Source organism: Pseudomonas sp. KCJK8993, from assembly GCF_046230915.1.
Lineage (GTDB): Bacteria > Pseudomonadota > Gammaproteobacteria > Pseudomonadales > Pseudomonadaceae > Aquipseudomonas > Aquipseudomonas piscis.
In genome coordinates this window covers 57,672-103,547 of record NZ_JBJJLO010000006.1, presented here as the reverse complement: position 1 = coordinate 103,547, position 45,876 = coordinate 57,672, and the positions used below count along the sequence as shown (strand labels likewise).

The 45,876-nt window shown below is 64.1% G+C and carries 37 protein-coding genes and 1 pseudogene (1 of these 38 cut by a window edge); 17 read left to right on the top strand and 21 right to left on the bottom strand.

Annotation, left to right across the window (positions count from 1 at the left end; genetic code table 11):
- Positions 1-60: 60 nt before the first annotated feature.
- Together ACK6AU_RS03895 and ACK6AU_RS03890 are read right to left on the bottom strand one after the other, a co-directional pair.
- Entirely contained in the window at positions 61-522 is a 462-nt protein-coding gene (locus tag ACK6AU_RS03895; protein WP_185701627.1) for a MarR family winged helix-turn-helix transcriptional regulator, read from the bottom strand.
- A gap of 75 nt (positions 523-597) precedes the next feature.
- On the bottom strand, positions 598-1,548 hold the full coding sequence (locus tag ACK6AU_RS03890) for a LysR family transcriptional regulator (RefSeq protein WP_185701628.1): 951 nt from the start codon (positions 1,546-1,548) through the stop codon (positions 598-600).
- A 105-nt stretch (positions 1,549-1,653) separates the two neighbouring features.
- Here ACK6AU_RS03890 and ACK6AU_RS03885 point away from each other — a divergent pair, with 105 nt between their 5' ends.
- On the top strand, positions 1,654-2,403 hold the full coding sequence (locus ACK6AU_RS03885; RefSeq protein ID WP_185701629.1) for a sulfite exporter TauE/SafE family protein: 750 nt from the start codon (positions 1,654-1,656) through the stop codon (positions 2,401-2,403).
- Here ACK6AU_RS03885 and ACK6AU_RS03880 read toward each other — a convergent pair.
- The 3 genes from ACK6AU_RS03880 to ACK6AU_RS03870 all read right to left on the bottom strand — a co-directional run bounded on the left by ACK6AU_RS03880 (position 2,393) and on the right by ACK6AU_RS03870 (position 4,159).
- Positions 2,393-3,247, bottom strand: coding sequence for a LysR substrate-binding domain-containing protein (locus ACK6AU_RS03880; RefSeq protein WP_022640069.1), 855 nt, complete (start codon positions 3,245-3,247; stop codon positions 2,393-2,395). The two genes, ACK6AU_RS03885 and ACK6AU_RS03880, sit on opposite strands and share 11 nt — an antisense overlap.
- A gap of 91 nt (positions 3,248-3,338) precedes the next feature.
- Complete coding sequence (locus tag ACK6AU_RS03875; RefSeq protein ID WP_185701630.1) at positions 3,339-3,908, bottom strand: peroxiredoxin; 570 nt, start codon at positions 3,906-3,908, stop codon at positions 3,339-3,341.
- Between the two features lie 2 nt (positions 3,909-3,910).
- Positions 3,911-4,159, bottom strand: a complete 249-nt coding sequence (locus tag ACK6AU_RS03870; protein ID WP_409297843.1) for a hypothetical protein — start codon at positions 4,157-4,159, stop codon at positions 3,911-3,913.
- A 109-nt stretch (positions 4,160-4,268) separates the two neighbouring features.
- Here ACK6AU_RS03870 and ACK6AU_RS03865 point away from each other — a divergent pair, with 109 nt between their 5' ends.
- The 4 genes from ACK6AU_RS03865 (at position 4,269) to ACK6AU_RS03850 (ending at position 7,570) form a co-directional block, all read left to right on the top strand.
- Positions 4,269-4,436 carry a hypothetical protein gene (locus ACK6AU_RS03865; protein WP_022640067.1) on the top strand — a complete coding sequence of 56 codons (168 nt, stop codon included), beginning with the start codon at positions 4,269-4,271 and terminating at the stop codon, positions 4,434-4,436.
- A gap of 125 nt (positions 4,437-4,561) precedes the next feature.
- Complete coding sequence (locus ACK6AU_RS03860; protein ID WP_409297841.1) at positions 4,562-6,340, top strand: hypothetical protein; 1,779 nt, start codon at positions 4,562-4,564, stop codon at positions 6,338-6,340.
- Complete coding sequence (locus ACK6AU_RS03855) at positions 6,337-7,233, top strand: hypothetical protein (protein WP_409297839.1); 897 nt, start codon at positions 6,337-6,339, stop codon at positions 7,231-7,233. The genes ACK6AU_RS03860 and ACK6AU_RS03855 overlap by 4 nt, the downstream gene beginning before the upstream one ends.
- A gap of 121 nt (positions 7,234-7,354) precedes the next feature.
- The gene (locus ACK6AU_RS03850) at positions 7,355-7,570 is read left to right on the top strand and encodes a DUF1127 domain-containing protein (protein WP_053133421.1); all 216 of its coding nucleotides are present in this window, start codon (positions 7,355-7,357) and stop codon (positions 7,568-7,570) included.
- A 35-nt stretch (positions 7,571-7,605) separates the two neighbouring features.
- Here ACK6AU_RS03850 and ACK6AU_RS03845 read toward each other — a convergent pair whose 3' ends face one another.
- A complete protein-coding gene (locus ACK6AU_RS03845) occupies positions 7,606-8,781 on the bottom strand; it encodes a diguanylate cyclase (RefSeq protein ID WP_409297837.1) in 1,176 nt (391 codons plus the stop codon).
- A gap of 261 nt (positions 8,782-9,042) precedes the next feature.
- Between ACK6AU_RS03845 and ACK6AU_RS03840 the strand changes: the two genes are divergently transcribed.
- Positions 9,043-10,257 carry a winged helix-turn-helix domain-containing protein gene (locus ACK6AU_RS03840; RefSeq protein ID WP_409297835.1) on the top strand — a complete coding sequence of 405 codons (1,215 nt, stop codon included), beginning with the start codon at positions 9,043-9,045 and terminating at the stop codon, positions 10,255-10,257.
- A 39-nt stretch (positions 10,258-10,296) separates the two neighbouring features.
- On the opposite strand, the gene ACK6AU_RS03835 is transcribed toward ACK6AU_RS03840, so the two are convergent.
- Complete coding sequence (locus ACK6AU_RS03835) at positions 10,297-11,643, bottom strand: class II 3-deoxy-7-phosphoheptulonate synthase (protein ID WP_409297833.1); 1,347 nt, start codon at positions 11,641-11,643, stop codon at positions 10,297-10,299.
- Positions 11,644-11,803: 160 nt separating this feature from the next.
- Between ACK6AU_RS03835 and ACK6AU_RS03830 the strand changes: the two genes are divergently transcribed.
- Positions 11,804-12,559: a spermidine synthase gene (locus tag ACK6AU_RS03830; protein WP_409297831.1), complete on the top strand. Its 756-nt coding sequence runs from the start codon at positions 11,804-11,806 to the stop codon at positions 12,557-12,559.
- Positions 12,560-13,045: 486 nt separating this feature from the next.
- Positions 13,046-14,753: pseudogene (locus ACK6AU_RS03825) on the top strand (DEAD/DEAH box helicase).
- A gap of 82 nt (positions 14,754-14,835) precedes the next feature.
- On the opposite strand, the gene ACK6AU_RS03820 reads toward ACK6AU_RS03825, so the two are convergent.
- Positions 14,836-15,603 (bottom strand): class III extradiol ring-cleavage dioxygenase, encoded by a 768-nt coding sequence (locus ACK6AU_RS03820; protein ID WP_185701637.1) that lies wholly within the window; start codon positions 15,601-15,603, stop codon positions 14,836-14,838.
- 102 nt (positions 15,604-15,705) lie between these two features.
- Here ACK6AU_RS03820 and ACK6AU_RS03815 point away from each other — a divergent pair, with 102 nt between their 5' ends.
- Positions 15,706-16,371, top strand: a complete 666-nt coding sequence (locus ACK6AU_RS03815) for a thiopurine S-methyltransferase (RefSeq protein ID WP_409297828.1) — start codon at positions 15,706-15,708, stop codon at positions 16,369-16,371.
- 63 nt (positions 16,372-16,434) lie between these two features.
- Here the strand turns inward: ACK6AU_RS03815 and htpX are convergent, their stop codons facing one another.
- Both htpX and ACK6AU_RS03805 read right to left on the bottom strand, forming a co-directional pair.
- On the bottom strand, positions 16,435-17,322 hold the full coding sequence (gene htpX, locus ACK6AU_RS03810; RefSeq protein ID WP_185701639.1) for a protease HtpX: 888 nt from the start codon (positions 17,320-17,322) through the stop codon (positions 16,435-16,437).
- Between the two features lie 304 nt (positions 17,323-17,626).
- Positions 17,627-18,838, bottom strand: a complete 1,212-nt coding sequence (locus tag ACK6AU_RS03805; RefSeq protein ID WP_053133119.1) for a pyridoxal phosphate-dependent aminotransferase — start codon at positions 18,836-18,838, stop codon at positions 17,627-17,629.
- A 224-nt stretch (positions 18,839-19,062) separates the two neighbouring features.
- Between ACK6AU_RS03805 and msrB the strand changes: the two genes are divergently transcribed.
- The 3 genes from msrB to ACK6AU_RS03790 all read left to right on the top strand — a co-directional run bounded on the left by msrB (position 19,063) and on the right by ACK6AU_RS03790 (position 20,659).
- A complete protein-coding gene (gene msrB / locus ACK6AU_RS03800; protein WP_022640040.1) occupies positions 19,063-19,455 on the top strand; it encodes a peptide-methionine (R)-S-oxide reductase MsrB in 393 nt (130 codons plus the stop codon).
- 260 nt (positions 19,456-19,715) lie between these two features.
- Positions 19,716-20,201 (top strand): glutathione peroxidase, encoded by a 486-nt coding sequence (locus tag ACK6AU_RS03795; RefSeq protein WP_409297825.1) that lies wholly within the window; start codon positions 19,716-19,718, stop codon positions 20,199-20,201.
- Positions 20,198-20,659 (top strand): MarR family winged helix-turn-helix transcriptional regulator, encoded by a 462-nt coding sequence (locus tag ACK6AU_RS03790; RefSeq protein WP_185701641.1) that lies wholly within the window; start codon positions 20,198-20,200, stop codon positions 20,657-20,659. Before ACK6AU_RS03795 ends, ACK6AU_RS03790 begins: the two co-directional genes overlap by 4 nt.
- Here ACK6AU_RS03790 and ACK6AU_RS03785 read toward each other — a convergent pair.
- On the bottom strand, positions 20,643-22,964 hold the full coding sequence (locus tag ACK6AU_RS03785; protein WP_185701642.1) for a response regulator: 2,322 nt from the start codon (positions 22,962-22,964) through the stop codon (positions 20,643-20,645). The two genes, ACK6AU_RS03790 and ACK6AU_RS03785, sit on opposite strands and share 17 nt — an antisense overlap.
- A 166-nt stretch (positions 22,965-23,130) precedes the next feature.
- On the opposite strand from ACK6AU_RS03785, the gene ACK6AU_RS03780 reads away from it, so the two are divergent.
- Both ACK6AU_RS03780 and ACK6AU_RS03775 read left to right on the top strand, forming a co-directional pair.
- The gene (locus ACK6AU_RS03780; protein WP_185701643.1) at positions 23,131-24,021 is read left to right on the top strand and encodes an ATP-binding protein; all 891 of its coding nucleotides are present in this window, start codon (positions 23,131-23,133) and stop codon (positions 24,019-24,021) included.
- The gene (locus ACK6AU_RS03775; protein WP_409297822.1) at positions 24,018-24,500 is read left to right on the top strand and encodes a GAF domain-containing protein; all 483 of its coding nucleotides are present in this window, start codon (positions 24,018-24,020) and stop codon (positions 24,498-24,500) included. Before ACK6AU_RS03780 ends, ACK6AU_RS03775 begins: the two co-directional genes overlap by 4 nt.
- Before the next feature lie 4 nt (positions 24,501-24,504).
- Here the strand turns inward: ACK6AU_RS03775 and ACK6AU_RS03770 are convergent, their stop codons facing one another.
- The 9 genes from ACK6AU_RS03770 to ACK6AU_RS03730 form a co-directional block, all read right to left on the bottom strand.
- Positions 24,505-27,453, bottom strand: a complete 2,949-nt coding sequence (locus tag ACK6AU_RS03770; RefSeq protein WP_185701645.1) for an HD domain-containing phosphohydrolase — start codon at positions 27,451-27,453, stop codon at positions 24,505-24,507.
- 265 nt (positions 27,454-27,718) lie between these two features.
- Positions 27,719-29,380, bottom strand: a complete 1,662-nt coding sequence (locus tag ACK6AU_RS03765; protein ID WP_409297819.1) for a response regulator — start codon at positions 29,378-29,380, stop codon at positions 27,719-27,721.
- A 43-nt stretch (positions 29,381-29,423) separates the two neighbouring features.
- On the bottom strand, positions 29,424-30,050 hold the full coding sequence (locus ACK6AU_RS03760; protein ID WP_185700967.1) for a response regulator transcription factor: 627 nt from the start codon (positions 30,048-30,050) through the stop codon (positions 29,424-29,426).
- Positions 30,051-30,253: 203 nt separating this feature from the next.
- Positions 30,254-35,203, bottom strand: coding sequence for a hemagglutinin repeat-containing protein (locus ACK6AU_RS03755; RefSeq protein ID WP_409297817.1), 4,950 nt, complete (start codon positions 35,201-35,203; stop codon positions 30,254-30,256).
- 98 nt (positions 35,204-35,301) lie between these two features.
- Positions 35,302-36,945: a ShlB/FhaC/HecB family hemolysin secretion/activation protein gene (locus ACK6AU_RS03750; RefSeq protein ID WP_409297849.1), complete on the bottom strand. Its 1,644-nt coding sequence runs from the start codon at positions 36,943-36,945 to the stop codon at positions 35,302-35,304.
- A gap of 820 nt (positions 36,946-37,765) precedes the next feature.
- Positions 37,766-39,097, bottom strand: a complete 1,332-nt coding sequence (locus ACK6AU_RS03745) for a deoxyguanosinetriphosphate triphosphohydrolase (RefSeq protein ID WP_409297815.1) — start codon at positions 39,095-39,097, stop codon at positions 37,766-37,768.
- A 184-nt stretch (positions 39,098-39,281) separates the two neighbouring features.
- Positions 39,282-39,623 carry a hypothetical protein gene (locus tag ACK6AU_RS03740; RefSeq protein WP_185700970.1) on the bottom strand — a complete coding sequence of 114 codons (342 nt, stop codon included), beginning with the start codon at positions 39,621-39,623 and terminating at the stop codon, positions 39,282-39,284.
- The gene (locus tag ACK6AU_RS03735; protein ID WP_409297813.1) at positions 39,620-40,009 is read right to left on the bottom strand and encodes a phage holin family protein; all 390 of its coding nucleotides are present in this window, start codon (positions 40,007-40,009) and stop codon (positions 39,620-39,622) included. Before ACK6AU_RS03735 ends, ACK6AU_RS03740 begins: the two co-directional genes overlap by 4 nt.
- Before the next feature lies 1 nt (position 40,010).
- Positions 40,011-40,325 (bottom strand): YqjD family protein, encoded by a 315-nt coding sequence (locus ACK6AU_RS03730; RefSeq protein WP_085596724.1) that lies wholly within the window; start codon positions 40,323-40,325, stop codon positions 40,011-40,013.
- A 332-nt stretch (positions 40,326-40,657) separates the two neighbouring features.
- On the opposite strand from ACK6AU_RS03730, the gene ACK6AU_RS03725 reads away from it, so the two are divergent.
- Entirely contained in the window at positions 40,658-41,866 is a 1,209-nt protein-coding gene (locus tag ACK6AU_RS03725) for an ammonium transporter (RefSeq protein WP_185700972.1), read from the top strand.
- A gap of 59 nt (positions 41,867-41,925) precedes the next feature.
- Here ACK6AU_RS03725 and ACK6AU_RS03720 read toward each other — a convergent pair whose 3' ends face one another.
- Positions 41,926-43,881 carry a monovalent cation:proton antiporter family protein gene (locus ACK6AU_RS03720; protein ID WP_185700973.1) on the bottom strand — a complete coding sequence of 652 codons (1,956 nt, stop codon included), beginning with the start codon at positions 43,879-43,881 and terminating at the stop codon, positions 41,926-41,928.
- 255 nt (positions 43,882-44,136) lie between these two features.
- On the opposite strand from ACK6AU_RS03720, the gene ACK6AU_RS03715 reads away from it, so the two are divergent.
- Together ACK6AU_RS03715 and ACK6AU_RS03710 are read left to right on the top strand one after the other, a co-directional pair.
- Positions 44,137-45,231 (top strand): acyltransferase, encoded by a 1,095-nt coding sequence (locus tag ACK6AU_RS03715; RefSeq protein WP_185700974.1) that lies wholly within the window; start codon positions 44,137-44,139, stop codon positions 45,229-45,231.
- A 36-nt stretch (positions 45,232-45,267) separates the two neighbouring features.
- Positions 45,268-45,876, top strand: partial view of an acyltransferase family protein gene (locus ACK6AU_RS03710; protein ID WP_409297810.1) — the 5' portion only. It continues 363 nt past the right edge of the window; 609 of the gene's 972 nt are visible here — the first part of the coding sequence; its start codon is at positions 45,268-45,270; its stop codon lies beyond the right edge, outside the window.

Sequence of the window (45,876 nt, the reverse complement as noted above, 5' to 3'; positions counted from 1 at the left end):
TTAAGTAAATTTTTACCGAAAGACCCGCCCCAAGATGGGGGCGGGAGTCACTGCGCAGGGCTAGAGGCTTTCTTGCAGATTACGGCGCAAGGCCAGCAGGTCTTCCTGCAACTGGCGCAGTTGCGCCACCGTCTGGCCGCTGGCCCCGAGGATGCATTGCGGTATTGCCTGGGCCTGGGCTTGCAGGGCACGGCCTTGTTCGGTCAATTCGACGATCACCACTCGTTCGTCTTCACGGCTGCGCGTGCGGCTGAGCAGGCCCTCGGCCTCCAGGCGCTTGAGCAGAGGGGTCAGGGAGCCGGGGTCGGTGAGCAGGCGCTGGCTGATTTCGCCGACGGTCAGCCCATCGCGTTCCCAGAGCACCAGCATCGCCAGGTATTGTGGATAAGTCAGCCCCAGGCGCTGCAACAGCGGCTTGTAGACCTTGGTCATCAGCAATGAGGTGGAATGCAGGGCGAAGCACAGCTGGTTGTCCAACAGCAGGGGATCGCAGGCGGGCGAGGTGGCGCGTTCGGTGGTCATGTCGAAGCCTTGGTCATTGATGGTCCTGAATCTAGCGGGCGAATCTTTAATGCGCCAGATGAAATTCGCCAGGGCTCAGCCCATGGCGCTCTGCAAGGCCAGGTCCCATGGAGGAATGGGGCTGAACCGGCTCTTGAGGTATTCCAGCAGCAGGCGGCTGCGGGCGTTGGGATGCTGCTCCATGCGCAAGGCATAGATGCCGGCGGTTTCCGGCTTGGGCAAGCCGCTGTTGCAGAACAGCGGCACCAGTTCCCCGCGCAACAGATGTTCGCTGGCCAGCCAGGTTGGCAGGTGGGCGATGCCCAGGCCGGCCAGGGCCCCGGACAGCAAGGCCTCGGCGTTGTTGGCACTGAAGCGGATCCGCCGTGGACGATGGCTCTGCAGTTGGCCGTCGAGTTCGAAGCGCCAGGCGAACAACGGAGCCAGGCCATCCCAGTCCAGGCCATCATGCTGGTCGAGTTCGGCCGGGTGGACCGGGGTGCCGCGGCTCTTCAAGTAGGTTGGGCTGGCACAGGCGATCCGCACGATGCTGGCCAGGGTCGTGGCTACCATGCGTGTGTCCACCTGCTGTCCGGCCCGCAGCACCAGGTCGACCTTGCCCAGATGCGAGCCTTGCATGTCGACGAAGCTGTCGATCAGGTGCAGTTGTACATCCAGGCCCGGATACAGCATCAGGAAATCCGCGATGGCCGGGGCCAGGTGGCGGCGGCCGAAGGCGGCGGGGGCATCGATGCGGATCAGCCCCTCCGGCGCATGGCTCAAGGACGCCGCCTCGGCCCTGGCCAGTTGCAGCTCGGCGACGATGCGCCGGGCCCGCTCGGCGAATGCCAGGCCGGCCGCGGTGGCCACTACGGCATGGGTGGTGCGCATGAACAGCGTGGTGCCCACGGCTTTTTCCAGGCCGTCGATACGCCGGGCCACTGCCGAAGGGGTCAGGGGATGGCGGCGGGCGGCGGCGGAGAAGCTGCCGGCTTCCAGCACATCGAGAAACAGCCCCAGTTGTTCAGTAAGAGTATTGGGATTCATGGTCAGCTCGGCTATGCGAAAACAGCAAAGCCATTGTGCGTTGTTGTGCGTTTCCGTACCAGCGGTGACTGCGTAGCATGCAAGCCTCGAGTGAGGAGAGCGGTCTTGATCGATTCATTGATGTATCTGTTGTTGGGCGCGGCCCTGGGGACGGTCGGGGGCCTGTTCGGCATCGGTGGCGGGTTGATCGCCATCCCGGTGCTGGGGGTGTGGTTCGGTCTGGACCAGCAACTGGCCCAGGGCACGGCGCTGGTGATGGTGGTGCCGAACGTGATGCTGGCGCTGTGGCGTTATCACCAGCACAACCGTATCGAGGCCCGGCATGCCTTGCCCCTGGCGCTGATGGGCTTCAGCTTCGCCTGGCTCGGTTCGATCTGGGCGGTGGGTATCGACCCCCAGAAAATGCGTACCATCTTCGTGGTTTTCCTCCTGGCCCTGTCCGGCTACAACCTGTTGCGGCTGTTCGGCACTGCGCCCGCGACAGCGTCCTCGATGCGCTATTCCTGGCCTTGGTTGGGAGCGCTGGGAGCGGCTTCCGGGGCGCTCGGCGGGCTGTTCGGGGTGGGCAGCGCGGTAGTGGCTACCCCGGTGCTGACCAGTGTCTTCGGCACCACCCAGGTGGTGGCCCAGGGCTTGTCCCTGGCCCTGGCCCTGCCCAGCACCGGGGTGACCCTGGTGACCTATGGTCTGCATCACCAGGTGAACTGGCTGGTAGGCCTGCCATTGGCGGCCGGTGGCTTGCTGAGCATCAGTTGGGGCGTGAAGGTCGCCCATGCCTTGCCCGAGCGCCTGCTGCGCGCATTGTTCTGCGCCTTCCTGGTGATGTGCGCAGTGATGCTGGGACTCAGGACTTGAAGCCCTCGACGATATGTTCGGCCAGGCATTCGGTGATCGGCGAGGGCTGGTTGAGGTTGCGTACCAGCATGATGCTGGCCTCCGGTAGCAACGGCAGGCCTTCGGCTTCTCCCAGGATGCGCAAATCAGGCGTGATCAGGCTCTCCAGCTGGGCGGTGACCGCCAGCCCCGCGCTGACCACCGCCATGATCGCCGACAGGCTGGAGCTGTTGTAGGCGATGCGGTAGTCGAGGCCGCTGGCATCCAGGGCGTTGCAGGCCCACAGCCGGCAGAAGCAGTCGCTGTTGAACATCGCCAGGGGCAGCGGTGTTTGCCCCGGGGGCTCGAAGCACTCGGCCGCGGCCCAGACGAAACGCTCCTTGCGCAGCAACTGGCCGATTTCGTTGCCCGGTTCGCGGGTGACGATGGACAGGTCCAGGTCCTGGCGCTGCAACAGTTGCCTGGACGATTCGCAATGCACCTCGATCTGGATCAACGGGTAACTCTGGGCGAACCGCGACAGGATGCCCGGCAGGAAGCGCATCACATAGTCATCCGGAGTGCCGATGCGCACCAGGCCCACCATGTGCGGCTCGCGCAGGGTATTGAATACCTCGCTGTGCAGCTTGAGGATGCGCCGGGCATACCCCAGCAGCACCTGGCCTTCGGCGGTCAGCTTGACCTGGCGGCCGTCGCGCTGGAACAGCTGGCGTTGCAGCACGTCCTCCTCCAGCCGTTTCATCTGCATGCTCACCGCCGACTGGGTACGGTTGACCCGCTCGCCGGCCCGGGTGAAACCACCTTCATCGGCGATGGCGACGAAGGTGCGCAGTACTTCGGTATCGATGCTGGGGAACTGGGACATTCATCAAACCCTGAGATGGATACGCAGGAAGCATTCTTGCGGCTGATCTTATTCCCCACGGGCCAGCGCCGTCATCCCCCGGGCTGCCCGTTCATGCCCGGCTTCGGGACGACAGCCAGGCCAGCACCTGTTGCGGATTCTGATCGGGGGGGAACACCGGATAGAACACCTGCTCGATCCGCCCGTCCTCGATTACCAGGGTCAGGCGCTTGAGAAAACGCCTGCCGTTGAGCTCGAATTGTGGCAGGGCCAGGGCCCGGGCCAGGTGCTCCTCGGCATCGGACAACAGCGCGAAGGGCAGGTGCAGGCGTTCGACGGCTTCGCGCTGGTAGGCGCTGTCCTGGCTCGACAGGCCGAACAATTGCGCCACGCCCGCTGCCGCAAGCTCCTGGGCATGATCGCGAAAGGCACAGGATTGCGGGGTGCAGCCACGGGCCCCGGGGGTCTGGTCCCAGCCCTCGAGCAGCGGCAGGTCCGGCCGGCCGGTGCGCGGATAGATGTACAGCACCGTCCGGCCTGGCAGCACGGACAGGTCCACCGCCTGTCCGGTGGTCGAGGGTAGCGGCAATTGCGGCAGGTACCGGCCGGCCAGGTGCCGGGCCGCGCCGTCATCCTGGGGGGCGGGAATGCTCGACCAATCCACGTTCAGCATGTCTCTCATCGTTAATGCTCCTGGCTGCTCCGGTTGTGCTTGCCGGTCTTGTCGCGCCCGGCGACTGCAAGACTGTTATAGGTGCTCTCCGTTGTTCCTGCTTTTATGGGGGAACTTTTCGAAGTTGATAGTTTGGCGATAGTTATTATCAGGCTTGGAAATAAGTAAGGTTCGATAAAGTAGTTGGCTATGGTTTGATTTTTATTAATTGCCTCCGGCGATAAGAATTGCTTGTTCGGAATAATGCCGATTAATGGCATGTTTTATCTTTTCCCGAGTTTGCCTAAAGCTATATCCACTACTAGTGTTGCGGATGCCATGTACAGATGGTCTGTACTGGGATTGCGACCAACTTTGGAGGGTCCTTTCATGAGCGCGAAAGCGGAACATGCCGAACCAACTAATGCAGAACTTACCCAGCTCAAGGCCAAGCTCAAGGCCGGCAAGCTGGCGCCAGAAGACCTCAAGGCCCTGGTCGGCCTGGTAGAGCGTACGGAGAAGGCCGCCAAGCAACTTAGGGCAGCCATAGTCGAGTAACCGACGCTAACGTCTTGGAGGGCGGATCAGAAATGGAAATCACTACTCGGAACAATCATGTTGATCTATCTGAACCATTGCGTAGCCCTCCATTTTTAGCGCGAAGTACCCATGGCGATCATGCGGTGTTGTTATTGGGGCGCGTGGAAGCGCCGATCTCGACGCTGAGCGACAATGCCTCTTTTACCGAACGCCTGGCCCAGAGTCTCAACTTGTCGTTACTGGACAGTCACTTCAGCGCGGAAGAATTCATCTTGTTGCTCGGCGAGCAATACACCGCCGCCGAAGAGTTCGTATATGGCCATCCGATCTGGAGAAAGATCCGCGAGGGTGATCAATCCGCGTTGCATGCCTACATCCTGGAAACCCGGCATTACCTGGCTGCCGCTGCCTCTCGAATGTGCCCTGCCGTCAGCCCGGGTATCGGCTTGTCACCGATCACCCTGATGCTTTCCAGGCATGCCTTGGAGGAATGGGATCACGCGCGGTTTTTCAACGAGGCCCTGGAGCTCATCGGTTGCTCGAACGACGTGGTGCGTCTGGCCAGGCCCTTGCCGGCGACCCTGGAGTGGATCCACCTGTCCCGGCACATCGCGGCCATGGGCGAGTTGGTGTCCGCTGCCTGTTCCGGCTTTATGGAACATTCCTCGGTGGAGAAAGAGGCCGTGCTTGGCTGGCACGACCTGCTGGTGGGCCACAACCTGTTGAGCCGCATGGCCACCAACAAAGTGCTGGGTCACTTCGCCACCGACCTCGACTACGGGCACTCCGAGAACTGGAAGAAGGCGGTCCGCACCCAGGGCTGTCATCCCGCCTCGGTGGTGGCCAGCGTACTGAACACGGTGTGCAGCCTGAGCGAGATGATCTACCGCTGGTTGTCCGCCCTCGAACAGGGCTGCGCCAGTTCCATCGTCACGGCGGCGCAGGTGCTCGCCGAGGATGGCCTGGACCAACCGCTGCGCGATTGCGATTCGCCGCTGGAGGTGGGCATCTTCCAGGGCTTGCCGGTCTGGCCGGCCAGTGTCATGAGCCTGGTCAACGGCGAGCGCTCTGGTGATGACAACCCTTCAGACATCATCGTCGCCTCCTGTTATGCCCTGGGGCACCGGGTACCACCACTGGCCGCCAACGGCGCGCCGTTCTGCCTGCTGCTGGGGCAGATCCACGAGCAACTGGTCGACAGCCAGGGTGTCGGCGCCGACAGCGTCGCGGCCATCGAGCGGATGACCACGGATTGGCTGGTGTCGGTGGACGGCCATCCTTTATGGCAACAGATGACCGAGGGTTGCAGCGACGAACTGGTGATTGGCTACATGCTGGAGAATTTCCATTACCTGGCCTCGGCCACCCGCCATGTCAGCCCGGCGATTGCCGCTTGCCAGGATGCGCGGATCCGCGAAAACCTGTTGCAGCACCTGCAGGACGAACTGACCCATTGCGACATTCTCAAGCCTCGCCTGCGGGAGCTGGGCGTCCGCCAGCCTGCGGCGATGCGGCCGCTGCCCACCACCGCGGCCTTCGTCGGTTACCTCAGCGACCTGGCGCGCCACGACTGGAAGGGTTACCTGATCGGTTCGACCTACCTGCAAAAAAGCCTGAGTGAATGCCGCGGCGATGATCGCCACATGAAGTTCTATTCCCGGGTTTCGGCCAACAATCCCCGTTGCGCCGCGCTGCTGGGGGCCATGGCGGCCCACGATGAACTGGATGATGAACTGGGCCATGACGCGCGACCCTCACGCAATATCCAGTACCTGCTGGCACGGGGCGAGGTGAGTCGCGATTCCGTGGCGCGGGCGGCGATCCTGCCGTCGCTGGCCTGGAGTTTCCTGGATGGCATTCGCGCCCATTACTGCACCGGCAAGGATTCGGTCCTGCAGCGCCAGGCCTGGAGTGCAAGATGAACCGGCCCTACTTCCAGACGGTGCAGCCCCTGGCGCGCCTTCATGAGCTGCTGTTCGAGGAGCAGGACTTCGACGCCCTGGCCAGGCGCCTGCCGGAGCCGCGCATGCCGCTGGCGATGTGGCGCGATGTGCTGCACAGCGAGTTGCTGGCGCTGTTTCGCTGGGCGCTGATCCGCGCCAAGGAGGACCTGGGCCAGGCGCAGGCCCAGGCCTACGGCGAGGAGGTCCTGTGCCTGTTGCCTTACTACGGTTTTTGCCTGCATGCCATTCGCCGCGCCGTGCCATTCGCCTTGATGGGCATTGCCACCACGGTGTCGGTGCGCGATGACCTTTATCCGCAGGCCCGCGCAGTGATCGCCGAATTGGCGAGCCTGCTGCAGGTGCAGGAGCTGCTGCGCGTCAGCGACCAGCCCTCGGCGAGCCTGGCCAGGCAGTTCCAGGAGCGGGACGGGCTGATCGTCCTCACTGGCAAGCAGTCCACCTTTGCCAGCTTGCGCAGCTGCTATCCACAGGCCCGGATCATGGGGGCGACGGGCTGTTGTGCGGTGGTCCTGGCGGCGGCTGAAGAGCCGGCGCGGCAGATCGAAAAACAGCGCATGCAAGGTCGGCTCTCGGTCAGTTGCAGCAATCACGGGCATACCGTCCTGGTCGAAGCGCTGGCCCCGGGGGCGGCGGTGCTGGCCGTCGATGGCTGCCGGCCGACGACCCGCACCTGCGTGGAGGACATCCTCGGGCAATTGCATCCGTCCATAGTGCTGGCGCCTTCGGCTGCGGACCTGCCCGACGACCTGGGAGGCTACAGCCTGTTGGCATGGGAGGAGGCCGCTACGGCCAGTCTCGATGGTTTCGGGCGGGACCCTCTGGGCGGCTGGCCCGGAGACTACCGGATTTGAGACGGCGTTGGATGGGCAAGGATGATCCATCAAATTCTGAGATGTAGAGCATAAGAAACATTCGTTGGATTGATTATTTGCCCAGGCAGACACTGTCGTCATCCCACAGGAGGACAAGATGATGAAAGGTCAAAAGGGTTATCTGTTGGTCCAGTCGTTCCACGGCTTCTCGCTCGCGGCCTTGTGGCACAAGGTCGCGCGCTGGTACGTCCTGGGTCATGAGCGGCGGATGCTGGCCGGCTTGAACGATGAGGCGCTCAAGGACATCGGCTTGTCCCGGGCGGATGTGGAGCACGAACGGGCGCGCCCGTTCTGGGACGATCCACTATTGAAATGAGTGCCCGCAGGTTCGCTGGCCAGCGGCGTGTCGTTTCAGTGCACGGGTAGTTCGAGGGCGGGCCGTGCCAGGGTTTGGACCCGGTTGCGGCCTTTGCCCTTGGCGTCGTACAGCGCCTCGTCGGCCTGGGATAGCAGGCGCGACAGGTCATAGTCCCGGCCCTGGCTGGTCACCACGCCGATGCTGACGCTGAGCAGCCCGGGTTCGAGCAGTGTCAGGCCGGCGAAGGTCTCGCGGATGCGCTCGGCCACCCGTACCGCCTCTTGTTCATCCACCGCTGCCAACAGGCAGGCGAATTCCTCGCCGCCGATACGGCCGAAGGCGTCGTTGGCGCGCAAGGTGTGCACCAATACCTGGCTGAAGGCGATCAGCGCCTGATCGCCGGTCTGGTGGCCGAAGGTGTCGTTCAGGCGCTTGAAGTGGTCCAGGTCGCATAACAGCAGCGACACTGGCGCGCCGTGCCGCTGGCAACCGGCCAGCAAGCGTTCGCCGTTGGCCATGAATGCCCGGCGATTGCCGATCCCTGTCAGGGCATCACAGAATGCCGCGGCCTTGAAGCGTCTTTCCGCTCGTTCCTTGACCATGGCCAGGGTCATATAGGCGATGCCGATCACGTAGACCATCGATTCGAACAGCATGAACGAAAAGAACGGTACACCCTCGCCTTGGCCATCCAGGGCCTGGGCCAGCCCGACGCCCTGATCGATGACGCTGCGCACGGCGTAAAAGCAGGTATGCAACAGGGTCAGTCCCAGGGCCGGGAGGTAGGCCACTTCCAGGCTCCGTCGACTGCGCCAGAATTCGAGGGCTGTCAGTGCTCCATAACCACCCGCCAGCAGCGAGTACACCGTGACCCGCACCGGCATCGACGCATGGAAGGCCGGGACCAGGCACAGGGCCAGCCACAGGCCGGCGCCGGCGAGCATGCCGGGGACATGGGGCTCGCGTGCGGCGAAGACCCGCATCGCCGTCCAGTTCAGGGCCGCGCTAAACAGCAGGACCACGTTGCCGAGCACGACGGGAACCCAATGCGCCCCGTGATGGCGCCAACTCACCAGCACCACGCCGACCGATGCCAGCAGCATCATGCTGCCCAGGTAGGCCAATGGCCGTTCGCGGCTTTCCCGCAGCCAGGCGTGCAAGGTCAGCAGGCCCATCAGGAAGAAGATGAACACGGATACCACGAGCAAGGTGGGGAGATGCAGCGTCATATCCAGGTTCTCGTCAGCAAGGGCGAAGCGGAAAACAACCGCCGATGCGGCTAATTGCCATTAGTGGGCGCGATTGTAGCCAGAACGGCGACAGAAGAGCGCAGTAACGGGTGCGCTGCGATGGCGGCGAGCTTGCGGCTGCGGGCGAGTGCGTTGCTATCGATGGCCGTCCGGGTAGGCCGGTGTCGCGAAAATGTCTGGCGCGCGGCTATTCAAGTGGAGCGTGGCTGCGTTAGCGTGCGGGCTGACAAGGAGCATCCCATGACCGCAGCCCATTCCTTTTCCCTCAAGCAGGCTCGTCGACTGGCCTTGGCCGCCCAGGGGTTTGGCGGTCGCCAGCCGCCAGCGACGATCAAGGCCGCACGACTCAACCAGCAGATAGAGCGCCTGGGCTTGTTGCAGATCGATTCGGTCAACGCCCTCGTGCGTGCCCATTACCTGCCGCTGTTCTCCCGCCTTGGAAGTTATCCACAGCAGTTGCTGGACCAGGCCGCCTGGAGCCAGGGACGGCGACGTACCTTGTTCGAATACTGGGGGCACGAGGCGTCGCTGTTGCCGATGTCCATGTACCCGCTGATGCGCTGGCGAATGCGGCGGGCCAGCCAGGGCCGGGGCATTTATTCGCAGCTGGCGCGTTTTGGCCACGAACACCAGGCGACCATCGGCCGGGTCCTGGCCGCCGTCCAGGAACGAGGCGCCCTGGGCGCCGGCAGCCTGTCCACCCGTGAGGAGCGGGCGGGCCCATGGTGGGACTGGAGCGCAGAGAAGCATGCCCTGGAGTGGCTGTTCGCCGCCGGGGAAGTGACGGTGGCCGGGCGTCGTGGTTTCGAGCGCTTGTACGATTTGCCGGAGCGGGTGATCCCCCAGGCGATTCTGCACCAGCCCCTGCCGGACGAGGCCCAGGCCCAGCGCCGACTGCTGTTGCTGGCGGCGCGGGCCCTGGGCGTGGCCACGGAAAAGGACCTGCGCGATTACTTTCGCCTCGATCCGGCGGACAGTCGTGCCCGGTTGGGCGAATTGCTCGAAGACGGCCAGTTGCTGGCCTGCCAGGTTCAGGATTGGCGCCAGCCAGCCTATTGCCTGCCCGAGGCCAAGGTGCCGCGCAAGGTCGCTGCCAGTGCCTTGCTGTCGCCCTTCGATTCGCTGATCTGGGAGCGCAGCCGCACCGAGCGCCTGTTCGATTTCCGCTATCGGCTGGAGATCTACACACCGCAACACAAGCGGGTCTATGGCTACTACGTGCTGCCGTTCCTGCATGAAGAGCGTATCGCCGCGCGGGTCGATCTGCGGGCGGAGCGGGCCCAGGGGCGCCTGGCGGTGCATGCGGTGCACGAGGAAACCCCCGGCCTGGACGAGCAGGGCATCCAGGCCCTGGCCGGGCAACTGCGGCAGATGGCGGATTGGTTGGGGCTGGCGGATATCCAGCTCAATTGTCAGCGCGAGGGGGCACGGCGTTTGCACCAGGTCCTGGCCTGAGCGCCGCGCACGATAGCTGGCGCGGCGCTGTGGCCGAGCCTAGCGCTTGACCTGCTTCAGGGTCTCGGCGATCAGAAATGCCAGTTCCAGCGACTGGTCGGCGTTCATTCGCGGATCGCAATGGGTGTGGTAGCGGTCCGACAGGCCATCTTCGGTGATGGGGCGGGCGCCGCCGATGCATTCGGTGACGTTCTGCCCGGTCATTTCGATATGGATGCCCCCGGCATAGCTGCCTTCGGCCTGGTGCACCTGGAAGAACTCCTTGACCTCGGTGAGGATCTGCGCGAAATCGCGAGTCTTGTAGCCGCTGCTGGCCTTGATGGTGTTGCCGTGCATCGGGTCCGAACTCCAGAGCACCCGCTTGCCTTCGCTTTCCACCGCGCGGATCAGCCGTGGCAGGTGGTCGCCGACCTTGTTGGCGCCCATGCGCACGATCAGGTTGAGCCGGCCCGGGTCGTTGTCCGGGTTGAGGATGTCGACCAGGCGGATCAGCTCGTCGCTGTTCATGCTGGGCCCGACCTTGACCCCGATCGGGTTGTTCACCCCGCGCAGGAACTCCACGTGGGCGCCATCGAGTTGCCGGGTACGGTCGCCGATCCACAGCATGTGCGCCGAGCAGTCGTAGTAGTCGTTGGTCAAGCTGTCGCGCCGGACGAAGGCTTGCTCGTAGTTGAGCAGCAGCGCTTCGTGGGCGGTGAAGAAGCTGGTCTCGCGCAGTTGCGGCGAGCTGTCCAGGCCGCAGGCGCGCATGAAGGCCAGGGTTTCATCGATGCGGTCGGCCAGTTGGCTGTACTTTTCGGCCAGGGCCGAGTTGGCGATGAAGTCCAGGTTCCACTTGTGCACTTGGTGCAGGTCGGCGAAACCGCCCTGGGCGAAGGCGCGCAGCAGGTTGAGGGTGGCGGTGGCCTGGTGGTAGGACTGCAGCAGGCGCTCCGGGTCCGGTACCCGGCTCTTTTCATCGAAACCTATGCCATTGACGATATCGCCGCGGTAGGCGGGCAGGGTCACGCCGTTGACCGTCTCGTCGTTGGCCGAGCGTGGCTTGGCGAACTGGCCAGCCATGCGCCCGACCTTGACCACCGGGCAGCCGGCGGCGAAGGTCATGACGATGGCCATCTGCAGCAGCACCTTGAAGGTGTCGCGGATCTTCGCCGCGGAGAACTCGGCGAAGCTCTCGGCACAATCCCCGCCTTGCAGCAGGAAGGCCCGGCCCTGGGTGACTTCGGCGAACTGGCGGCGCAACTCCCGGGCCTCCCCGGCGAATACCAGGGGCGGGTAGCTGGCCAGGGTCTGCTCGACCTTGAGCAGGTGTGCCGCGTCGGGGTAGTGGGGTTGTTGCTGGATCGGCAGGGCGCGCCAGCTGTCGGGGCTCCAGGGTTGGCTCATCGCAGACTCGCATGCTTTACGTTGGGATGGGCATGTTAGCAGCAAATTAGTGCGTGACCTGCTCCTGCGCCTTGGTCGACAATCGCGCCTTTGCGCTCGCCACCGAGCGGCAGGTTTAGCGCCCTGGCAAGGTTCCCGGCCCGGGCGACGAGGAGATGAAATGACTGAGGAACGCGTCGAACGCGTACTGGCCGAGGTTCACGACGAGTTCGGCATGATCCGGGTCATGGAAGTGGCCGATTACCGCTTCCTCGAATTCGGCGAGGCCATCGAGCAAAGTTGCGTGTTCACCGCCGATCCTAGCTGGCTGGAGTACGACTACACCCGGGCCATGCTGATCGGCGCGCTGTGTCATGACGCACCGGAGAGTGCACTGTTTCTTGGGCTTGGTGCCGGCACCCTGACCCAGGCGTGCTTGAAGTTCTTGCCGCTGGAGGACGTCGAGGCCATCGAATTGCGTCCGCACGTGCCGCGACTGGCCATCGAATACCTGGGGCTGGACGATGATCCGCGTCTATATATAAGGATCGGCGATGCCCTGGAACTGCTGGAAAGCGCCGAACCCGCCGACCTGATCTTCGTCGACCTGTATACCGATGTCGGCCCGGGCGTCGGGCACCTGGCCTGGGGGTTCCTGGAGAACTGCCAGAAACGCCTCAATCCGGGTGGCTGGCTGGTGATCAACCAGTGGGCCACCGATGACGGCAAGCCCCTGGGCGCCGCATTGCTGCGTGGTCTTTATCACCGCCACTATTGGGAGCTGCCGGTGAAGGAGGGCAACGTGATCCTGATCGTGCCGGCCGACCTGGAGCAGGAGCTCGACATGCCGGGCCTGGTCGCCCGGGCCGAGGCCCTGGCACCGCGCCTGGGGTATTCGTTGCAGTCGCTGATCAAGGACATCCGGCCCGCCAGCTGAGCGGATGCGTCCGGCAGTGCTGGCGGCCAGGCTCGCCGGGGGGCGACAAGCCACGGCGTGCTTGCATCGCGCAAGTGGCACCGTGGCCCGGGAGATCCGGACGCCATTCTCTGCAGCAGGCGAGGCAGTTTGCCGCAGTGGCTTGGCGTCACGAGGTGAACCGTTTAAGCCAGGGGCCCGAATACGCTTGGGTTCGAGCCCGATGGCCGGCCTTCCGAAACGGCGCAAAGCCTGTGGTAGTCGGGGGTTTGGCGGATTTTTCCGACAAAAAAAACTCCCTTTTTTGAGTAATTCCGGTATAGTGCGCGCCGGCCTTTAGCAGGGCCTCGTTTAGGTAACGCATTTCCCCGAAGTCAGCTTCGGCTGCTTGTCCGCTTCGCGGACTATCCTTGACGTTCATTTCTTTCAATCGTTTTCGCAAATCCCCGCCGACAAAGCTGCCAGGGTGACTCATCGAGTCTTACACGGCATGCGCAGCTTTGGAGCATGGGTCTTTGCGGATGCACTTAGAGGCAGACCCATGACCCAGGAAATCGGCGGCTTCGCCGCTCTTGAACTTCATCCCAGTATTGTTGCTGCAGTAGTCGCCACCGGCTACGAAGAGCCTTCGGCCATTCAGCAGCAATCGATCCCGATCATCCTCGCCGGTCACGATATGATTGGCCAGGCGCAAACCGGTACCGGTAAGACCGCTGCCTTTGCCCTGCCTATCCTGCACCGCATCGATCCGTCCAAGCGCGAGCCGCAAGCTCTGATCCTGGCCCCAACCCGCGAGTTGGCGCTACAAGTAGCAACCGCCTTTGAAACCTACGCCAAGCAAATGCCGGGCGTGACCGTTGTGGCCGTCTACGGCGGTGCGCCGATGGGCCCGCAACTCAAGGCAATCCGTAATGGCGCACAGATCGTTGTCGCCACCCCGGGCCGTCTGTGCGACCACCTGCGTCGCGATGAGAAGGTCCTGGCCACCGTGAACCACCTGGTTCTCGACGAAGCCGACGAAATGCTCAAGCTGGGCTTCATGGATGACCTGGAAGTGATCTTCAAGGCCATGCCCGAATCCCGCCAGACCGTACTGTTCTCGGCCACCCTGCCGCAGTCGATCCGTGCGATCGCCGAGCGTCACCTCAAGGATCCGAAGCACGTCAAGATCCAGAGCAAGACCCAGACCGTCACCGCGATCGAGCAGGCCCACCTGCTGGTTCACGCCGATCAGAAGACCGGCGCGGTCCTGAGCCTGCTGGAAGTCGAGGACTTCGACGCCCTGATCATGTTCGTGCGCACCAAGCAAGCGACCCTGGACCTGGCCAGCGCCCTGGAAGCCAAGGGCTACAAGGCCGCCGCGCTGAACGGCGATATCGCCCAGAACCAGCGTGAGCGCGTCATCGACTCCCTCAAGGATGGCCGCCTGGACATCGTCGTGGCCACTGACGTCGCCGCCCGTGGCCTGGACGTACCGCGCATCACCCACGTATTCAACGTGGACATGCCTTACGATCCGGAATCCTACGTACACCGTATCGGCCGTACCGGTCGTGCCGGTCGCGAAGGCCGTGCGCTGCTGCTGGTGACTCCACGCGAGCGTCGCATGCTGCAAGTGATCGAGCGTGTGACCGGGCAGAAAGTGGCTGAAGTCCGCCTGCCGGACGCCCAGGCCGTGCTCGATGCGCGCATCAAGAAGCTGACCAACGGCCTGGCGCCACTGGTAGCCGACGCCGAGGCGAGCCATGGCGACCTGCTGGACCGCTTGACCGCCGACATCGGTTGCAGCCCGCGTGCACTGGCCGCGGCCCTGCTGCGCAAGGCCACCAATGGCCAGGCGCTGGATCTGGCAACCATCGAGAAAGAGCGTCCGCTGGTGCCGAACAATGCCCCGCGTGGCGAGCGTTCCGAGCGTTACGGTGACCGTCCTGATCGCGGTGATCGCGAGCGTCGCGCTCCGGCTCCGCTGGCCGAAGGTCGTGCTCGTTGCCGTACCGCCCTGGGCGCCCGTGATGGCATCGCCGCCAAGAACCTGTTGGGTGCGATCCTCAACGAAGGTGGCCTGGCCCGTGAAGCCATCGGCCGTATCCAGGTACGCGACAGCTTCAGCCTGGTAGAGCTGCCGGAAGATGGTCTGGACCGCCTGCTGGCCAAGCTCAAGGACACTCGCGTTGCCGGCAAGCAGCTCAAGCTGCGTCGCTACCGCGAGGATTGATCCGCTCCCTGGGCTGATCGATCACGCATGAAAAATCCCCGGCTGGTCCGGGGATTTTTTTTGCCCGGGATTTACCCGCGCTTCAGCCGAAGCGGTAGATATCCATGCCCAGCGCGCCCATGGTGAAACCCTGGTGGGCGAGGCTGAATGCGCCACCGGCGCCCCGGGCGAAATACAGCGGCAGCAGATGTTCGTCGCTGGGGTGGCTGCGTACGGCATGGGGCGCCTGTCGCCGGTAGTCATGCAGCGCGGCCTGGTCGTCGCTGGCCAGCTTGTCGATCATCCAATCGCGAAAGGCCTGGGCCCAGGGGCTGACGCTTTCCGGGCCGGCATGCCAGTCCAGTTCCCGCAGGTTGTGGGTGATGCTGCCGGAACCGATCAGCAGCACGCCTTGCTCGCGCAGGCTGGCCAGGGCCTGGCCGATGCGGGTCTGCAAGGCCGGGCCCTGCTGGCTGGGCAGCGACAGCTGGACCACCGGAATGTCCGCCTGCGGGTACATCAACGACAGCGGGACCCAGGTGCCATGGTCGAAGGGCCGTTGCTCGTCGAGTCGCGCCGGCAGGCCATTGGCCGCCAGCAATTGCACGACCAGGGCGGCCAGCTCGGGATCGCCAGGCGCTGGGTATTGCACGGCGAACAGGGCGGCGGGGAAGCCGCCGAAGTCATGCCAGGTCTGCGGATGCGGATGGGCGCTGACCCGCAGGTCGGTGCTTTCCCAATGGGCCGACACCACCAGGATCGCCCGCGGCCGGGGTAGCTGCGCCGCCAGGCGGGCCAGGGCGGGGCCGCTGTCGCCGGGCTCCAGGGCCAACATGGGAGAACCATGGGAAATGAACAGGCTGGGAAGCATGAAGAAGGTCCTGAGGGTTAAGATGCGCAATCTTCAATTAGATCATTGATCTAAATCTAATATAAGTTTTAGGGCTTTTTGATCGAATTCCAAGGACATTCCATGCAAGCAGACTTTTGGCACAAACGCTGGGAGCGCGACCAGATCGGCTTCCACCTGGCGCAGGTCAATCCTTATCTGCAGCAGTACTGGCCGGGGCTTGGACTCGCTGACCAGGCCCGTGTGCTGGTACCGCTGTGCGGCAAGAGCCTGGACCTGGCCTGGCTCGCCAGTCGCGGGCATCAGGTGCTGGGGATCGAGCTGTCGGAGAAGGCAGTGGAGGATTTCTTCCGCGAACACCAGTTGCAGCCGCAGATCAGCCAGCAAGGCACGTTCAAGGTCTATGCCCATGGGTCGATCCAGCTCTGGTGCGGCGACATTTTCGCCCTGGCCGCCGAGGATATCGCCGGCTGCACGGCCCTGTACGATCGCGCGGCGATGATTGCCCTGCCGCGGCAGATGCGCCAGCGCTATGTCGCGCACATCAGTGGCTTGCTGCCCCAGGGTAGCCGTGGCCTGCTGATTACCATGGACTACGACCAGGCGCAGCTCGACGGACCGCCATTCGCCGTGCTGGATGATGAGGTGCGCGAGAGCCTGGAAGGTAGCTGGCAGCTGCAGGTGGAGACCGAGCGCGACATCCTCGGTGAAAGCTGGAAGTTCCTCCAGGGCGGGGTCACCCGGCTGGTGGAACGGGTCTACCGCCTGGATAAGACCGGCACTTGCTGAGCTTTCCGGGGCCATGAAAAAGGGCGACTCGCGTCGCCCTTCTTGTTGTTGCCGGAGTGTGGATCAACCGCGACGGCGCAGGGCGTCGATGCGGTCTTCCAGCGGCGGGTGGCTCAGGAACATCCTGGCCAGGCCTTGCTTGATACCGCCGTTGATGCCGAAGGCATTCAGGGTATCGGGCATGTGCACCGGCAGGCCCTGCTCGGAACGCAGGCGCTGCAAGGCGCCGATCATCGCATTGGTGCCGGCCAGGCGGGCGCCAGCTTCGTCGGCGCGGTATTCGCGTTGGCGCGAGAACCACATGACGATGGCGCTGGCGAGGATGCCCAGGACCAGCTCGGCGAAGATGGTCGCCACGTAGTAGGCGATGCCCTGGCCTTCCTCGTTCTTGAAGATCACCTTGTCGACGAAGTTGCCGATGATCCGCGCGAAGAACATCACGAAGGTGTTCACCACGCCCTGGATCAATGCCAGGGTCACCATGTCGCCGTTGGCGACATGGCCGATCTCGTGGGCCAGCACGGCCCGCACTTCATCGGGCGAGAACCGTTCCAGCAGCCCCTGGCTGACAGCCACCAGGGCATCGTTCTTGTTCCAGCCGGTGGCGAAGGCATTGGCCTCGTAGGCCGGGAAAATCCCCACTTCGGGCATCTTGATGCCGGCTTCGCGGGACAGTTGTTCAACGGTCTGCAACAACCATTGCTCATGGCGGGTGCGCGGCTGGGTAATGATCTGCGTGCTGGTGCTCATCTTCGCCATCCACTTGGAGATGAACAGCGAGAACAGCGAGCCGGCGAAACCAAAGACCGCACAGAAAATCAGCAGCTGATTGAGGTTCAGATCAACCCCATTGGCCGCCATGAACCCGTTGAAGCCGAAAAGGCTCAGGGTAATGCTGGCAATCAGCACGACCGCAAGGTTAGTGGCCAAAAACAGCAGGATTCGCATCATGGTTGTAGAAATCTCCTCAAGCTAAAGATGTAGCGTTCCGCGGGGTATATAAGGTGCGGCAAACACCGATTCAATACGGCTTCTATTTCAAACTGTGTCGCATGGGGCGGGACATGACTGCGATATTGCAAGGTCATGACCGATCGCCACGGACGCTCGTCGTCAGGCTGCGACGCAGACGCTGTGACAGTGGTAACGACGGAAAGTGCAAGCTTAGTAGAAGGGGGCCGGGGAAGGTCAGTGAAGATGTGTTGCTGAATTAATCGCAATGCGATCCGCGAAAGATCGCACTGCGTTTGAGAAATTACTGACGATAGGACTTGAGGAAGTTGCCGATCCGGCCAATGGCCTGTTCCAGGTCGTCGACCCGGGGCAGGGTCACTACCCGGAAGTGGTCCGGCCATGGCCAGTTGAAGGCAGTACCTTGCACGACCAGGAGCTTCTCGGAGAGCAGCAGATCGAGGACGAACTTCTCGTCGTTGTGGATCGGGCAGATCTTCGGGTCGATCCGCGGGAAGGCATACAACGCGCCCATGGGCTTGACGCAGCTTACGCCGGGGATGTCGTTGAGCAGTTCCCAGGTGCGGTTGCGCTGCTCCAGCAGGCGGCCAGGCGGCAGGACCAGGTCGTTGATGCTCTGGTAGCCGCCCAGGGCGGTCTGGATCGCATGCTGGCTGGGCACGTTGGCGCACAGGCGCATGTTGGCCAGCATGTCGATGCCCTCGATGTAGCTCTGGGCATGCTGCTTGGGACCGGAAATGGCCACCCAGCCGGAGCGGAAGCCGGCCACGCGGTAGGACTTGGACAGGCCGTTGAAGGTCAGGCACAGCAGGTCCGGGGCCAGGGAGGCGGTGCAGATATGCACGGCGTCATCGTAGAGGATCTTGTCGTAGATCTCGTCGGAGAACACCACCAGGTTGTGCTGGCGCGCCAGTTCCAGCATGCCCAGCAGCACTTCCCTGGGGTACACGGCGCCGGTGGGGTTGTTCGGGTTGATGATCACCAGGGCCTTGGTGTTCGGGGTGATCTTGGCCTTGATGTCGGCCAGGTCGGGCCACCAGTTGGCCTGTTCATCGCACAGGTAGTGCACCGGGTTGCCACCGGCCAGGCTGACCGCGGCGGTCCACAGTGGGTAGTCGGGGGCCGGGACCAGCACTTCGTCGCCATTGTTGAGCAGGGCCTGCATGGCCATCACGATCAGCTCGGACACGCCGTTGCCCAGGTAGATATCCTCGATGCCGATGCCTTCCACCTGCTTCTGCTGGTAGTACTGCATCACTGCCTTGCGCGCACTGAACAGGCCCTTGGAGTCGCTGTAGCCCTGGGCGGTCGGCAGGTTGCGGATCACATCCTGGAGAATCTCGTCCGGCGCCTCGAAGCCAAAGGGCGCCGGGTTGCCGATGTTCAGCTTGAGGATGCGGTGGCCTTCCTCTTCCAGGCGTTTGGCGTGCTTGAGCACTGGGCCGCGAATGTCATAACAGACGTTGGCGAGCTTGTTCGATTTGCTGACCTGCATGGCGATGTGTTCCCGAAAATGAACGATCCAGGCGGAGGATGAACTACCGTACTGGGAATCCTGCCGTCCTACACCAGGCTGTAGCCCGCACCGGCTGCGGCAAAATCCGTTTGAATGGGTGTAGCGCGGCTGCCAGACTGGCGTCTGACGAGGCGCAATCATACGTGCCGCCCGATCCGTGGAAAAGATACAGATCGGGCTTTTTCCGCAGCAGAGGAAGGACCATGGAAAAGCTGGAAAAGACCCTGGAAGAATGGCGGGCGATGCTCGATCCGGAGCAATACAACGTCTGCCGGCTCAAGGGCACCGAACGCCCGTTCTCGGGCAAGTACAACGGCACCAAGACCGATGGGGTGTACCACTGCGTCTGCTGTGGCGAGCCGCTGTTCGACTCCAGGGCCAAGTTCGATTCCGGTTGCGGTTGGCCGAGCTTCTACGAGCCCATCGCCGACAGCGCGATGATCGAGATCCGTGACCTGAGCCACGGCATGATCCGCACCGAAGTGGTCTGCGCCAAGTGCGATGCGCACCTGGGTCATGTATTTCCCGATGGCCCGCCGCCCACCGGCCTGCGCTACTGCATCAACTCCGTGTGCCTGGACCTGGTGGCCCGCTAGGCGCAAGGACGGACCGATCGGCCAAGGAAATGGCAGGAGCGAGGCTTGCCCGCGATGGACTTCAGAGCGCTGCGTTTATCCAGTCGATACGCGCTAGCGTTGACGACCATCGCGAGCGAGCTTCGCTCCCATGGAGGATCACCTCGCTTGACTGACGGGCATCAGGCTCCATGGAGCCGATTTTTTTCATTATTTAAATTGCATGCAATCTAATTGAGCACTACCTTTATCCGTTCCCAACCTTCAATGGAGTTGCTGCCATGACCGATGCGTTGCTGACTATTCCCTGCACCACCATCAAGGGTGAGCAGAAGACCCTGGCGGATTTCGCCGGCAAGGCCGTGTTGGTGGTCAACACCGCCAGCAAATGCGGCTTCACCCCTCAGTACAAGGGGCTTGAGCAGTTGTGGCAGTCCTACAAGGATCGGGGCCTGGTGGTACTGGGCTTTCCGTGCAACCAGTTCGGCCAGCAGGAGCCGGGCAACGAGGGGGCGATCTCGGCGTTCTGCGAGCTCAACTACGGCGTCAGCTTCCCGCTGTTCCAGAAGATCGAGGTCAATGGCGCCGGTGCCCATCCGCTGTTCGTCCAGTTGAAGAAGCGCGCCACCGGACTCCTGGGCTCCCAGGGCATCAAGTGGAATTTCACCAAGTTCCTGATCGGCCGGGACGGCAAGCTGGTCAAGCGTTTCGCCCCGACCACCAAACCCCAGGACCTGGCCGGCGAGATCGAAGCCCTGCTCAAATGAACCATCTGCCCGAGGCTTCGCTGCAACTGGACAGCCAGCTGTGTTTCAAGCTGTATGCCGCTTCGCGAGCGGTGGTGCGTGGCTACAAGCCGATGCTCGACCAGCTCGGCCTGACCTACCCGCAGTACTTGGTGATGCTGGTGTTGTGGGAGTGGCATGCACAGCCTCCGCCCCTGCCGACGGTCAAGGCCCTGGGCGAGCGCCTGGCCCTGGATTCCGGTACGTTGACGCCGCTGCTCAAGCGCCTGGAACAGTTGCAACTGGTGCAACGCCGACGTTCCGGGCGCGATGAGCGCGAGGTGCACCTGAGCCTGAGCGATACCGGCCTGGTCTTGCGCGAGCAGGTCGCGCCGCTCAAGGCGGCGCTGTTGTGCGAAAGCGGCATCGATCTGGACAGCCTGGGCTCGTTGCGCGAACAGCTCGACCGCCTGTTGCAGCAGCTCAGAGCTTGCTCGTAGTCGGTACCCACAGGTCCAGCAGGGCGATCAGTTCTTCGCGCCTGAAGGGCTTGGCCAGGTAGTCGCTCATGCCGGCGGCCCGGCAGCGCTCGCGCTCCTCGGGCATGGCGTTGGCGGTCAGGGCGATGATCGGCAGGTCCGGCCAGCGCCCGCTGCGGCGAATCTGCCGGCTGGCCTCGTAGCCATCCATGACCGGCATGTTGCAGTCCATCAGGATCAGGTCGAAATCGCTGTGCTCCAACTGATTGAGGGCCTCGGCCCCGTGCACGGCCACGGTCACCGCGCAGCCGAGCTTGCTCAGCATGCCCTTGGCCACCAGTTGGTTCACTGGATTGTCCTCCACCAGCAGAATGTTCGCCCGGCGTATCTGCACCGGCATCTCCAGCTGCGCATCGTTGAGAGTGACCGTTTCGGCCTGCAATGAACGACGCAGGGTCTGGTACAGCGCGTTGCGCGCCAGCGGCCGCGCTTGTTGCTGCAACGGAGCCAGGGCGCTGGCCTCCTCGCTGGGCAGGAAGCTGCCGTAGGCGGTCACTAGCAGGATCGGGGCGCTGATGGCCGGGCGCAGGCCGAACAGGCACTCCGGACAGTCGGTGATCAACAGGTCAGGATTGAGTCCGGCCAGGGAATCCTCGATGTCGCAACGCTGGTAGGTCAGGCCCCAGGCCGGCAACAGGCTCGACAGCAATTCGGACAGGCCGCTGCCGCTATCGGTGATGGCGATGATCTTGCCCGATAACCGCGGCGGCACTGCAGCCGGGGTGTGGCTGGGCAGAGGCAGGTCGGCGCAGAACTGGCTGCCGAAACCTACTTCGGAACTGATGCTCAGGCGGCCGTTCATGGCCTCGCACAGGTTGTAGGTCAGGGCCAGGCCCAGCCCCGTGCCGCCGTACTGGCGGGTGATCCCCGCGCCGGCCTGGGTATAGGGCTGGAAGATCTTCGCCTGGGCTTCCTGGGCGATGCCGATGCCGGTGTCGCAGATTTCGATGCGCACGCCGTCGGCCAGGGTGCTCAGGCGCACATCGACCCGGCCGAAGCGGGTGAACTTGAGGGCGTTGGACAACAGGTTGCTGACGATCTGCCGTACTCGCGTCGGGTCTCCCAGCACCAGCGCCGGAAAGTCCGGGGCGACCAGGCAGGTCAGCTCGACGCTGGCGGCGGCGTTCTGCGACAGCAGGTTGGCGGTGTCTTCCACCAGCACCCCGAGATCGAAGGGGATGCGTTCGAGCTCCAGTTGCCCGGCGTCGAACTTGGACATGTCGAGGATGTCGTTGAGCAGTTCCACCAGCACCTTGCCGGAGTCGTGGGCGATGGACAGCTGCTGACGCTGCTCGGGGTTCAGCGGACTGTCCAGGGACAGGGCGATCATGCCCAGCAGGCCGTTGAGCGGCGTACGGATTTCATGGCTCATGTTGGCCAGGAAGGCCGAGCGGGCCTGGGCCATGTCCAGGGCGGTCCGCCGGGCGGCTTCCAGCTCCTCGTTGGATTGGCTGAGTCTGGCGTTGCTGGCCTTGAGTTCGGTGGTGCGCGCCGAAACGATGTTCTCCAGTTGCCCGAGGTATTCGGTCAGGCGGTTCTCGGCATTGCGTCGCTGCTGGATCTCGGTGGCCATCACCTCGAACTGCTGGTTGGCCACCTTGACCAGGACTCCGACTTCGTCGTTCTCGTGGCCATGGGGAAAGTCCAGCTTGGCCTGCTGCGAACCCCGGGGGTCGCGGCTGCTGAGTTCGCGGATGACCCCCACCAGGGGCTTGGTCAGCATCACGTAGAACAGCCCGAGCAGGATTCCGGTGAGGATCAGGCTGCGGACGAAGCCGTTGAGCAGGGTGACTTCGGCGCGACGCAGGAAGCGGCTGCCGAAGGTATAAGTGTCGACGTCCAGGTGCAGGGTGCCCAGGGACTCCTCCGGCAGGTGGCTGAGGTAGAGGCGATCCTCGAATTGCCGGTCGGCGCCGAACAGGAAGTCGCTGATGGCCCGATAGCGGCTCTGCAACGGCGGACGCTCGACGTTGGCCAGCAGGGTATTGTTGTTGTCGATCAATTGCGCGCGAATGATCGCCGGGGAGCGCAACAGGCCCAGGGTGAGTTCCTGGGCCAGCTCGGCGTCGATGTTGTAGGCGATGCGTGAGGCCGGGTTGTGGCTGATTTCCAGCAGCGAGTGGATTTCACGATTGATGGAGGCGTCTTCGCTGGCATAATCGATACCGATTTGCACCAGACTGAGCGCGGTCCCCAGAATGAAACCCACCACCACGGTGAGCCGGGCCTGTTTATAGGACAGGCGGTTGGTGAACTTGATATCCATGGGGAGTTGAACCACTTTCGTTTCCCTTCGCTGCGCAAGCATAGCTGATCATCTTGGGTTGCCGGCTTGGCCTGGCAGCAGCTGACAGGGCCTTTGGACCCGTTGATCAGGACTGCGTTTCATCTGTGTGCCGCATCATTACCTTGAACGTGCCTGAGGAAAAGTCGTGGATGCTCGATTGAATGCATTTCTTGAACGCGCCGATGCGGTCCTGGCCCGGATCGAACCGCTGCTCCCCACCCCGCGCCAAGCCATCGATTGGAGCCAGTGCCTGGCTGCGCGCTGGCAACGTGAAGGTCGTACCGGCTTCCTGCTGCCCCTGGACGTCAGCCTGGACATGCGCCTGAGCGACCTGATCGGGGTCGACAAGCAGCGCGAGCAGCTGGCCCGCAACACCCAGCAGTTCCTCGACGGCTTGCCGGCCAACCACGCCTTGCTCTGGGGGTCGCGCGGCACCGGCAAATCCTCCCTGGTCCGGGCCCTGCTGGCCGAGCATGCCAAGGGCGGCCTGCGCCTGATCGAGATCGAGCGCGATCACCTGGCCGACCTGCCACGGGTGGTGGAGCAACTGGTCAAGTTGCCCCAGCGTTTCGTGCTGTTCTGCGACGACCTGTCCTTCGAGTCCGGCGAGGGCGACTACCGGGTACTCAAGAGCGTGCTCGACGGCTCCCTGGAGCAGGCTCCGGAGAACGTACTGTTGTACGCCACCTCCAACCGCCGCCACCTGGTGCCGGAGAAGGAAAGCGACAACGAGAACTGGAAGCGCGTCGATGGTGAGCTGCACCCCAGCGAAGCGGTGGAAGACAAGATCGCCCTGTCGGACCGCTTCGGCCTGTGGCTGTCGTTCTATCCCTTCACCCAGGAACACTTCCTCAACGTGGTGGAACACTGGATCGGCGAGCTGGCCCGCAAGGCCGGCCTGAAGTGGCAGCGCGACGAAGCGCTGGACATCCTGGCGGTGCGCTGGGCTACCGGGCGCGGCAACCGCAACGGTCGCTGCGCCTATCAGTTCGCCCGCTATTGGGTGGGCCTGCAACTGCTGGAGCAAAAGGCATGATCGATCTGAAAAACGCCGGACAGGGCCTGGACGGTTATGGGTTGCTGTGTGCCCAGCTCGAATCGCTGCTGGCCGATGAGCGCGACTTCATCGCCAACGCGGCGCAGTTCTCGGCCTTCCTGTTCAGCCAGCTCGACGACCTGAACTGGGCCGGGTTCTACCTCGCCCGTGGCGAGGAACTGGTGCTCGGCCCGTTCCAGGGGCAGATCGCCTGCGTGCGCATTCCTTTCGGCCGGGGTGTCTGCGGCACTGCTGCGGCGACCTTGCAGACCCAGCGCGTAGAGGACGTGCACGCCTTTGCCGGGCATATCGCCTGCGACAGCGCCTCCAACAGCGAATTGGTGGTGCCGCTGGTCAAGGATGGCCGGTTGATCGGCGTACTGGACCTGGACAGCCCGAGCCTGGCGCGCTTCGGCGTCGAGGACCAGGCGGGGATCGAGCGCCTGGCGCAGATCTTCCTGAACGCCAGCGACTGCTGAGTCCTCAGTCGTCCAACCCGGCCTTGCCCAGCAAGGCCGCCTGGTCCACCGCGTCGATCTGCTGCGGCGCCAGGAAACGCTCGGCGTACTGCTGATAGATCTTCTGGCGGATGAACAGCCTGAACAGTTGCGGGTCGATGTGGGCATCGCGGCACATCATGGCCATGATGTTCAGTGCCTCGCTCAAGGTCTTGCCTTTCTTGTACGGACGATCCGCCGCGGTCAGGGCCTCGAAGATATCGGCGATGGCCATCATCCGCGCCGGCAGGCTCATCTGCTCGCGCTTGAGTTGGCGCGGGTAGCCGCTGCCATCCATTTTCTCGTGGTGACCCCCGGCGATCTCCGCGACACCCTGCAAGTGGCTGGGGAAGGGCAGGTGTTCGAGCATGATGATGGTCTGCACTATGTGGTGGTTGATCACGTAGCGCTCTTCGGCTGTCAGGGTGCCTCGGGGAACGCTCAGGTTGTACAGCTCGCCATGGTTGTATTTGTGCAGCGGTACCTGGAGCTTGAATCCCCAGGGGTTGTCGGCGGCGAACAGCTCCGAGCTGTCGCGCTCCAGCAGGTGGTCGGGCCTGTCGGCCAGCAATGGCTCCATGACTGGCAGGCTGGGCGCCGGTGAGCGCTCCAGGCGCTGGCCCTCGGCCCACGAGACCCCCAGGCGATTGTCCAGGGTGCGGCTCCAGGTGCGTTGGGCGATGCGTTGCAAGCGCTGCTGGTCGGCCTCGGCCATGAACTCCGCCCCCAGGTTGCAGCGGGCGACGAAGGCGAACTCCTCATCCAGCTCCTGTAGCCGGGCGTCGCGCTCGCGGGCCTGGAGTGCTTCCTCGTCCCCTTGGGCCAGGGCCTTCCAGTAGTCGATCCAGGCATCGCGCTTGAGTACTTCGAAACGAGTGCGGATTTCATGGATCCGGTCGTTCAGGGTTTCCAGCTTGGTGGCCTTGTCCACCACGTATTCGGGGGTGGTGACCTTGCCGCAGTCGTGCAGCCAGGAGGCTACATGCAGCGCTTCCCATTCATCCTCGCTGGGTCGGTAGTCGGCGAATGCCGGCTCCTGGCTGGCCGCGGCGGCCTCGGCCAGCATCAGGGTCAACGCGGGCACGCGCTGGCAGTGCCCGCCGGTATAGGGACTCTTGGCGTCGATGGCGCCGGCCAGAAGCTGGATGAACGAGTCCAGCAGCTGCTTCTGCTTGTTCTGCAGGCGCTGGCTTTCGATGCACAGCGCGGCGGTGGCCGATACCGCCTGGATGAAAGCGATGCGATCGGGACTGAGCTTGTCCAGGTCCGCCTCGGTGCCGCTGTCCACCAGGAACAGCAGGAGCATGCCCACGGTCTCGTGGTGACGGTTGCGCAGGCGAATCCCCACCAGGTGGGTGCTGGGGCTATCCAGGGCCAGCAGGATAGGTTGCAGGTTCCCGGCCTGCTCGAAGCCCAGGGTGGTGACCACGTTGTCGTGATCCGCCAGCTGGCGCAGCCAGTCCGGGTTGTGCGCGGCGGCCAGGTCCTGGGTGGCGATATCGAACGACGACAGGTCCTGGGGCTGCCCGTCGATGATCAGGCCGTGGGGCTCCAGGCGCGATCCCTTGCTCTCGCAGAGGTAGATCAGGCCGGCCTGGGCCTGGGCGATCTTCACTGTTTCGAACAGCACCCGTTGCAGCAGTGGGTCGAAGCGGGTTTGTGCGGACAGGCTGGCATTGATCTCGAAGAAACTGGCCAGGGTGCTCTTCATCCGCGTCATGGATACGCTCAACTGATCCACTTCCAGCACCGGTGAGCGGCGTGAGGCCGGGTAATGGAAGTCGAAGCTGCGGATGGCATCGGCTTCCTGCACCAGGGTGCGCAACGGGCGTACCAGGATGCGCGAGATCAGCCAGCCCAGGGGCAGGCACAGGAGCAAGGTGGTGAGGGTGATCAGCGCGCCTTGCCAGCGCAGGCGGTAGGCATCGGCCAGCAGTTCGTCCTCGGGCACCAGCAAGTCCAGTTGCAGGCCGCCGGGGCCGCCCTCGGCGATATGGCTGCTGGCAACTATCCAGTCGCGATCCAGGGCCTGCAGGCGACCGTCCTCGGTCCGCCCTTGCAGCAGGGCATCGAGCACCGGGCTCAGGTCGCTGCCCTTGATCAGGCGCGCGGAGCGCTGTTCCAGCAGCAGCTTTTGGCTGTCGGGATAGGCCACGACGTTGCCCAGGTCGTCCAGCAGGGCCACTTCGGTGGTGGGCGTGACTCGATGCTTGGCCAGGGTCGAGGACAGTTGTTCCAGGGTCAGGTCGGCGGCGATCACGGCCATCTTGCCGCTGCTGCGGGCCAGGGTGGTGCCGACATTCAACGTGGAATAGAACACATAGGGGCGGGTGGTGATCTGGTCGGTATCGCCCCGGGCATTGACGAACCAGTCCCGGGTTCGTGGATCGTAGCGTTCGTCGGGATGCTCCAGGCGCTCGAGCAGCACCAGGTTCGCGTCATAGAACAACGATTGCGACTTGACCTGGCCGGTGCTGGCATCGCGTTCGATGCTCCATACCTCGTAGGCGCCGTTGGCCGGCGCCTGGCGCTTGTGCTGGATCTGGGCGTCGCGCAGTGGGCGCACCATGAAAAAGTCGCCATTGGCATAACCCAGGTACAGCGAGGCCAGGTCGGGGTTGTCCAGCAGGGACTGGCTGAATGGCCGGAGCAGTTCCAGCCGCTGCTCCAGCCTGGGGGCCTGGGTCGCCGACCTGGTCGCCAGCAGGCTGAGTACATGACGAATGGGTTCGTAGGTGGATCTCAGGTCGCTGCGTACATCCTGCTCAATGCGCTGGAACAGCTTTTCGCTACTGCCCAGGATGATCCGGGTGGTGGCGTGGTAGTTGTAGATGCCCAGTATCACCCCGGTCATGAGCAGCAACAGGGTGAACATCACACTGATATGAATATGCAGAGGGAAGCGGCGTTGTGCGGGCAAGGGGGTGCTCGGCATTCCAGTTCTCTCCAAAGGCACATCGGGCTTGGCTCAGGATCCAGCATAGTTAAGGCGGGCATTCCTGCCTCGACTGGCCCGGAGTTCGCCGACCTCGACCGCTCCCGGGTAGGGACTGCGTGGACGGTGGGTGCGGCGAAGAAAATAATGGCTTTGTGATATCAATCTGGCAATAAGGGATTGCAAGGGGCAGGCTTCGACCGACCACGATAGTGAAGTGAAGTGAAGTGAAGTGAAGTGAAGTGAAGTGCAGGGCTGGCGGCTGTCAGGCGGCAGGCTGGCGCAGGGATTCGATGTGCTGGTGCAGCGTCTGGCTGAATCGCACCAGGGCCAAGTCGAGGTCGCGCACCCGGGTGTCGAGCGTGTCGATCCCGCTGTCATCCTGGCAGGCCTGCTCCAGGGCCTCGCAGCAGCGGTACAGGGCATTGGCCCCGGCCATCAACGCCGAGCCCTTGACCTTGTGGGCCAGGGCCCGCAGTTCGTCCTGGTTACCGACGGCGATCTGTCCCAGCATCCGCCGATCGTCGTGGCAGCATTGCAGCAGTTCCCTGAGCATGCGTAAGGCGAACGAGGTCTCGCCACGGGTGAGGGCTTGCAGGGCGGTCATATTGAAGCAAGCGGCCCTGGGCAATGGGGCGATCATTGCCAGTTTTCGGCCCAGCAGGTTGATGCCCAGGGGTTTGAACAGGCAATCGTCCATGCCGGCTTCCAGGCATTGTCGGACCGTCTCCTGCTCGTGGCTGGCGCTGTAGCCGATCACGTTGATGGCCGGGCGTTGCGTCCGCGCCTCGTCGCGGCGTATGGCGGTGGTCAGCTGGTAGCCGTTCATCCCAGGCATGTTGCAGTCGACGATCAGCAGGTCGAAGTCCCCGGCCTGCCATAGCCTGTAGGCCTGTGCGCCATCCTCGGCGCAGGTGACCCGGTGTCCCAGGTACTCCAGTTGCCCCTGCAGCAGTACCAGGCTGGCCGGATGATCGTCCGCCAGCAGGATATCCAGCGGTGGGCTGGCGGTCTGGCGTGCCGGTTCCTCTATCGTTGGGGCGGGCGTCTCGCGGCCGGCCAGGGTCAAGCCAACCCGCGCCTCGGTGCCGGGGCCACTGCGCCCGTGCAGGGTCAGGCTGCCGCCCATCTGTTGGCACAGGTGGTGGCTGATGGGCAAGCCCAGCCCGGTGCTATCGCGAGCCGACTGGCCGGCCGTGGTGGATTGGGCGAAGGGTTGCAGCAGCACGCGCTGACGTTGTTCCTCGGCGATGCCGAGCCCGGTATCCAGCACTCGCAGGCATAGCCGGAACTGATCCGGCCGGGTGTCGGCTTGCAAGTGCAGCCTGACCCGGACTTCACCCTGGTGGGTAAACTTGATCGCATTGCTCAGCAGGTTGCTCAGCACCTGCCTGAAACGCAGGGCATCGATCAATACCTGGGGTTCGGGTTCCGGGGCGTTGAACTCCAGGTACAGGCCCAGGTGCTTGCGCCGCGCCAGGACCTGGAACATCTCCATCACCGGGTCGACGCAGTCCCGCAGGTGGACCCAGTCCGGGTTGAGTGACATCTGTCCGGATTCGATCCGGGTGGCGTCCAACAGATCTGCCAGCAGCTCCCGTAGATCCCTGGCGGCGCCCAGCGCCAGCTCCAGGGAGGAGCGATTTGGGTCCAGTGGCTGGCTCCGGCGCAGTACCAGTTCCAGAAGGCCGACCAAGGCATTGAGCGGCGTCCGGATCTCATGACCGATATTGCCCAGGAACCGGCTTTTTTCGCGGCTGGCGGTTTCGGCCTGCTGCTTGCCGGCTTCCAGGTCCGCAGCGGCCTGGAGTGCCGCCTGCAGCGAACGTTGGCTGCGGCGCAACTGCCGGTATAGCCAGACCAGGCTCAGTCCCGCCACCAGGAGCAGGCCCCAGGGGATGGGTCGTTGCAGCACGAGTTCGATCATCGCCATGTTCTGCGAGGTCGCCAGGGTGGCATGGACAGGCTGTTCATATCAGTGCGTGGCGCTTGGCCAGGTCCACCAGGGTGTTCATGGACGTGGTCGCCAGTTTCTGCATGATGCGCTTCTTGTAGGTGCTGACGGTCTTGTTGCTGAGGAACATGCCCACGGCGATCTGCTGGTTGGTCTGGCCCATGGCGAACAGTTGCATGACCATCAGCTCCCGGTCGTTCAACGAATTGAACTGGGCCAGTTCCAGGGTCTGGCCCAGCGCCACCTGGTTGGCCAATAGCGCCTGGCTGGGGAAGTAGTTGTAGCCGTTGCAGATGGCCCTCATGGCACTGAGCAGTTCGCTCAGATCCTGCTGCTTGCAGACGAAACCACTGGCGCCGGCGCGCATGCAGCGATTGGCGAACAGCGTTGCCGACTGGGCGGTCAGGACCAGGGTCCGGAGGGGCTTGGGCATGCTGCTGAAACGTTCCAGGAGTTCCAGGCCATCGAGCTTGGGAATGCAGATGTCGAGGATGATCAGGTCCGGCTCGGACTCGCGGACCATCTGCAGGGCATCGACGCCATTGTCGGTCTCACCGATGACCACATACCCCTCGTGCTCCAGGAGAAAACGGATAGCCAGGCGTATGACGGGATGATCGTCGATGATGAGTACCGAGCGCATACAGGCCTCCTGTCGATGAATGGAAAACCCGAACAGTAGCCCAGCTGTCTTGGAGGCGGCGTGGTGAAAAAGACCGTGGAGCCAATTCGAGAACGGTCCTACAGCGAATAAGGGGAGGTATTACAGGCAGGTGGTAATCAGAGGAAGAGCTTGTCGGGGAAGGGAGCGGCAAAGGCCGCCCCCCTGAGGGGGCGGCCGATGCTTCAAGGGGCTTTCTGGTCGATGCCGGCCTGCAGCAGTTGGCGGTCACTGTGGCCGCCGACACGCAGTGGGCCCAGGTTGAACACCTGGTCCTTCTGGGTGGCGTCATCCTGCTTGCGGGTCAGTTCGTTGCCACTGCCCAGGGCCAGGTTGACCGGCGACTTGGACAGGTTGACCCCGGCGTCGACCCGGTAGTCCGAGCCGGCCAGGGCGGTGCTGGTGACTCGCGAACCGCCGAGGTCGACACGTCCATCGCTGGCGCCAATGCGGGCCCCGGTCAGCCTGGTTTCACCGCTCACCGACAGATTGACACCCTGCCGGCCACTGATGCCCGAGGCCTGCTGCACGCTGTCCTTGGCCTGGTGACTGAGGTTCAGGTTCAAGGTCGGGGTGTAGGAGGTGTTGCCGCTCTTGTCGCCGAACAGCACGTTTTCCGTGGTGTTGGCCACGCTGGCACCCGTGCTGGTCTTCTCGTTGACCGAGTAGCTGTCGCTGGTCCTGGGCCAGAAGCGCTCCTTCAGGCTGGAGAAGCGATTGCCCAGTGCGTCGGCCTTGTCGGCGAGATAGCCCTTGGCCTTGTCCACGCCGTTGCCGATGGCGCCGCGAGGCTCGGGGTTGACGTCGTAGCTGGCGCTGCGGCTGAGCTTTTCGCCCAGGCGTTCCTTGGCATTGCCGGCCTGGCTGACCAGGCTGTCCTTGGCCGAGCCGAGCTTGTCCACGCCCTTGTCGACGGCGTTCTCGAGTTTTTCCCGGTGCTTGCCGAAGCTCTTCTCGGCCTTGGCTTGCAGGTCGTCCTTGAGCGGACCGGCGGGCTTGGCCAGCTTGCTCACCAGGCCAGGCTGGTTCTTCTCCGCGTCGAGCTTGGCGTCGAGGTTGACCTGGGTGGAGCGCACCTGGTCGTGGCGGCTTTCGATGCTCAGGTCTCCACCGATCGCCCCGTCGACCCGCTGGGCGTCGATGTGGGCGCCGGCCAGGTGCACGTTGCCGGCACTGGCGAGCACAACCTGGTCGGCCTTGATCAGGCTGTCATGCTGGGTGCTGTTCTGCCGCCGGTCGACGTCGATCTTGGCCCGGGCGTTGATCCCGTGGGCGTTCTTCGCCGGGCCCTGCTCGGCGTCGGTCGGGATGGTCTGGCTCAGGTTGGCCCCGGCGCCCAGGGTCAGGCCCCAGTTGTTGTGGACCTGGGTGGCTTGTGCCGACTCCTGGTAGATACCGCCCTGGGCGGCATCGAGTACCACCTTGCCGGCGTCGATCCGGGTGCCTTGCAGGTGGATCGCAGAATCGCCGCTAGCACCGCTGGCGAGCGTTACCTGGCCCTGGCTGTAGACCTGGCCGCCACGCTGGTCCTGGTCCTGCTCGGAGACCCGGCCGATGTTGAAGTTGGCGCTCAGGTTGGCGTTCTTGCCGCTGCTCTGTTCGCTGCTGGACTTGCCACCACCGGCGGTGAAGCCACCGCCCAGGTTGCTGCCCTGGCTGGCGTGGGTGTCGGTGGCGGCTTGCAGGTCGAGCTTGCCGCCGGCATTGAGGCTGACATCCCCGGTGGGGCGCGCGGCGTTGCCGATCTTGGTGCCCTGCAGGGTCAGGTTGCCGCCACTTTCCAGCTGCAACTTGCCCTGGCCCTGGATGCTGGCGACTTGCGCCTGGCTGTCCTGTTGGTCCAGGCGCTTGTGGTCCAGCTGGACCCCGGCGCCGACGTTGAGGTTGGTGCCGCTGCTGCCGGGCAGGGTGCCCAGGCTCAGCGAGGCATCGCCACGCAGGCTGGAGTGGCTGCTGTCCTGCTTGTCGTTGGCCTGGTTCAACGCCAGCTCGCCGCCGGCCTTGATCTTCACGTCGCCCTGGCCGCCATTGAACTGGCTGCCTTCGAAACGGCCGTCGCCGGCGACTTTGATCTCCACGCCCTGGCTGCCGGCATAGCTGCCCACCTGGGCCTTCTCGGTGCTGCGGGTGACGGTGCTGCTGCCGCCGGCACCACTGCCACGGATGTTCAGGTCTTCACCGGTGTTGGTGTAGACCCGTACGCCGACCTTGGCGTCCACCGCCTGCTCGCTGCTGCTGTGGGTGTCCTTGGCGGCGCTGGCCACCAGGCTGCCGGCATCGATTTTCAGCGCGCCGTCGGTGGCGCGGTACTGGGTGCCCTGGTCCTGCAATTGGCCGTCGGCCTTGACCTGGACCTGGCCACCGCTCAACTGGCTGGCCACCGCAGTGCTGGCGCTGGTGTCGAGTTGGCGGTTCTGGTGGCTGACATCCACGTCCAGCCCGATGTTGGGCTGTTCCAGGGCGTCGAGCACCCCGGGTTGGTGGAACTTGCGCTGGGCCACGCCCTGGACGGCTTTCTCGATGGGCCGGGCCACGCCCTTGTATTCGACGTTGGCGCCGACATCCACCGCCCAGTTGTTTTCCTGGTGATGGCTGCTTTCGCTGTTGCGCGCGGCACGGTTGTCGATCTGCCCGGCACTGACCTGCAGCTTGTCACCGGCCTTGACCTGGGCGCCCTCGGTGCTCAGGCGGTTGCCGGCGCTGATGGTCAGGTTGCCGCTGGCGGCGATGTTGCTGGTTTGCGCGGTGCTCTTGCTGCTGCTGTCCTGGCTGCTGTTATGGGCCACCTCCACGCCGTTGCCGGCCCGGTCCAGGCCGCCGGTGTAGTAGAAGCCGCCGCCGGTGGTGGTGCTGTTGCTGTGCTTGTCTTGCTTGTCGTGCACCGCCAGCAGCTCGACGTTCTTGCCGCTCAGGCTGGCATCGCCGGCGGTGGCCGCCACTTTGCTGCCCTGGATGCTCACGTCCTCGCCCGCGCTGACCGCCAGGCTGGCGCCGCCGAGGCTGGACGCCTGTTGCCGGGTGCTGTCGCTGCTGTCGTTGCGTTGCTGGTCCTGGTAGCGCACGCCGGCCCGGTACTGGCCGCTGCCGGGGGCGGTCTGCTTGGCGTAGGCATCGAAGCCGCGCTGTTGCGAGCTGCTGCTGGTGTGCTGGGTGTCCTCGGCCGCTGTCACCTTGACCGAGCCCTTGGCGCTGGCGTCCAGCTGGCCCTTGGCGCTGACCTGGGAACCACTGACGACCAGGTCCTTGGCGCTTTGCAGCTTGAGGTTGCTGTCCGAGCGCACTTGGCTGCCGACGGTGGTGCTGGCCTTGTCCTGCTGGCGGCTCTCGTCCTTGGCCACGCCGAAGAACTTGCTGTCCTTGCTATGGCTGTTGGCGTGGGAGGTGTCCTGCACGCCGTCGATGGTCAGCGCACCGTTGTCGCTGATAACGCTGGCCTGGGTGCCGCCCCGGGCCTGGCTGCCGCTGATGCGCACGTTGTCGGCTTGCACGATCAGCTTGCCGTCGGCATTGACCTTGCTGCCCTGGTTCTGGGTCTTGCCCTGGTCGCCGTCGGCGTTCTTGCCGAAGAAGCCACCGCCCACCAGGTCGCCGGAGTAGCGTTGTTCGCTACTGCTGCTGTGGCGGCTGGCGCTGTTGATATCCACGTCTTTGGCGGCCAGGCGGATGTCACCCTGGCTGTGCAGCTCGGCTCCCTCCAGGCGCAGCTTCTGCTTGCTCTGGAGTTGCAGCTGGTTGCCGCTCTTGAGCTGGCTGGTGATGCTGCGTTGCTCGCTGCTGGCGGTGTCCCAGGTTTCCTTCCACAGGTGCTTGCGGTGCTGGCCCTGGTCGCGCTGGGTATGGGTCTCAGTGGCAGCCGTGAGCAGCAGGTCGCCATCGCTGTTGGCGGACAGGCGATGGCCGGCCTCGATGCTGCTGGCCTGGATGCGGGTATTGGCGCCGGACTTCAACTCGGCATCCTGTTGCGCCACCACCTTGTTGCCGTGCTGGCGGCTGTCGCTGCCGGTCTCGGTGCGGTCGTAGGTTTCCCAGGTGATGCCGATGGTGCTGTTGTCCCACTGCTGGCGTTTTTCCTGGAGCTTGCGGCTTTCGATGCTGCTCAGGGTCAGGTTGCGCCCGGCGTCGAGCTTGACGTTGCGTCCGCTGACGTCGGTGGCGGCCAGGTCCAGGTCGCGGCCGCCATGCAGGTCGATATCGCCCTGGCTGCGCAGGTCGGCACGGGTGGCGTCCAGGCTGTTGGCCACGGCCTGGCCACGAATGTCCAGGTCGCCGGCGGAGCTCAGCTTGATGCCATCGCGGCCGTCGATCTGTACCGCGCCAACGCGTACCCCGGCGCCTTCGGCGGTGCTGACGATATTGATCCGCCCGGCGCGCATGGCCCCGAACAGGCTGGCGTCGATGCGTTGTTCCTGGGTATGGCCGGCGGGATCGACCCGGGTTACTTGCCCCTTGGCATCGAGCTGGTTGCGGCCCACGGTCAGGTTCAACTGTTTCTGGGCCGCAAGTTCGCCCTGGCTGTCGATGCGTGGAGCGATCAGATCGATCGAGCCGTTTTCATTACGCAGCCCGCCACTGTGGATATCCAGTTGGCCACGGGCGTCCTGGGTAGTGAAACCTTGCAGCTTGCCGCCCTCGAGTTCCGGGCGCCCCACTACCAGGCTGGCATTGGGGGTGTTGAGGAAGCTGCCACCGTTGACCGAGATGCCGTTGGGGTTGGCCAGCACGAAATCGGCGGCGCTGCCGGCGATTTCCTGGATACCGTTGAGTTGCGAGGCATTGCGGCTGACCACTTCGTTGAGGATCACGCTGGCCGCCTGGCCCTGGAACTGCGGGTTGGCCGCCACCTGGCCAACCAACTGCGAGGATGCCTGGGACAAAGCGTTGTTGAGCACGACGCCCTGCTGGCCGACGTTGTAGTCCAGGAACTGGTTATGGGACAGGCCGCCGGAGTTGGGCGCGACGATGTTGACGATGGGCACGCCGCCCTGGTCTTGCAGGATCGGCACGCCCCCCGGGCCCTCGACCACGGTGATGCCGCTGGCCAGGGCCAGGGGCAGGTGGGAGACCAGCAGCAGGCTGGCAATGGTCCAGCGCAAGGTGCCCTGGGGGGAAAGGTGGAACCTAGTGTTGTCAGGCATGAGAACCTCGTTCTAAGTGGTTGAGCCCGGCGCTTTCTTCGGTGCAACGGCGCGTGGTGCCCAGGTTCATCGATTGGTTCAGGCTAATCGGCGGTTGGTCAGATCTGCAGGCTGATGCGGGCCAGCCAGACCTCCGGCTCCGTGCGCAGCCCCTGCGGGGTGCTGAGGTTGCGCTGGTAGTCGAGGTCGAGCTGGAGTTTTTTCCAGGCCAGGTTCAGGCCCACGCTGGCACCGGCCAGGTGCCGGCTCTGGGCGCCGTGGTCGGCCTTGATCCAGCCGTTGTCCAGGCCCAGGCGTGGGGTGAGCTTCACAGGCAGATCGTTGTCCAGGGGCAGGCGCAGGGTGTTGCGCCATACCGCGCCGATGGCGCCGGAAACACTGTTGAGGCGATAACCACGCACCGCCGAGTCGTCGGTGCCCAAGAGCTGCTCGATGGCTGGCAGCGGGTCCGGGCTGTACTGCGCCGCCAACTGGCTCTGCCACTGCCAGCGCTGGCCGCCCAGCTGGCCGTTGCGCCACTGGCTGAGGCCGGCGCGGTACTTGCGGAACTGCGCCTTGGGCAGGTTGCGTTGCACTTGCTGTGAGTCATCGTCGGCGCCGAACCAGGTCAGGCCCTGGGCGTAGCTGGCATCCAGGTTCCATACCGCGCTGTTGAGCCAGAACAGGTTGAGGCCGGCCTCGGCTACGGTCAGGGTCGGGCTCTGGATCATCAGGTGGGCCTTTTGCAGATAGCTGTCCACATCCTTGTAGGCCAGTTGCAGGTTGGCGCTGAGCTGGTGGCTCTGGCCGCGCCACAGCACCCGGTCGGCGCGCGCGCTGAACATGTCGGTACGGCCACTGTTGTACAGGGTGGTGCGGGCCAGCTTGAGCGGCGCACGGTATTCGGCATGGCTGGCAAACAGGCTGTAGGTCCAGTAGCCGTAGGGCACCGAATAGAACAGGCTGGAACTGCGGCTGTAGCGCGGTCCGTGGTTGAGGGTGTCGCTGTAGTTCAGGTTCAGGGCATCGTTGAGCTGCAACGGGCTGTCGAGGTTGAAGTTGATCGACTGCCGGTCGCGACCGGTGCTGGCACTGCCCAGGTTGTCCAGGCCCAGGCCCAGGCCCCAGCGCGCGGCACTGGTGCGCGAACGCAGGATGATCCGCGAGGCGCCGGGCTGGCTGCCGGGGGCGATATCGGCGGTCAGGTCCAGTGACCGCAGGCGGTTGAGCTGGTCCAGGCCCTGTTCCAGGTCGCGCAGGTTCAGGGGCTTGCCGAGCACTCCTGGGAAGGCTCCGCGCAACGACACCGGCAGGCTCTGGTCGGCCAGTTCGATGGCCTCGACGTAGCCTTCCTCCACCAGGATGTCCAGGCTGTGCCCGGCGGCCGGGGCGCTGGTCAGGTACGGGCGGCTGGCGATGTAGCCGGCCTCGACGTACAGGCGGGTGAGGGCGGCCAGCAGCTGGTTGATCTGGTTGACCCCCATGCACGGCGCCACGTACGGCTTGATGGAGTCGTTGAGGCGGGTCTTGCTGAACAGGCTGACGCCGCCGATGCGGGTGCCGCTCAAGGGCCAGCAGCGGCTATCGCTGGCCGGCTGCTGGGGTATTTCCGGTGTCGTCGGGCTGGCGCTGAAGCTGCCGCGCTGCATCTGCCGCTGGCGCTGCTCCAGTTGCAGTTGCTGCAGGTCACGTTGTTGCTGTTGTTGCAGGCGCAAGGCTTCCTGGCCCGGCTCGTCGGCCAGGGCCGGGCCCAGCTGCGCCATGCCGAACAGCAGTCCCAGGCACCACACGCCGGTGCGGGGGAGGAGGGAGCGGACAGTGTGCGATGAATGGGGCACTTGGCATCCTTACTGTAAAAAGACCAAGTGACGAACAACAGAGAAGCCGGTCAGCGGGCTCAACTAGTGACGTCGCTTTTAGTTCTGCCCTATGAACATGTTGCGCCGTCGATCTCTATATCGGGGGCAAATGTCCAAGTGCTCGAGAGTGACAGTTCCTGAGTGAGTACCGGATGAATCAGTGCAGTTTCAGGTATGACAAAAGGGTTGAGTGAGTTGACCTGGAAACGTTACAGCGCAGAGCAGAATTATTTTTATTCGGGGGCGTTCAGCGGGGAAATTTCCTGTTGAAATCGAGACTATCCGAAACCAAAAAACCTATTTGTATCTAAATTGTAAGTGCATAGAAGGCTAACTAAATTTGCGTCATGTCCTTGATAGGCAAGGCTTGTAGCTGAGATGGCAAAATGCCAAGGGTCGGATATTTGGTTGAGTTGGTGAACAAATGTTTAATTCTGTGAGGGTGGCCGGATATCCACTAGCGGACTAATGAGTGCTTCTCGCTAGTTGGGGATTTGACCTGAGTAGTTGCTCTATTTTTTGTCTGGGTTGGTTAAATTAGTTTCACTAAGGGTTTTCCCTAGCTATCTAGTCCTACTGTTCTTGCCCGGTTCATGGGCATGCTTGGCAAGTATCCGGCTGCTGCCGGTGGATAGTGGTCTAGGGGAATCCCCTAGTTGCTGGCGGGGTTGTCGCGAGGCTATCGCGGCCTGTCTTGAAGACCAGGCCGCGGCAGTGCAGGGGGTCATTGCGGGCTGGAGCGTCCGGTCATTTCCCGGGCCATTTCGCTGGCATAGCTGTCGGTCATGCCGGCGATGAAGTCGATGACCCGCAGGAAGGCCTTGTGCAGGGGCCAGCCTGGGTCCGGGGCGTTGTTACCCAGCAGGTCGAGAATGCGCCGGTTCTTGAACGACGGGGTCTTGCCGCCATGTTGTTCCAGCGCGGCGCCGCAGAAGGAATTGAGGAGGATCTCCAGGGTGGTGTAGGCGCCGATCTCGTGCAGGGTCTTGCGCTTGTCCTGGAAGATCTTGCGTCGAGCCACGTCCTTGGCGTTGAGCACGCAGCGCTTGGCGGGGCCGTGCATATGCTCCACCAGGTCGCCGTGCAGGGTGCCGGCCAGCAGGGCGTCCTGCTGCTCGACGAAGGCCCGGGCGGCGGCGTTGGTCAGGTGCTCGATGGCCTTGCCCCGCAGGATCGCCAGGCGCCGTCGGCGCGAGTCTCCCGGGCCCAGCTGGCGGTAGGTTTCCGGCAGGTCGTCGCCCACCAGGCCCAGGAGCAGGGACTCGACCTCGGCGTACTCCAGCAGGTCCATTTCCAGGCCGTCCTCGAGGTCGATCAGCGCGTAGCAGATGTCGTCCGCGGCTTCCATCAGGTACACCAGGGGGTGTCGGGCCCAGCGCTGCTCTTCCAGTTGCGGCAGGCCCAGCTTGTGGGCGATCTGCTCCAGCAATGGCAGCTCGCTCTGGTAGCAGCCGAACTTGTGTTTCTTGTAACCCAGGGAGTCGGCATGGCGCGCGGTCCAGGGGTACTTCAGGTAAGTGCCGAGGGTGGCATAGGTCAAGCGGGTACCACCGTCGAACTGGTGGTACTCCAACTGCGTCAGGACCCGGAAACCCTGGGCATTGCCCTCGAAATTGAGGAAGTCCTGGCGTTCGGCCTCGCTCATCGCGTCCAGCCAGCCACGTCCGGCCGCCTGCTGGAACCAATGGCGGATGGCGTCCTCGCCGGAGTGGCCGAAGGGCGGGTTGCCGATGTCGTGGGCCAGGCAGGCCGATTGCACCACCATGCCCAGGTCGCTGGGGTCGCACCATTCGGGCAGGGCGCCGCGCAGGGTCTCGCCCACCCGCATGCCCAGGGAACGGCCCACGCAGCTGACTTCCAGGGAATGGGTCAGGCGGGTGTGGATATGGTCGTTGCTGGATACCGGGTGGACCTGGGTCTTGCGGCCCAGGCGGCGGAAGGCGCCGGAGAAGATGATGCGGTCGTGGTCTTTGTGGAAAGGGCTACGGCCCAGTTCTTCCGGGCTGTGTACTGGCTTTCCGAGGCGTTCGCGGTTGAGCAGGGTCTGCCAATCCAAGGCGGGGTCTCTCCGAAGAAAACGTGAAGCGCCCAGCTTCCGGGTTCCCGGCCATGGCTGCAAGGGGGCGCGACGGTAAATGTCCTCGGGGCATTCATCGACGATCTGCTGCTGGCCGGGAGCGACCCCCGGAGTCCGGGAGCCGCTTCGATGGCCGGGCGAGGAGGACGCTGGGGCTGGCGCTTCAGGATTTGCGCGAGGAGCCCTGCAGCACCAGCTTGATCAACGGCAGCAGGCTGGAGCCCAGGCGTACCAGGCGGGGCAGGCTGCTGGTCGCGCCATTGCGGACTCCCTTGCCGGTGAGAAAGCCCAGCAGGGTCACCACCGCCACGCCCCACAGTGGCGCGTGCTTGATCCCAAGGCCTTGCTGCCAGTTCTGCCCCATGCTGCGCATGCGTTGCAGGGGTTGCAGCAGTTGCCGGGTTTCCTGGCGGATCTCCTGGCGGTGCATTTCCATGCGCAGGCGGATCAGGGCCTTGCGCATGTCTCGGCGCGAGGCGTTCTGCGGGATGTCAGGCAACTTCATGGCAACAGGCGCTCCCGGTCATTGGCCAGCTCTTCGAGGGTGGCATGGAAGGGCGAGGACTCATCGAACACCGCTGATTTCAGGCGCAGGCCGCAGAACAGTGCGGCCAGGGCGTAGAACACGCACAGGCCGACGATGCCGGCCAGGCGATAGGTGTCCCAGACCAGGATCAGCACCAGTGCCGACAGCCCCACCAGCAACAGCAGGGCGAATACCAGGGCCAGCCCGGCGAACAGCAGCAGGCTCACGGTGCGGGCCTTCTGCTCCTGCAGTTCGATGCCAAATAGCTCTACGTGGCTGTGCAACAAGCCCAGGACTGCCGCCCCCAGGCGCCGTGAGGAAGCGCTCGGGCCGCTGCCCGATGCGCTGGATTCGTCGAGCACCATATCAGCGCCGCGTCGCCAGGAGGCCAATGAGGAAGCCCACCCCAGCGGCGATTCCCACCGATTGCCAAGGGTTGGCCTGGACGTAGTCTTGCGCGGCGGTGACGGCCGCCTGGCCCCGCTGGCGCAGGGATTCCTCGGTCAGTTGCAGGGTTTCCCGGGCCTTGAGCAGGCTCTCGTGGATCTGCTCGCGCAACTCATCGGCCTGGTCGCCGGCCAGGGTCGCGGTGTGCTCCAGCAGACGCTCGGTGTCGCTGACCAGTGCCTGAAAATCCGCCATCAATACTTCTTGAGCTGTCTTTGCCGTTTTGCTGGCCATGCTGCTGCCTCCTTGGGTGGCTTGTGTGAGCTATGAGTGTGAGCCCCGGATGAAGGTTCACTGAAATTGCCTGGTACAGCTTTTGCTTTGTCCTGGTGCGCAGGCCCCGGGGCCTGCGCCGAAAATGCGCGGGGCTGGCGTGCAAGCCGCGTCAGCCCTGGACGAATCAACCACAACTCCCGGTCATTGTCTTGCCTGCGGTTTCGCGTGCGGCGTGCGGCGCGCCAAAACGGTTCATTGGATGCGCTTGCCGGCGCGCCCGGGAGCCAATTTGGTGCAGGGCGCGTCGACCGCAGGGCAAGCCGACCGCCATTAGCGGATCTGCCCACTCCATGGAAAACCTGCAAAGCGCTGTGGACACCCTGGTCCACGGTTCCAACACGCTGTTCATCCTGATCGGGGCGGTCATGGTCCTGGCCATGCACGCCGGTTTCGCCTTCCTCGAAGTGGGGACGGTCAGGCAGAAGAACCAGGTCAACGCCTTGTCGAAGATCCTCAGCGACTTCGCCGTCTCGACCCTGGCCTATTTCTTTATAGGCTACTGGATCTCCTACGGCGTGAGCTTCCTGCAACCGGCGGCGGTACTCAGTGCCGACCATGGCTATGGCCTGGTGAAGTTCTTCTTCCTCTTGACCTTCGCCGCGGCGATCCCGGCGATTATCTCCGGCGGCATCGCCGAGCGTGCGCGTTTTGTCCCGCAGTTGTGCGCCACGGTGGTGATCGTGGCGTTCGTCTACCCGTTCTTCGAAGGGGTGGTGTGGAACGGCAACCATGGCCTGCAAGCCTGGCTGCAACAACGCTTCGGCGCCGGGTTCCACGATTTTGCCGGTTCGGTGGTGGTGCATGCCATGGGGGGCTGGCTGGCCCTGGCGGCGGTGTTGTTGCTGGGGCCGCGCAATGGGCGCTATCGCGACGGCAAGCTGGTGGCCTTCGCGCCATCGAGCATTCCCTTCCTGGCGCTGGGCTCGTGGATCCTGATCGTCGGCTGGTTCGGCTTCAACGTGATGAGCGCCCAGACCCTGCAGGGCCTGAGCGGGCTGGTGGCGGTGAACTCGCTGATGGCCATGGTCGGCGGCACCGTGGCGGCGCTGATCGTCGGGCGCAACGACCCGGGCTTCCTGCACAACGGGCCGCTGGCGGGGCTGGTGGCGGTCTGTGCCGGTTCGGACCTGATGCATCCGGTGGGGGCGCTGTGCACCGGGGTCATTGCCGGGGCGCTGTTCGTCTGGTGTTTCATCGCCGCCCAGGGCAAATGGAAGATCGACGATGTGCTCGGGGTGTGGCCGCTGCATGGCTTGTGCGGGGTCTGGGGCGCAATCGCCTGCGGGATCTTCGGCCAAGCGGCGCTGGGCGGGTTGGGCGGCGTGAGCCTGGCCAGCCAGTTGCTCGGCACCGGGCTCGGGGTGCTGGTGGCGCTGCTGGGAGGCTTCGCCGTGTATGGCGCGATCAAGGCCACCTGCGGCCTGCGCCTGAGCCAGGAGCAGGAGTACTACGGTGCCGACCTGTCGTTGCACAAGATCGGTGCGGTCAACCAGGAGTGAGCGAGCCGCCATCGCTCCCCGGTTGATCATGGGCCAACCGGGGGCACGGTGCGCCAAGCTCAGCCGCCCAGCAGGCGCGCCTCGCAAGCCTCGATGGCGCTCTGCGGACCGGACAGCAGCACCCGGTCGCCCGCTTGCAGGCGCAGGCCCGGACCCAGCGGCAGGTCGTGGCCCTGGCGTTGCACGGCGCGGATGTCCACTCCCAGGCGATCCAGGGCCAGGGCTTGCAGCGGCTGGTCGCAGGCATGGGCGTCGGCATCCAGGTTCACCGCGTGCATCTGTACGGCAGGTGGTTCGTGGTTGTCCTGGGTATCGCTTTGCCCGCCATGGTAGAAGCCGTGGAGCAGCCGGTAGCGGCTTTGGCGCACTTCATCCACTGTGCGCTGCACCCGCTGCTCGGGCAGGCCCAGCATGATCAGCGCATGGGAGGCGAGCATCAGGCTCGACTCCAGCAGCTCGGGCACCACTTCGTTGGCACCGGCGGCCTTGAGTTCCGCCAGCTGGCTGTCGTCCCGGGTGCGCACCAGGATCGGCACGTTGCCGTCCAGGCGCCGGGCGGCCTTGAGCACGGTCAGGGCGATATCGGTCTTGTCCACGGCGATCACCAGCAGCCGCGCGCGCTCCAGGCCGACCGCCGCCAGCAGGTCGCCGCGCCGACAGTCGCCGTAATGCACGCAGCTTTCCGCCGCCGAAGCCTCCTGGACCCGTACGGGATCGTCGTCCAGGGCGATGTAGCGTAGCTGCTCGTGGCGCAGGAAACGGCCGATGGACTGGCCGACCCGACCGTAGCCGCAGATCAGCACGTGGCCCTGCAACTGCGCGTTCTGGGCGCTGATTTCTTCCAGTTGCGCGGCCTGGTTGGGCTTGCGGTGCAAGCGCGCCGTGAGCACCGGGGCCGCGCGCAGCAGCAACGGCGTCAGCAGCATCGAGCAGAAGGTGGCGGCCAGTAGCAGGCTGCTGATCTCGGGCGGGATCATCTGGCTCAACTGCATCTGGGCCATCAGGGCGAAGCAGAATTCGCCGCCCTGGGCCAGGGCCAAGCCGCTGCGCCAGGCGGTTTCGCCGTCGCTGCCGCGCAGCTTGAGCAGGGCCGCGACCACCGTGCCCTTGATCAGCAGCAGGGCCAGGGTCAGGCCGATGATCAGCAGGCTGTGGTCGATGAACAGCTGCAGGTCGATGAGCATGCCGATGCTGACGAAGAACAACCCCAGCAGGATGTCGCGAAACGGCCGGATATCGGCTTCGATCTGGTGCCGGTAGTGGCTTTCCCCCAGCAGCATGCCGGCCAGGAACGCCCCCAGGGCCGGCGACAGCCCCAAAAGGTGAGTGAGCCAGGCGGTCAGCAGGACGATCACCAGGGCCAGCAGCACGAAAAGTTCGGCGGAGTGGGACGCGGCGACCTCGTGGAACAGGCGTGGCAGCAGCCAGCGACTGGCCAGCAGCAGGCCGACGAACAGCACCACGGTCTTGCCCAGGGTCGTGGGCAGGGCCCAGTACCAGGCCTGGTCGGCGCTGCCGGCGAACACCGGGACCAGGGTCAGCAACAGTACGGCCACCACGTCCTGGAACAGCAGCACACCGATGGCATTCTGGCCGTGGCTGCTGAAGATCTCGCCCAGGCTGGTCAGCTCTTTGCTGACGATGGCGGTGGACGACAGGGCCAGCCCGGTACCGAGCATCAGTGCCGAGCTCAGGGGCATGCCGAATAGGGCCAGGAGCCCGCCCAGCACCAGGCCGGTGCACAGCACTTGCAGGCTACCGAGGCCGAAGACCACGCGGCGCAGGGCGAGCATTTTCGACAGGGAAAACTCCAGCCCCAGGGAGAACAGCAGGAACACCACCCCCAGCTCGGCCAGGTCCGGCAGGTCTTCGCTGTCGTTCACCCAGTCCAGGGCGGTGGGGCCGACCATCAGTCCGACCGACAAGTAACCCAGCACCGGCGGCAGGCTCAGGCGCCGGAACAGCGCAATGACCACCAGCGAGGAGGCGAGAATGATCAGCAGGTTGGCGAACAACGGTTATCTCCGGACAAGGGGGGGGCAGGCAAAGCCTAGGGGCAAAAAGATCGGAAGGATCTCCCGACCGGCAGGAAACCGTGCTGACCCAGGTCATTCTTTCGCCAGAGATGTCCCATCTTCACGAGCCTTCGCTATGCTCAGAAACGTTCGCTGCGAGTGGCTCCCGGCGGCAAGTGGCCGGGTGGCGACGCAGGGCGACGTTCAGGCAGCCTGGTCCATAGGGGCCGTACCAGTGAGGAGCCGGAGAGGTTTATGGAGCGTCTGTATTCACTGCAAGGGTTGCGTGGGGCCGCCGTGCTGGGGGTGGTGCTGTTCCACATGATGTCGGTGGAGATCAAGTATTCCGGGGGGGACATCCTGTTGCCGGTGTACGTGGATTTCTTCCAGCTGGGGGTCGACCTGTTTTTTGTCATCAGTGGTTTCGTGATGGTGATCGTCAGCCGCGGGCGCTTCCAGAAAAGCGTCGAGACCCAGCGCTTCCTGTTCAACCGCTTGTCGCGGATCTATCCCACCTACTGGCTGTATTTCTTCATCACCCTGGCGGTGTACTTGTGGCAGCCGGCGCTGGTGAACAGCTCCCACGGTGGCTCGAACCTGTGGATGTCGTTCCTGCTGCTGCCCAACGACCGGGTGCTGCTGGTGATGGTGGCCTGGTCGCTGCTGTTCGAGTTGTGGTTCTACCTCATGTTCACCCTGCTCCTGTTCTTCAAGGAGCGTTGGCTGCCATGGATCCTGCTGCTATGGGCGCTGGCGCTGGTGGCCTTCAACCTGTTGCAGGACTGGCAGGACTATTCCCCGGCCCTGAAGATCATGCTGCATCCCTATGCCCTGGAATTCATCGTCGGCAGTGCCCTGGCCCTGTTCTTCTACGGACCGCACAGCGCCAGGGTGCCCAGTTGGCTGGCCTGGGGCGCGCTGGTGGCGGTGCTGCTGGTGGGGTTCCCGTTGATCTACAGCTACCGGCTGTTCACCACCGAAGGCTTGCCGAGGATGCTGGCGGTGGGCCTGGCGTTCGGCGCCCTGGTGCTGTCCCTAGCGCTGCTGGAGCGGCGGCAGTTGATCCGGATGCCGGCCTTTCTTACGGCCACCGGCGATATGTCCTACACCATCTATTTGTCGCACCTGTTGGTGCTGGGGGTGATCGGCAGGGCCTGGCAGGTGATCGGAGCCTGGCCCGACAGCCCTGTGGACAACCTGCTGTTCCTGCTGCTGATGATGACGGCGGTGGTCTGTTATGGCTGGGTGGGCTATCAGTTCTACGAGAAGCCGATCCTCGATCGGGCCACGGCCTACTGCAAGCGTCGCTTCAGTTCGGCCGGCAAGCGCAAACACTACGATCCGGTGTAGACCGGGAATCCTCCTGCCTGTTCGGGTAGCCATTCGATGCCGAAAGTTCTCAACGGAAATCTCGACACCCTCAAGGTCCTGCTCGCGGTGATGGTGGTGATGCTGCACTGCAAGCTGCTGGGGGGCAATTACACCTGGGTCGGCTACCTGTTGTGCAACGGCCTGTTCCGGGTGGCGGTGCCGACCTTTTTCATCATCAATGGCTACTACCTGTACCAGGCCCTGGAAGGGGGACATTCCTTCGCCCAGTGGTTCAAGCGTGGGTTGCTGATCTACCTGTTCTGGATGCTGGTCTACAGCCCGCAGTACGTCGATCCGGCGACCATCGCCAGCCTCGGCGGGGTCCTGGGGGTGGTGAAGAAGCTGCTGATCGGCTACTTCCACCTCTGGTACCTGTTGGGAATGCTGGGCGGCGGGCTGATCCTCTGGGTGTTGCGCCGCTGGCGTTCGCCGGCGCTGATCGGCCTGGCCCTGGCGGCGTTCCTGATTGGCCTGTGCCTGCAATACGCGCGGGTCTATTTCGAGCTGCCCAACGCCTTTCTCCAGCACTTCAACCAGAACGACTACACGGCACGCAATTTCCTGTTCATGGGCTTCCCGTTCATGGCCATCGGTTTGCTCTGTGCCCGCCATGAAGTGGCGCAG

Coding starts and splice junctions, on each gene's coding strand:
- ACK6AU_RS03895 (WP_185701627.1), bottom strand. CDS start 522: ATGACCACCGAACGCGCCACCTCGCCCGCCTGCGATCCCCTGCTGTTG.
- ACK6AU_RS03890 (WP_185701628.1), bottom strand. CDS start 1,548: ATGAATCCCAATACTCTTACTGAACAACTGGGGCTGTTTCTCGATGTG.
- ACK6AU_RS03880 (WP_022640069.1), bottom strand. CDS start 3,247: ATGTCCCAGTTCCCCAGCATCGATACCGAAGTACTGCGCACCTTCGTC.
- ACK6AU_RS03875 (WP_185701630.1), bottom strand. CDS start 3,908: ATGAGAGACATGCTGAACGTGGATTGGTCGAGCATTCCCGCCCCCCAG.
- ACK6AU_RS03870 (WP_409297843.1), bottom strand. CDS start 4,159: ATGCCATTAATCGGCATTATTCCGAACAAGCAATTCTTATCGCCGGAG.
- ACK6AU_RS03865 (WP_022640067.1), top strand. CDS start 4,269: ATGAGCGCGAAAGCGGAACATGCCGAACCAACTAATGCAGAACTTACC.
- ACK6AU_RS03855 (WP_409297839.1), top strand. CDS start 6,337: ATGAACCGGCCCTACTTCCAGACGGTGCAGCCCCTGGCGCGCCTTCAT.
- ACK6AU_RS03850 (WP_053133421.1), top strand. CDS start 7,355: ATGAAAGGTCAAAAGGGTTATCTGTTGGTCCAGTCGTTCCACGGCTTC.
- ACK6AU_RS03845 (WP_409297837.1), bottom strand. CDS start 8,781: ATGACGCTGCATCTCCCCACCTTGCTCGTGGTATCCGTGTTCATCTTC.
- ACK6AU_RS03840 (WP_409297835.1), top strand. CDS start 9,043: ATGACCGCAGCCCATTCCTTTTCCCTCAAGCAGGCTCGTCGACTGGCC.
- ACK6AU_RS03835 (WP_409297833.1), bottom strand. CDS start 11,643: ATGAGCCAACCCTGGAGCCCCGACAGCTGGCGCGCCCTGCCGATCCAG.
- ACK6AU_RS03830 (WP_409297831.1), top strand. CDS start 11,804: ATGACTGAGGAACGCGTCGAACGCGTACTGGCCGAGGTTCACGACGAG.
- ACK6AU_RS03820 (WP_185701637.1), bottom strand. CDS start 15,603: ATGCTTCCCAGCCTGTTCATTTCCCATGGTTCTCCCATGTTGGCCCTG.
- ACK6AU_RS03815 (WP_409297828.1), top strand. CDS start 15,706: ATGCAAGCAGACTTTTGGCACAAACGCTGGGAGCGCGACCAGATCGGC.
- htpX (WP_185701639.1), bottom strand. CDS start 17,322: ATGATGCGAATCCTGCTGTTTTTGGCCACTAACCTTGCGGTCGTGCTG.
- ACK6AU_RS03805 (WP_053133119.1), bottom strand. CDS start 18,838: ATGCAGGTCAGCAAATCGAACAAGCTCGCCAACGTCTGTTATGACATT.
- msrB (WP_022640040.1), top strand. CDS start 19,063: ATGGAAAAGCTGGAAAAGACCCTGGAAGAATGGCGGGCGATGCTCGAT.
- ACK6AU_RS03795 (WP_409297825.1), top strand. CDS start 19,716: ATGACCGATGCGTTGCTGACTATTCCCTGCACCACCATCAAGGGTGAG.
- ACK6AU_RS03790 (WP_185701641.1), top strand. CDS start 20,198: ATGAACCATCTGCCCGAGGCTTCGCTGCAACTGGACAGCCAGCTGTGT.
- ACK6AU_RS03785 (WP_185701642.1), bottom strand. CDS start 22,964: ATGGATATCAAGTTCACCAACCGCCTGTCCTATAAACAGGCCCGGCTC.
- ACK6AU_RS03775 (WP_409297822.1), top strand. CDS start 24,018: ATGATCGATCTGAAAAACGCCGGACAGGGCCTGGACGGTTATGGGTTG.
- ACK6AU_RS03770 (WP_185701645.1), bottom strand. CDS start 27,453: ATGCCGAGCACCCCCTTGCCCGCACAACGCCGCTTCCCTCTGCATATT.
- ACK6AU_RS03765 (WP_409297819.1), bottom strand. CDS start 29,380: ATGATCGAACTCGTGCTGCAACGACCCATCCCCTGGGGCCTGCTCCTG.
- ACK6AU_RS03760 (WP_185700967.1), bottom strand. CDS start 30,050: ATGCGCTCGGTACTCATCATCGACGATCATCCCGTCATACGCCTGGCT.
- ACK6AU_RS03755 (WP_409297817.1), bottom strand. CDS start 35,203: ATGCCTGACAACACTAGGTTCCACCTTTCCCCCCAGGGCACCTTGCGC.
- ACK6AU_RS03750 (WP_409297849.1), bottom strand. CDS start 36,945: ATGGCGCAGCTGGGCCCGGCCCTGGCCGACGAGCCGGGCCAGGAAGCC.
- ACK6AU_RS03740 (WP_185700970.1), bottom strand. CDS start 39,623: ATGAAGTTGCCTGACATCCCGCAGAACGCCTCGCGCCGAGACATGCGC.
- ACK6AU_RS03735 (WP_409297813.1), bottom strand. CDS start 40,009: ATGGTGCTCGACGAATCCAGCGCATCGGGCAGCGGCCCGAGCGCTTCC.
- ACK6AU_RS03730 (WP_085596724.1), bottom strand. CDS start 40,325: ATGGCCAGCAAAACGGCAAAGACAGCTCAAGAAGTATTGATGGCGGAT.
- ACK6AU_RS03725 (WP_185700972.1), top strand. CDS start 40,658: ATGGAAAACCTGCAAAGCGCTGTGGACACCCTGGTCCACGGTTCCAAC.
- ACK6AU_RS03715 (WP_185700974.1), top strand. CDS start 44,137: ATGGAGCGTCTGTATTCACTGCAAGGGTTGCGTGGGGCCGCCGTGCTG.